The sequence below is a fragment of the Shewanella sp. 10N.286.51.B8 genome, assembly GCF_041469325.1.
Lineage (GTDB): Bacteria > Pseudomonadota > Gammaproteobacteria > Enterobacterales > Shewanellaceae > Shewanella.
This window is the reverse complement of record NZ_JBFRKG010000029.1, coordinates 57672-107300: the sequence shown is the minus strand read 5'-3', so window position 1 is coordinate 107300 and position 49629 is coordinate 57672. Positions and strand designations below refer to the sequence as shown.

The following is a 49629-nucleotide window of genomic DNA, read 5'->3' as shown; positions in this document are numbered from 1 at the left end:
AATTATGAAGCTTTAAAAGCGTCTTAATTAACGCTAACACCTTGAGGCTATTGGCCTGTCGCCGTGTCAGTGGATGCGCATTATAGGCAAGTTAAGATTTAGCGCAAGGGCTTTTATGCATAAAAATGCCTTTACCTGTTTGCTTGCTGGGATTTTAAACTAATCAGCTAGTTTTTATGCATTTTTAGCCCCCAACAGCGACTTTTTGGCTTTATACTGGGTGCAATTAAACAAATCAGGGATTTTATATGTTTAGCTCTATTCGTTGTTATCAAGGTATTCATCCTCAATTGGCAGATAATGTCTATGTAGATAGTACAGCTGTTTTAGTGGGTGATATCGCCCTAGACCATGATGCGAGTATTTGGCCTATGGTCGCTGCCCGTGGTGACGTGAACATTATTCGTATTGGCAAGCGCAGTAATGTGCAGGATGGTTCAGTTCTTCATGTGACCCGCAAGTCTCCATCAAAGCCTGAGGGTAATCCGCTGATCATTGGTGATGATGTCACTATTGGTCATAAAGCTATGCTGCACGGTTGCACGGTTGGTAATCGGGTCTTGGTTGGCATGGGAGCCATTTTATTGGATGGCGCGATTGTTGAGGATGATGTGATTATCGGCGCAGGTTCTTTAGTGCCACCAGGGAAAGTACTGCAAAGTGGTTTTCTTTATGTAGGAAGCCCTTGTAAACAGGTTCGCCCCTTAACTGATAATGAAATAGCTTTCTTACCACAATCAGCTGATAACTATGTCAGATTGAAAAATGAATACTTAGTAGATCTGCAGACTACAAGATAATTATAATTGTGCCCTACTATTATGATAGAAATAGCTAGTAGGGCTATAATTAATTGTGTAAAGCGATAAGGCTCTTATATAGTAATGTTTCCCTGCGGATCAAATTCTTCTGCTTCTATCATCTCTTCGGCTATATCTTCTAGATCAAAACGTACTCGTTCGAATATTGCTAATGCCTGTTCTGCTTGCATAGGTTGTTCAGCTGCAGTTTGTTCACTGCTTATTAGCTGTAACAACTTTTCCTTGCTAACAATGCAATTGATATTCATGCCTTGCACTTGAGCACTAAACAGCATTGTTTGTTGTTGAGTATTCCATTCAACGAGATCGGTAAATATTACACTTTGGTTCATCTTGAGTACTCGGTGTTTTATTGGTTTATTTAAGTTGTGCTCTTAGCGTTTGATGAATAGCCTGAGTAGCCGGTTTAACACCGCGCCAAATATAAAAGCTTTGTGCAGCTTGTCCCACCAGCATTCCCAAACCATCGGCAACGGATTGCGCGCCGTTTGCTAATGCCCATTGGTTAAATAAGGTAGTCTCAGCACCATATGACATGTCATAGCAGTTGGTGTGACTTGCTATGATCTGTTCAGGTAATTTAATCAACTCACCAGCTAATCCGGCTGAAGTCGAATTAATCACAATATCAAAGCTGTTATTGAGCTCATCGATGGGAGTTGCCTGCACACGTCCATACTCAGCGAAAATAGCTTGCAAGGTTTGCGCTTTAGCATAGGTGCGATTACATATGGTTACTTGAGCCTGTGATTCTAGTAATGGTTTAAGGCAACCCCGTGCTGCGCCACCCGCTCCGATTAACAATACGCGTTTACCCTTTAAAGCACCAACGTGCTGCATGACATCGTTTACTAAGCCAATACCATCGGTATTGTCACCACGAATGCGTCCATCAGTTAAATAGATAAGGGTATTCACGGCTCCTGCCAGTTTTGCAAGATCACTTAACTCATCACATATGGCATAAGCTTGCTCTTTAAAAGGCGCGGTTACATTGGCGCCTTTGCCACCGTCATTGAAAAAAGCCATTAGGGACTGAGAAAACTGATCCACAGGTGCAAGAATTGCTTGATAGCTAATGTCCTGTCCAGTTTGACGCGCAAACTCAGTATGAATGAATGGCGATTTACTTTGTGCAATTGGATTGCCAAATACTGCATACTTATCGGTCATTAACTTTCTCTATTCCCTAATTATTAATTCAACTTATGAGCATGGCTTATTGAGTATAAGCTTGTGGCATAGTCGACTTCTGAATATAGCGGTCGCGTAGCTCATCTTGGCGACTTTGCATGTTTTGCACTTCACCGTTAATCCACATTGTTTGAATCGCACTATTGTACTCAAATGGATCACCGCTCCAAAGCACCATATCTGCAGGTTTTCCTGTGGCAATGCGACCAGCATCTAGATGGAAGATATCAGCAACATTAGCGGTTATTGACGCCATGGCTTGATTATAATCCATGCCATTGGCAACCGCATTACCTGCTGCGTAACGTAAACCATAAATGCCATGGGCATCACCCGGTGTCGCCAGTATCACTTTGACCCCAGCTTTACTTAATTTTCCGGCGTTATCCAGTGAATTATGTAAAGAGTCAAAACTTTCAGGTAAATTGCGCATCGCGTCCATCACCACAGGTATGTTTGCGGCGGCCAATTGCTCTGCAACCACAATAGCATCGGCAGCTTTAAGTAATACCAAATCGAGGTTAAAGCGAGCTTTTAAGTTAATTAGTTGCAAGATGTCACTGGCTCTGTCGACATCAACCACCATAGTGATATCACCTGCAAGTACAGCATTGAGTAGTAACTCTTCTTTGCTTGGCGGTTTTGTCGCATCGGCTTTTTTAGCATCGGCTTTTTTAGCATCAGCTTGTTTATCCGCAGCTAAAGCTGTTTGTCTTGCTTCAAGTTTATTAATCAGTTGTTGCATACCGATAATACGTGAGCCTTCATGCACTGCGCCTAACTGCACCAATACGGCTTTTTCAGTTGCGACCACACTATCCCAGTGTCCTGTTAGCTCGACTTCAATAGCTTGGCCTGAAAAAATTGATTCTCCACCACCTGGTACCACGATATTGCGGCTAATGCCGCCTTTGCGGGCAAAGGCAATTGCGCTACTTTTAGGGTTAAAGGCTAAGCTTGGGTCGAAGCTGATATCAGCGTCTTTAGCATTAACATCACGGGTTATTTTTTCTTGACCGATTTCCACCAAACCTAAGTAGTTCATTGAGCCAATAAAGCCTGGGGTTAATACACTGCCTTTTGCATCAATAATATTATCCGCAATAACTGCTGAGTCATTTGATTGCTTGGCATTTACAGCGATGATGTGGCCATCTTCAATGACAACCGTAGCACTATCAAGTACGCCCTGTTCAGTTGAGGTATATACCTTAACATTAGTAATTGCCGTGGTTGCAGCAGACGCGATGATTGGGGTCAAACTCGCGAGCATAGCGCCAACGACCAGTGATTGGTTAAACTTTTTCATTGTATTGCTCCTTATTGTTGACCTAGCATGAAATCACTTTTAGCGCGGTAAGCATCGTCTTGATGATCAAACACTTTGGCGCCATCGATAAACACTTGCTCAGCTTTGGCATACACACTAAATGGATTGCTATTCCAAATTACCACATCGGCGTTTTTACCCACTTCAAGGGAACCGGTTTTATCTGCAATACCTAATGACTTGGCCGCATTCGAGGTGATCCAACCAATAACGTGTTCTTCTTTTAGATCAAAACCGTTTTGATTAGCACTATGCATAATTTTGGCGGTTTCTTGGTTAAGGCGCTGAATGGTCACGCTAGAGTCGGAATGCACCACAGCGCAGGAGTTGTTAACCGCATCTACGATGGCTGCATTTTCAACCACCATGTCATAGGCTTCCATTTTAAAGCCCCACCAATCAGGCCACATTGCGGCGCAGTTACCATTTTCAGCTAACAACTCAGCTATTTTATAACCTTCGATTGCATGGTGGAATGTACCGGAGTGATAGTTAAACTCTTTGCCTAAATCCACCATCATCGCCATTTCTTCCGCTTTATAACAATGGTTATGAATTAAAATGTCACCCTCTAACACGCCGCGTAAAGTGTCTTTGGTAAGATCTCGCTCTGGCGCTGATGGGTTTAAACCAGCAGCATAATCCGCATCATATTTATCCCAAGCTCGCTTGTACTCAGTGGCCTCAATGAAAGCTTGACGATAACCCGCCATATTACCCATTCGGGTCATGGGCGCTTCTTTACGCTTTCTGCCATAGGCACCTTTAGGGTTTTCACCACAGGCCATTTTCAATCCATAAGGGGCTTGGGGGAACTTCATGCCTTGCATGGTGGTTGCTGGGATGTTTTTTAAGGTCACCCCGCGACCACCAATTAAATTGGCAGAGCCAGGTAAGATTTGTAAAGTGGTGATACCACCTTCACGGGCACGATTAAACCCCGGATCTTGCGGCCATACGCTATGCTCTGCCCACACTTCAGCGGTATTGGGAGAGGTCACTTCGTTGCCATCGCCATGGGCATCTGCGCTAGGGCTTGGATACACGCCAAGGTGTGAGTGAACATCTACAATACCTGGGGTTATCCATTTACCGCTAGCATCAATCACAGTGACATTGTCTTGACTTAATTGCCTGCCAACCGCATTAATTTTGCCATCCATCATTAGGACATCAGCGCCGTCGATTCTTTCACCTGTACCTGTTAGCACAGTAGCGTTAATCAGCAAGGTCGATGTTCTTGGCATCACTTGGTAAGTACTTGGGTAGGGGTTTTTATTAATACTAACTTTAGGGTCTTGCTGGGCTGAGTTACAGCCAAGCAGGGCTGTTGAAATCGCAATTACAATTAATCTTGGTGCCATCTTGGCCATGATCTCGGTCCTCGTTATTATTGTTATTATTGTTATTATTGTTATTATTGTTATTAGAACGCCTAAGTTATCCGATAAGTATCTGACATCACAACAGATAAATTTAGCAAAACATTAACAAAATATGTTTATGGCTTAGTAAAGCGAGAGATATAAACGGGATTAATCGTTATAATCAAGCCACTTTCATTACTTGTACTCAGTGTCGATACCATGAATTGGTTAAAAAAACTTTTTAGCAATAAGGCGCAACCTGATGACCGAGATCCAAATCAGTCCAATGCCTATGATTTAATTGGTGGCGAGAAGACCATTCGCTTAATTGCCCAAAACTTTTACCAGCAGATGCAAAGCCGTGAAGACACACAGCCGCTACTAGCTATTCATCGCGCTCCAATTAAAGATTCACAACAAAAGTTATTTGAGTTTTTAAGTGGCTGGTTAGGTGGCCCACAGCTTTATCAGCAAAAGTATGGCCACCCGGCATTACGGGCACGGCATATGCCGTTTGATATTGACCAAACGATGGTTGATCAATGGTTAACCTGTATGGAGCAAGCCATTGCTGAGGCAATAAAAAAGCCTGAACATCAACAAGTGATATTTCAGGCCATTTCGCAGCTTGCCAATAATATGCGTAATAAAGATTAGCTTTCGAGCTTCAACCAATCTTGTGGTTTAAGGTAGCGCTCGTATAGCTCCGCCTCTTGGGAGCCTTCTTCTGGGGTAAAGCCATATTCCCAGCGAACTAATGATGAAGCATAGACATTAGAATCGATTCCGCCCCACCAATCTGTCGACTAAATTATACCGACTCATTTAAAGCTAGCTTTCCAGCTTCAACCAATCTTGTGGTTTAAGGTAGCGCTCGTATAGCTCCGCCTCTTGGGAGCCTTCTTCTGGGGTAAAGCCATACTCCCAGCGAACCAAGGGCGGCATAGACATCAAAATAGACTCAGTGCGACCACCGGTTTGTAAGCCAAATAAAGTGCCACGGTCATAAACCAAATTAAACTCAACATAACGGCCTCGACGGTACAGTTGGAACTGGCGCTCATCATCGTTATATTCAAGATCTTTATTACGCTCAACAATCGGCGAATAAGCCGTTAAGAAACCATTACCCACGGCTTGCATAAACTCAAAACTCTTATCAAAACCAGGCTCATTGAGATCATCAAAGAATAATCCACCGACCCCACGGGTTTCATTACGATGAGGCAAAAAGAAGTATTCATCACACCACTTTTTATATTTGGGATAAACCTCATCACCAAATGGGGCGCAAATATCTGCCGAGGTTTGATGCCATGAAACCACATCTTCTTCAAATGGATAGTAAGGAGTTAAATCAAACCCGCCACCAAACCACCATACGGGATCAGCGCCATCTTTATGGGCAATAAAAAAGCGCACATTCGCATGAGTTGTAGGAATAAAAGGATTTTTAGGATGGATAACCAATGACACGCCCATAGCTTCAAAGCTACGTCCAGCTAGCTCTGGACGATGCGCGGTGGCTGATGCCGGCATTGCTGCGCCCATCACATGGGAGAAGTTAACACCAGCTTGTTCAAATACATGGCCTGCGGTCATCACCTTGCTGGTGCCACCACCACCTTCGGCGCGCTCCCACGATTCCGCTTGAAAGCTGGCCTTTCCATCTAATGCTTCTAAACCAGCACAGATATTGGCTTGTAGGGATAACAGGTACTGCTTTACGACTGCGGCATCAGGCATTGCCATATCAAATTCCTTATTGTTTATTCGATTATTTTTATTAAATTACTGTCCGTTACGTAATATTTTGCCGCTACGAGCATCGATAATGGTTGAAGGCTGGCGCTGAGCACCAAGATCACCAGTTATCACAGCCGCAACAGTAGTGGAAAAAGTATCTTGAATTTCTGCTATGGTCAGTGCGGGCGCATGACCGGCTAAATTAGCACTAGTTGAAACAATGGCTTTATTAGTGGCGTCACATAATGCTTTTACCACTGGATGAGCCGAAACTCGCACCGCAATGGAATCAAACTCGCCACATAATAATTGGCTAACCTCTGACTTAATTGGCATCACAAAGGTAAAAGGCCCTGGCCACTTACTAAAGGCAAAGGCAAGTTGTGCCTCTGTGAGTTGTGATTCATCAATATAGGGCTGCAGTTGTTTATAGTCGCTGGCAACTAGGATAACGCCCTTTTGCCAAGGACGTTGTTTGATTTCAAGTAACTTTTGAATAGCTGATAGGTTATCAGGATCGCAGCCAAGGCCATAAACGGCTTCAGTGGGATAAGCAAACACCTCTCCTTGCTCAAACACTTCAGTAACATCTGTTGGATGCAACAATTGCATGAAATACCCTTTAATCTTATAAATTATCGATAAATTATACAGACAATAAGGATATGAACAAATACTGATATAAGGCGAATAGAGTCAAAAAAGTTATATTGGACGCTTATATTTACATGATTTCTGCGGGCATTCTAAACGGCTTCCAGCTGCGCCCTTACGCTCAACTAAAATACCAAAATTACATTCAGGGCAAGATTCATTATGGGGCGGAAAATTCACTAAGTACTTACATTTAGGGTAAGTATTACAGGCAAAAAAGGTTTTACCAAAGCGACTGGTACGAGATTCTAAATGGCCTTTTTTACAATGGGGGCAGTTGATAACCTCTGCATTTTCATCGTGATCGTGTTTTTCAATGTGAGTACATTCAGGATAGTGAGTACAGCCAATAAAAATACCAAAACGGCCAGACTTAACTGCCAGCTCATTGCCACACTCTGGGCATTCAGAGCCTTCTATCACTTGAGTTTCAATGGACTCATGTTGAACTAGAGGCCGCGTAAAGTCACAAGTAGGATAATTATTACAGCCTATGAATCCACCATGTTTACTATTTTTAACTGACAACTCACAGCCACACTTTGGGCAGAGTTCAAACTCTTTCTCCAAAGCATGCTCGTGCACAGTAAACAATTGCTGATCGATTTTAGACATTTTACTCTCAATATTACATAAAGGTGTCACCCTATTCAGGTTACACAGGGATGACAAAATAGCCAAGCTGACGATCAAAAAAGGAGGCCTAGCCTCCTTATTTAGTTAACTCATGACAATAGGTTTAAAGACTTAAGAATGTAACCGCCCATCAGGCTGTTCAAAAATAAGATCTTCCATTTGCTCATAAGCAGACTCGTTGCCTGGTACATTAAATAACACCATCAACACCACCCACTTTAAATCTTCCAAGATTAGGGTGGTTTCATCTAGCGCCATCACCCGTTCGATGACCATTTCACGGGTTTCAACACTGAGCACTTGGATTTGTTCAAGAAACAATAAAAACCCACGGCACTCAACATCCAATTTATCCATTTCATCTTTGGTATAAATACGGAATGACTGCTGGGCATGATTGCACAAGTAAGGTTTATCACCTTCTTGTAAATCAGCCAATCTTTCTAGCCAAGACAGGGCTTTCAAAATATCTGCTTGATGAAAACCTGCTCGGGTTAACTCTTTGGTAAGCTCATCTTCGTCAACTAATAGCTCTACTTCGCTATGAACATAGTTTTCAAAAAGGTACATGAGGATATCAAACATGGTTATCTCCTCTCTAATCTGACGTAACCACCAGGCACTTGTGCCACCTGGCCCTGTAATTCAAGTTCAAGCATTTCAACTAACACCAGATCTATCGACTTTCCACTATGCTCGACTACTGCATCTAAACTAGTAGCCTCATAACCTACACTAGCTAACAGCGCAGAAAATGGCAAATTTGTTGTATTATCTGCTATATGGTGACGATTAGCGACATTTTCAAGGTGAAACTGCGTCAATGCGGACAATTCTTCAACAACATCTGTTGCACATTCTACCAATTTAGCGCCATTTTTTAACAAGTCATGGCAACCTTGGTTATAGCCACCGAGCACCGAGCCGGGCACTGCAAACACTTCTCGATTTTGCTCCATCGCCAAGCGCGCACTGATCAACGAGCCACTTTTGCGCGTTGCCTCCACAACAATCGTGCCCAGTGATAAACCACTAATAATGCGATTTCGCCGAGGAAAGTTACCTGCATAGGGGCCAACCTGCGGCCAAAACTCACTCAGTACACAACCTTGATGCTGGATTTGGTGATACAAATTGCTATGGCGTTTAGGGTAAATACATTCAACACCAGTACCTAATACCGCAAGGGTTACGCCATTACTGTCTACTGCTCCTTTATGGGCTGCACCATCAATCCCAGCCGCCATACCGCTGGTTATTGAAAAGCCCATCTGAACCATCTCTGTGGCTAACGCCTTTGCCATATTCAAACCACCAACGGATGCATTGCGACTCCCCACCATGCCAATTGAAGGTCGTAGCAAGGCTTCGAGTTGGCCTTTAATAAATAACACTCCGGGAGGATCTGATATTTGTTGCAGTAATGCGGGATAGTCAGGGTCTGACAAAGTAACAATGTGATGTTGCGGGGATAGATTAAGCCACTCAATGGCCAAATCAACTTTATCAAAATCAATTTGGCATTGAGACAGCAGCTTTGCCGATAATGGCAAAGACTGCTTTTCAAACTCTAAACGTTGCCGTAATTCCTCAACATCCATTTGAGTTAATAATTGTTGAATCCGGGCGGGTCCTAGCCCGGATACTGCACAAACAACTAGCCAGTCGACCAGTTTATTATCGATTACTCGCCTTTTAACTCAGTCGTCTTAGGGGTGACTAACTTATCGTCAACTCGCACAGGACGTTCATTGGCAATAATAATCGCCATACTGGTCTTTTCGAAAACTTTAAACACCATTAACTTGCCATGGAAAATATCAGGCATGGTAATAGCATTATCGTCAGATATTTTGGCTTTTAAGTTGTCGTAAGCACTACGATCAATGGTTGATACCGGCATGCCGTCACTATTGATGACAATGGTTTCACCATTGCGATAAATACCAAACACATGACCGGTGTCGATACCATCAACAGCCCCTTTATCAAGATAAACGATATCTAGCTTGCCAACTTCACGAATATCTTTCTCAATGGCTAACACGTTAGCAGGCACAGACTCTGGCGCCGCTTTAGGAATAAAGTAAGCTGACATCAGCGCTTCATCTTCTACCGGTGCAACTTTAAAACCGGCTTTCGATTCGCGTAAGTTACTCAGTAATTGTACTTTTGAAATGTCGCCAGATTCAATCACTCGACCACTGGCAGTCAAAATAATTTCTTGCCCTAGTAACTCGCTATTTTCTTTATCAAAAAACTCTCTACCTTCTTGGTATACCGCCAGCTTTTCACCAACAGGTAAATTGGCATTAATATAAACCACATCTCCTACTGTATGATGACGAGATGGACTTTCACCAGCAAGGATCATTGGCAAGCCATCAAGCCATTCTGGGTCTACGATTCGGTTTTGCACCAAATAAGGCTGGATCAGTGATAAATCAATAGCAGGGATTGGACCACCTTTGTCGCTAATGCGCCCTTCAGGGCCTTTTTTGATATGCTGCTTTAATACTAACCGTGGTTGCCCATCGATAAACACTAAGGTGAGTCGATCGCCAGGATAAATTAAATGCGGGTTCGCAATCTGTGGATTTGCGCCCCATAATTTAGGCCAACGCCAAGGATCGTCTAAGAAAAAGGCTGATATATCCCACAGCGTATCGCCTTTTTTAACGATATATGAATCGGGGTGACCAGACTTTAATGTTAATTTATCAGCCAAAACCAAGGTTGAGGCTATGGTACTTAGTGTCAAAAACGCGAGTAAAAATATCCGTTTCATGGTTCATTCCATGTGTTTAGCTCTTTATTAGAGCTTTTGCTGTTATTGATAGTCAGTAAGGATTAAAATTAACCCATTAACCAAGCCAGTATAGCTAACTGGCTGAAATTTGACAGACTTGTTAAGAGTTTATATATGCCATTATTAAAAGTTTTACGTTTTCCAGATGAAAGATTACGCACAGTTGCTAAGCCTGTCACCGATTTTGGTGAGGTTTTGCAAACCCAAATAGATAACATGCTTGAAACAATGTACGAGGAAAAAGGCATTGGACTTGCGGCTACTCAGGTAGATTTCCATCAACAATTAATTGTGATGGACCTGCAGGATGAAGTTGAGCGTCCGACCATTTTCATTAATCCTGAGATTGTCAGCAAAAGCGGCGAGTTCACTAATGAAGAAGGCTGTCTTTCGGTTCCGGGCATTTACGCTAAAGTTGATCGTGCTGAATTTGTTACCTTAAAAGCCCAAGATCGTCACGGTAAAGAGTTTACGGTTGAAGCGGATGAGCTATTTGCCATCTGTCTACAGCACGAAATGGATCATTTAAAAGGCAAGTTGTTCGTCGATTACTTGTCAAAAATGAAACGTGACCGTATCAAGACTAAACTTGAGAAAGAAGCCCGTTTAGAAGCAAAAGAAGCATAGGACTCCATTTGAAACCGTTAAATATTATCTTTGCTGGCACGCCAGACTTTGCCGCTTTACATTTGCAGGCACTTATTAATTCCGACCACAATGTGATTGCGGTGTATTCGCAGCCAGATAGACCTGCGGGCCGTGGCAAAAAACTGCAAGCAAGCCCGGTAAAGCAGCTTGCTGTTGCCAACGATATCCCTGTATATCAGCCGCCATCATTACGCAAAGAGGATGCCCAAGCAGAGCTTGCTGCCTTAAACGCTGACATTATGGTCGTCGTTGCATACGGATTAATCCTGCCAAAGATAGTATTAGATACGCCAAAACTGGGTTGTATTAATGTACACGGTTCTATATTGCCTCGCTGGCGTGGCGCCGCGCCAATCCAGCGCGCGCTTTGGGCTGGTGACAGCGAAACTGGCGTCACGATTATGCAAATGGATATCGGTTTAGATACTGGTGACATGTTACTTAAAACGTCGCTTAAAATTGAAGACACCGACACTTCTGCAACCTTGTATAGCAAATTAGCCGAACAAGGACCGCCAGCGTTAATAGAAGCGCTTGAAGGTTTAAGCAAAGGCACCCTCGTTGCTGAACAACAAGATGAATCTTTAGCTAACTATGCTGAAAAGTTATCTAAAGAAGAAGCTCAAATAGATTGGACTAAGCCTGCGAAACAATTATGGCAAGAAATTCGCGCCTTTAACCCTTGGCCAGCTAGTCATTTTAGCCACCAAGGCAATACCATCAAGGTATGGCAAGCGAGTTACAATAATGCTGTTGATAGTAATGGCACTAATGCCACACCTGGTACCGTACTAGACAGCAATAAGCAAGGTGTCACCGTCGCTACAGGCGAAGGCTCTTTGCAGCTACAAGTCATGCAATTACCGGGTAAAAAGCAAATGCCTGTCGCAGATATTCTTAACTCACGCGCAGACTGGTTTGCCCCAGGGGTAAACTTTAACCCAGTCGCTAAAGAAGACAATGAGGCACAGCCATAATGAATGTTAGAGCGCTCGCAGCCAAAGCCATTTTCAATGTACTTGAGAAAGGCATTTCACTATCGGTGGCCTTGCCAGATCAACAACAACATCTCGAAAATGGTAAAGACAAAGCCCTATTAGCAGAACTTTGTTATGGCGTAATGCGTCAACTGCCACAACTGGATAAATGTGTCAGTGACTGCTTAAGCAAACCCTTTAAAGGTAAGCAGCGTATATTGCACCAATTATTATTGGTGGGTTGTTATCAGCTTTACTTCACTCGAATTCCTGCTCATGCGGCCATTTCAGAAACCGCTGAAGCCTGCCGCCAAATGAAATTTGATGGTTTAGTTAAAGTGGTTAATGGTGTTCTTCGTAATATTCAACGTAAAGAAGCACCACTAAATACTGACAACGACACCCTGAAATACAATACTCCTGCTTGGTTTATTAAACGCCTAAAATCGGCCTACCCAGATCAATGGCAACAAGTTATTGAGCAAAGCCATCAACGCCCACCAATGTGGCTGCGCAACAATCAGCTATCACAAACCCGTGAGCAATACTTAGCGCTACTTGCTGAACAAGAAGTAGAAGCCAGTGCCGGTGCGAGTGATGATGCGATTTTACTTGCTAGTCCAACAGATGTAATGCGATTACCCGGTTTTGCTGAAGGCTCAGCCTCAGTACAAGATGGGGCCGCGCAGTGGGCAGCAACGCTATTAGCACCAGAAACTAATGAACTGGTTCTTGATGCCTGTGCTGCACCCGGCGGAAAAACCTGCCATCTAATAGAAACTGCGCCAAACATTAGTCTAGTCGCGGTAGATTTTGATGACAAACGCTTAGAGCGTGTGCAACAAAATCTGGACAGATTACAATTAAAAGCGCAAGTTATTCATGGTGATGCAGCCAATATTGATACTTGGTGGCAAGGTGAAAAGTTTGACCGGATCTTATTAGATGCCCCTTGCTCTGCAACCGGTGTCATTCGTCGCCACCCTGACATTAAGTGGCTACGTAAAAACAGTGATATTGATGAACTGGCTTTACTGCAACAACAAATCATTGATCATTGCTGGAAATGGCTGAAACCCGGCGGCACCATGCTTTATGCCACTTGCTCAATTTTGCCAGAAGAAAACAGCCAGCAAATAGAGCAATTTTTACAAAGAACAAGCGATGCGACATTAGTACCAATCGCCCAACAATCATCTGCTGATGATATTGGTTGGCAATTGCTACCAGGCCAAAACAATTGTGATGGCTTTTACTACGCACGTTTAGTTAAAGCGCTTTAAGCTCGTTTAGTAGGGATACCCGCACAGCAATGAAAATTATTATTTTGGGCGCAGGCCAAGTTGGCGGCACACTGGCTGAAAACCTCGTCGGTGAAAATAACGACATCACCTTAGTGGATAATAACCGCGCCAGAGTTAAATACTTACAAGATAAATTCGATTTGCAAACCGTCATCGGCCATGGTGCTCACCCGAGCACCTTAAAAAGGGCCGGCGCAGAAGATGCCGATATGCTAATTGCAGTCACCAATAGTGATGAATGCAATATGGCTGCATGCCATATTGCATACAGCTTATTTGGCACCCCAACCAAAATAGCCCGGATCCGCTCAGAAGCTTACCTTGAGCAGCGCGACAAATTGTTCATCAATACCGAAGTTAAAAACAGTGACACCAAATTACGTGGTGGCTTTGTTATTGATGAATTGATTGCCCCAGAGCAACTTGTTACCGCCTATATTGAACGTTTAGTGCAATACCCTGGCGCACTGCAAGTACTCGAGTTTGCTAAAGGCAAATTAAGCCTAGTGGCCATTAAGGCTTATTATGGTGGGCCATTAGTGGGTAACGCGCTGGCAACGCTGCGTGAACATATGCCGAATATTGATACCCGGGTCGCGGCTATTTTCCGTAAAGGCAAAGCGATTATGCCCCGCGGTACCACCATTATCGAAGCCGATGATGAAGTGTTTTTCGTTGCCGACACCCGCCATGTGCGAGCGGTGATGAGTGAAATGCAAAAGCTGGATAATTCTTACCGTAATATCATGATCGCCGGTGGTGGTAATATTGGTTATGGCCTTGCAAAAAGATTACAAAAAAAGCACTCAGTCAAACTCATTGAACACAGTTTAGAGCGCGCAGAAAGCCTGTCAGAAAGGTTAGAAAACTGCACAGTATTTAACGGTGATGCATCGGATCAAGAGTTACTGCAAGAAGAGCACATTGACCAAACAGATGTGTTTATAGCTGTCACCAATGATGACGAAGCTAACATTATGTCGGCGCTATTAGCTAAGCGAATGGGCGCCAAAAAAGTCATGGTGCTTATTCAACGTGAAGCCTATGTGGATATTGTCCAAGAAGCCAATATCGATATTGCAATTTCGCCGCAGCAAACCACCATTTCAGCCTTACTGACCCATATCCGCCAAGGCGATATTTGTAATGTTTACTCATTACGTCGCGGCGCAGCTGAAGCTATCGAAGCCATTGCCCATGGCAGTTCTTCCACCTCAAAAGTGGTCGGCAAGCAAATCAGCGACATAAAATTACCCCCAGGAACGACCATTGGCGCTATCGTTAGAAATGATGAAGTGATTATGGGTCATGATAAAACCGTCATTGAAGAAGGAGATCATGTGATTCTATTTTTAGTAAATAAAAAGTTCATTGGCGATGTAGAAAAGCTGTTCCAACCGAGCGCGTTTTTCTTCTAGCGTCACCAATAATGGCACTATGCTGAATTTAAAACCGCTACTGTTTGTCATTGGCGCTTTTTTATCTATTCTCACTGGCTTCATGCTGGTGCCAATGGCTTTTGCGCTGTTTTATCATGAAGAAACTATCGGCGCATTTATGATGTCAGGTTTGTTTAGCGGCCTCGTTGCGATTTTATGTATTCAAGCTGGCCGCAGCAGCGACGTTAACCTTAATATCCGCGATATGTTTTTTCTCACCAGCATGACTTGGCTGGTAGTCAGTTTATTTGCCGCCTTACCTTTCACCCTTTACCACGGTATTAACTATACCGACGCCTTTTTCGAAACCATGTCCGGCATCACCACCACAGGCTCAACTGTGCTGTCAGGCTTAGACGACATGGACCACAGCATTTTAATTTGGCGATCCCTATTACAATGGCTTGGTGGGATCGGTTTTATTGTCATGGCGGTAGCCATTCTGCCTTTTCTCAATGTCGGTGGTATGCGCCTGTTTCGCACCGAGTCGTCAGACTGGAGCGACAAAACCACTCCACGGACCCAACACATGGCCAAATACCTTTTTGAGGTCTATGTTGTGCTTACCGTGTTATGTGCCTTGGCCTACCACTTGTCGGGGATGCATTGGTTTGAAGCCATTAATCATGCCATGACCACACTGTCTACTGGCGGCTATTCAACGTCTGATAGCTCAATGTCAGCTTTTACTCCAGCAGCCCATTGGGTCGCAATTGTGTTTATGGCTGCAGGAGGCTTGCCGCTGCTGATGTTTGTACAAAGCATTCAGCAAAAAACCTTAAAGATATGGAATGACGAACAAGTTAAAGGCTTTATAAAATTTATCATCTTGGTGTCGGTAACCCTTGGCTTTTGGCTTTGGTTCAAATCAGATATGGCACTGCTCGACGCCATGCGCCTATCTGGGTTTAACGTCATCTCAGTGGTTACAACGACTGGCTATGGCTTAACCGATTATCAGGCATGGGGCGCTTTTGCCAGTATCAGTTTTTTATTTCTGATGTTTGCTGGTAGCTGCTCCGGCTCGACCTCTGGTGGGATTAAAATATTTCGCTTTCAGATTTCACTTAAAGTCATGCTCCAGCAATTAACTCAACAAGTCCATCCTCAAGCTGTAGTCAGTAAGCGCTATAATCATCGCGTCATTGATAATGATATTATTCGCTCAATTATGGCCTTTATCATGCTGTTTTTGATTGTGATTATATTACTTGCGGTGACCTTGGTGCTCACAGGCTTAGATCCTGTAACCAGTATTTCAGGCGCCATTACTGCGGTAACTAATGTCGGCCCAGGTCTTGGGCCTGTTATTGGGCCTGCGGGTAATTTTGCCAGCTTACCGGATACCGCTAAATGGGCGCTGGCTTTTGGAATGTTATTGGGGCGATTAGAAATCATTACCGTGGCGGTACTGTTCGCCCCCAAATTTTGGAAGTACTAATTAGACGCACTAGCTTGAAGTACTAACGTAACAAGCTAACTCAAAGAGCTAGCTCGCGACCGCTGTAACCCCAAGGCTGACTACATGATCGGCATACACTTTCACATCTTCCCAATCAGTGTAATCAATCACGCTCTTAGGATCAGTCGGGCCGTCAGTCATTTTCATAATTAAGCGAATCGCCAAGCTGTCATACCAAGTCCACGATGGGTAATTCACTTTACCTGCAATGATTTTGACATCTTGTGGCTGCCAAGGTGAAAGCTCAATAAACTTTTGTAGGTATTTATTATTTTCTGGAATGCGTTTTTCAGGCTTACGTGCCACAACGTTGACACAGAAAAAGCTATTGGGCTTGCTGCTCAGCTGTTGTTGGTAACGATTAACAAATTCAAATACCGACTTATGATAAGAACCATATAAAACACAAGCCCCTAACGCAATAACATCATAGCTTGCCCAATCAATGTCAGCATGGTTATTATCAAGAATATTGACCACATCACACTGATGACCGTTATGGACAATCTGCTCTGCAATTGCACGACTAATTTGTGCAGTATGCCCACCTCTTGAATAATAAATAACTAAAGTTTTTGCCATTTCAACACCGATTGTTGCTTGAATAAGCAGCCATTGTTACAAAAAAGGCTATTATAATCGCGCTCTTTGATCACAAATTAGAAACGTCTCATATAATTAGATGATAAAATTGAGATCTAAGTTCGCCAGCAGTATGATGAATCTGAGTATTAAATCAGTAATAGGTAAATAAATGTCTAAAAATATTGATGTAGAGTCGATGCTAGGTAATGCCGAGATGGCAGCCAAATGGCTAAAAGCGATTGCTAATCCTTATCGATTGATGATTTTGTGTTTACTGCTGGAAAAAGAACGCAGTGTCACTGAATTAAATGAAACGGTGCCATTAAGCCAATCAGCATTATCTCAACACCTTGCAGTCATTCGAGCCCAAGATTTAGTCAATACTCGTAAAAGCTCACAGAACGTGTATTACACCCTAAAAAATGCTGAAGTGACTGAAGTTATCTCAATTTTGCATCGTTTATATTGCGCAGCTTAATAAGCCTTAACGACTATTAAGCTGAATAAAGTCATTGGCAAACTCATCGACTTTATTCCAATCGGTAAACTCAAAAGTACCTGTGATATCTGTTGGCCCTTTGGTCATCCACATGATAAAGCGGATCATCACTCTATCCATGGTGCGATACTTCGGGTAATCTATCTTCCCTGCAAACACGCCTAATAAGTTAGGCTGCCATTGAGATAATTGCAGAAACTTTTGCATATACGGATTGGTTTCAGGGGTATTTTTAAGGGGCTTTCGAGCAACAACATTTACCGTAAAAAATGCGCTTTTCATTGAGGACAAGCTGCTCAGGTTTGCCTGTATGAACTCATAAAGCTCAGGTCGATGTTTGCCATAACGAATGCTGGCGCCTATGAGTACCTTGTCAAAGTCCGTGAGTGGTAACGACTTTGCTTCAACAAGAGAAACCAAAGTCACCTGTTCGCCAGCCTCTTCTAGCATCAACTTAAGCTTGTTACAAATAGACAAAGTTTGTCCATCGACTGTCGAATATATCATGATGCTTTTAAGCATATCTCTTCCTTTTAATCGACGATTTCCTCAACAGTAATAAGCGCTAAATACCCATTGAAAATAGCTAGCTCATTAGTTTTTCCAAAAAGTCGGCGTAAATAACACTAACAAGGTAAACACCTCTAAACGGCCAAATAGCATGGCCAGTACCAACACCCATTTAGCCCCATCAGTCACGCTGGCATAGTTACTGGCCACCTCTCCTAAGCCTGGGCCTAGATTATTAATACTGGCAGCTGTTGCACTAAAGGCGGTAATGGCGTCCATTTCCATTGCCATTAATAGCACCATACAAATGACAAACACTAAGGCATACGCAGAGAAAAATCCCCATACCGCATCAATGACACGATCAGGCAAAGCAGACTTACCAATTCGAATCGAATACATGGCCTTAGGGTGTATTAAACGCTTCATTTCACGAGAGCCTTGTAGCAACAAGAGCACAAAGCGGATCACTTTCATGCCGCCCCCGGTAGAGCCAGCACAACCACCAATAAAACTAGAAAAGATTAATAATATAGGCAAAAACAATGGCCAAGAGTTAAAACTTTCGGTGCCAAAACCAGCCGTAGTGGATATCGACACCACCTGGAAAAAAGCATAATCTAAGGTCTGCTCTGGCGAATCATATATGCCAGCATTATATAAAGTCGCGAAACAAATAGCGGTTAATACCAATTGAATACCAATTAAGGCTTTAAATTCAGCATCACGAAAATAGACTTTAAAATTAATCCCCCGCCAACTGAAAGCGGCGAAATGCAGGCTAAAGTTAACAGCCGCAATCAGTAAAAACACCGCACAAATAACATTGATCAGCGGGCTATTAAAATAGCCAATACTGGCATCATGAGTTGAGAAACCACCAATAGCAATGGTCGAGAATGAATGACAAATAGCATCAAAGGCGCTCATGCCAGCAAAATAAAATGCTGTCGCACAAGCCACAGTTAATAATAAGTAGATATACCAAAGCGCCTTGGCGGTCTCGGCAATTCGCGGTTTCATCTTACTGTCTTTTACCGGCCCGGGTATTTCAGCTTTATAGAGCTGCATACCACCAATACCTAACAGCGGCAAAATGGCTACCGCGAGCACAATGATCCCCATGCCACCCATCCACTGCAGCAGATGTCGATAAAACAATATCGCTTTGGGTAAATCATCGAGGCCGACAATCACGGTGGCCCCTGTGGTAGTCAACGCTGAAAAGGATTCAAAGAAGCTGTCTGTCCAACTTAAGTCGGGCTCGGTAGAAAAGATAAATGGTAGTGCCCCGATGGAGCCCAGTACCGTCCAAAACATCACCACAATCAAAAAGCCTTCGCGGGTGCGCAAATCGCCTTTTTGAGCCCGGTTTGGATACCAAAGTAAAAAACCTAAAAATAAACTGACGCAAAACGCCTGTATAAATGCAGTACCGCCGCCATCTTTATAAAAAATGGCGACTAATGCAGGTGGCAGCATAGTGATAGAAAATAATCCCATCAGCAGGCCAGTGATTCTAATAATTGTTTTATATTGCACTGTGTTTATATCGCATAGGTTTTATTTTGCACTAATTTGAGAGCATCGTTGTTAATGCCGCCCAAGACTCGGGCGCGCTAATAAGCCATAACACCTCAGCTAATCACATCTTTAAAGATCAGCGATTAACAATTGAGCTTATTATCGTTATGACTTTGTATTTTGGCATACTTTTTACACTCATCAAACGTTAAACTTTGCCTTAAGCTGACCTTGGGTTTGGGTGGCCAGCTCACGATTAAAGTCATCATGAAATGCTTTGGCAATTTCAAATTCAATTTCGATAACATCAGTAAAGACTTTATTGCTGATAACACCATCAAATTGATTAACCAAATATTCAATTTGATTAAGTTGCGGGTAACTGCAACTCAGCTTAGTACTATAGCGAATATATTTAGTTTTGGTCTCAAGTTCGGTTAAACCAGACTTGATCCCCGATGAGTAAGCCCGCACTAAGCCACCCACGCCTAACTTAGTGCCGCCAAAGTAGCGCACTACAATAGCGCCAATCTCACCAATATTTGAACCTTGTAACGTTGCTAACATCGGCCGACCAGCACTGCCTGCAGGCTCGCCATCGTCGCTGCTGCCAATGGCAATACTATTTTGCGGATCGGACGCCACAAAAGCATAGCAATAATGGTTAGCGCCCGGGTATTCCAGCCTCATGTTAGTAAGCGCACACCTCAACTCTAACTCACTACTACAGTGAAACAGCACAGTGATAAATCGACTGTGCTTGATATCTTCTTCGATGGTGAGTGTTTGATTAGGTACTTGGTATTGTTCAGTCAATGAGGCCTAGCTCTCGGGTCATGTTTTCGTTTCTATCTTGGTGCACAATAACATTATCTTCAATTCGAATGCCGCCAAAAGGTCTTAATTCGTCGACTTTATCCCAATTTATTTGCGATTGTCGCCGATCGGCTTTTAGTCCTGCCAGTAATGAGTCGATAATATATATCCCCGGTTCAATAGTAAAAACTTGGTTAGCGGCGATTTCACGGGTGCAACGTAAAAATGGATGCCCAGCTGGTGTCGGAATATGGGTGCCTGCTTCATCACCTAAAAAGCCGCCCATATCGTGTACTTGTAACCCCAGCATGTGGCCTAAACCATGGGGGCAGAAAACACTGGTAATCCCCTGCTCGACCAAGCCTTGAGCATCACCTGTTGCCAAATTAAAGTCCAACATCAAATTAGCCAGTTTTGCATGAAAACGTAAGTGTAAATCAGGGTATTTAACCCCAGGCTTCATCATATCGACTAGTGACAACTGCAACTTGTTCATCTCCACAATCAACTCGTAGAAACTATTTTTCTCAAAAGAGTAAGTACGGGTAATGTCAGATGCATAACCATTATAGTTAGCGCCCGCATCGATTAAGAATGATAACCGTGGTGACGGGATTTGATGCTCTAATACGGTGTAATGCAATATCGCCGCATTTTGGTTAAGGGCAACAATATTGCCATAGGGTACTTCGTTTTCAGTTTGGCCAATGGCGGATAAATACTGCTGCTGAATTTCAAACTCGCTGCCACCATTATAAAAAGCATTCTTAGCCGCTAAGTGGCCTTTTATTGCAGTTTGGTTAGCGCGGCGCAAACATTCCAGTTCGTACTGGGTTTTATCGGCGCGGTGATAATGCAGGTAATTCATTACCGCATCAGGATTACAGCAACTGATGCCGAGCACTTCAGCCACATCAATATGCTCACCAATATATGCCCAGTGCGATAAATCAGCCGGTAATAATTGCGCCACTTGGTCTGCTTTAGTCAGCAATTTAATCTCAAAATGTTCAGCCCAAAAATCATTGGGCTCATCACTGACTTTATGCCAAAAATCCACCGGGCGATAAAATATCAGCTGCGGTTTATCAACTCCGTTAGCGACAACCCAACAATTGGGGTTATCAAGCACAGGTAACCAGGCTTTAAACTGTGGATTAACTTTAAATGGGTAACTTAAATCATCAAGAAACTGGCGATGAGCCTGGCCTGAATGAATAACTAACCCATCAAGCTGTTCACTTTGTGTTATTTCGGCAACACGGCGATTTAGTTCTGCAATGTGTGCATGATAAAAATGAGCAAGCTGATCCATTATTTCAGTCCCTGTAATGATTTTTTGTTATGAAAGAACTTGTGAAGTGTATCACAAAGGGCAAAATTGACTCTAGCTGCCAATTATTTAAACGGACGTTTAAATTGGGTGTTGTATTTTATTTCATTTCGTCGCACACTGTTTGGCAACTGGTCAAATGATGGCCGTCGCTGCTGTGAAAACAAAGCTAGATAACAACACAGTGATTGTGATGTAGAAGTCGCTTTTAGCAAAAAGGAAGCAAGCAATGATCTACCAAAGTCCTACGATTCAAGTTGAGTTATTAGAGGATAATATTGCCAAGCTGTGCTTTAACGCACCAGGTTCGGTAAATAAATTCGATAAAGAAACTCTTTCTTCATTAGATGCTGCATTAGAAAGCATCAAGCAAAACACCAACATACAAGGCCTACTGGTTACCTCTGGTAAAAGTACCTTTATCGTTGGCGCTGATATCACAGAATTTTTAGGTTTATTTGAGCAAGATGATGCCACCTTATTATCTTGGGTCGAACAAGCCAGCGCAGTATTTGATAAACTTGAAGACTTACCATTCCCAACAGCTTCTGCTGTAAATGGTTTTGCATTAGGTGGCGGTTGTGAAGCTATCCTTGCGACTGACTTACGCATCGCTGACACCAACGCCCGTATTGGCTTGCCAGAAACCAAGCTTGGTTTAATCCCAGGTTTTGGTGGTACTGTGCGCTTACCTCGTGTGATTGGTGCTGACAACGCACTAGAATGGATCACCACAGGTAAAGATCAACGCCCAGAGGCTGCTTTAAAAGTTGGCGCTATTGATGCGGTTGTTGCACCTGAAAATTTAGAAGCTGCTGCTCTACAAATGCTAAAAGATGCCATCAACGAAAAGTTAGATTGGCAGTCTCGCCGCGCACGTAAACTTAAACCACTTACATTGCCAAAGCTTGAAGCCATGATGTCGTTTGCAACGGCTAAAGGCATGGTCTTTAAAGTTGCAGGTAAACATTACCCTGCACCTATGATGGCAGTTAACGTTATTGAACAAGCTGCAACACTTGATCGCGCAGAAGCGCTAAAAGTAGAAAATAAAGCTTTCATCAAATTAGCGAAAACTGAAGTTGCCACGGCATTAATTGGCATTTTCTTAAACGACCAGTTCGTTAAAGGTAAAGCTAAGAAAGCCGGTAAACTGGCTAAGAAAGTAAACAGCGCTGCAGTATTAGGCGCTGGCATCATGGGTGGCGGTATCGCTTACCAAAGTGCAAGTAAAGGTACACCGATTGTCATGAAAGACATCGCCCAACCTGCATTAGATTTAGGTTTAGGCGAAGCGGCTAAATTACTGACAGCGCAAGTTAAGCGTGGCCGTTCTACCCCAGCTAAAATGGCAGCAGTTTTAAACAACATCACTCCAGCGTTAGATTATGCCCCCATTAAAGATGCTGACGTTATCGTTGAAGCTGTAGTTGAGCATCCTAAAGTTAAAGCGTCTGTATTAGCTGAAGTTGAAGGTTATGTTGCAGATGATGCCATCATTGCATCAAACACCTCTACTATCTCAATCAACTTATTAGCGAAGAGCATGAAGAAGCCAGAGCGCTTCTGCGGCATGCACTTCTTTAACCCAGTACATAAAATGCCATTAGTTGAAGTCATTCGTGGCGAAAACAGCTCAGAAGAAACTATTGCTTCTGTTGTGGCATACGCCAGCAAAATGGGTAAAACTCCTATCGTTGTTAACGATTGCCCAGGTTTCTTTGTTAACCGCGTATTGTTCCCTTACTTTGCCGGCTTCAGTGGTTTACTGGCTGACGGTGCTGATTTTGCCAAAATCGATAAAGTAATGGAAAAGCAATTCGGTTGGCCAATGGGCCCAGCATACTTACTTGACGTTGTTGGTCTAGATACAGGTCATCATGCACAAGCAGTTATGGCTGAAGGTTTCCCTGACCGCATGGGTAAAAATGGCAAAGATGCTATCGACATCATGTTTGAAAGTGAGCGCTTTGGTCAGAAGAATACTAAAGGGTTCTACTCTTACTCTGTTGACCGTCGCGGTAAGCCAAAGAAAGATTTAGATCCAACAAGCTATGAATTGTTAGGTAAAGAATTTGGTGAGCTAAAAGAATTCGAAGCAGATGAAGTTATCGCTCGTTGTATGATCCCAATGATTATCGAAACGGTTCGTTGTTTAGAAGAAGGCATTATTACTTCTCCTGCTGAAGGCGATATGGGTCTGGTTTACGGTATTGGTTTTCCACCATTTAGAGGCGGTGTATTCCGTTACCTAGATACCATGGGTGTTGCTAACTTTGTTGCACTTGCTGACAAGTTTGCTCACTTAGGTGGTTTATATCAAGTGACTGATGCAATGCGTGAGCTTGCAGCCAATAACGGTACTTACTACCCAGCCTAATTAGCAGTAAAGGAATAACATCATGAAAAACGCTGTAATCGTCGACTGCATTCGTACTCCGATGGGCCGCTCTAAGGCTGGAGTATTTAGAAATGTACGTGCAGAAACTTTATCTGCAGAGCTAATGAAATCATTATTAGCACGTAATCCAAAACTTAATCCAACAGATATCGAAGATGTTATCTGGGGTTGTGTGCAACAAACTCTTGAGCAAGGTTTCAACATTGCTCGTAACGCGGCGCTTTTAGCTGGCATTCCAAAATCAGCTGGCGCCGTAACGGTTAACCGCTTATGTGGTTCATCAATGGATGCCTTGCATCAAGCAGCCCGCGCAATTATGACTGGCCAAGGCGATACCTTTATCGTTGGTGGTGTTGAGCACATGGGTCATGTACCAATGAACCATGGTGTAGACTTCCACCCAGGTCTTGCTGCTAACGTGGCAAAAGCATCTGGCATGATGGGCTTAACCGCTGAAATGCTAGGCAAAATGCACGGTATTACTCGTGAACAACAAGACGCTTTTGCTGTACGTTCTCATCAACGCGCTCATGCTGCTACTGTTGAAGGTCGTTTTGATAATGAAATCGTTCCTATCGAAGGACACGATGCAAACGGCGCGTTAATTAAAGTGACTCATGATGAAGTTATTCGTCCAGAGACGTCATTAGAGTCTTTATCAGGTCTACGCCCAGCGTTTGACCCAGCTAACGGCACAGTAACAGCGGGTACCTCTTCTGCACTTTCTGACGGCGCTTCAGCTATGTTAGTGATGGAAGAAGAAAAGGCTCGCGAATTAGGTTTACCGATTCGTGCTCGTATCCGCTCTATGGCGGTTGCTGGTTGTGATGCAGCAATTATGGGTTACGGCCCAGTTCCTGCAACTAACAAAGCCTTAGCTCGCGCTGGATTAAACATAGATGATATGGACGTGATTGAATTGAATGAAGCATTCGCTGCGCAATCATTACCATGTGTTAAAGATCTTGGTTTAACTGATGTTGTTGACGAAAAAGTTAACTTAAATGGTGGCGCGATTGCATTAGGTCATCCATTAGGTTGTTCAGGTACGCGTATCTCAACAACACTGATTAACTTGATGGAAGCAAAAGATGCTAAATATGGTTTAGCCACTATGTGTATTGGTTTAGGCCAAGGCATTGCAACTATCTTTGAGCGCGTTGATAGCTAAATCTAATTTACTATTACAGCTACATTAGTAGCATCAAAATTAAAAACCGAGCTATCTAGCTCGGTTTTTTTATCCCTGCTTTTAAAGCAATGTTTCACGTGGAACATCATATTTCGGTGAGCATAACATCACGCTTTACTAATAAAGCTAGCATCAGTGTTGCATCAAACTTTAACCAGAGTAAAATTAGCGCAATTGTTGAGTAAGAAGAATTGATATGACTAAAGATTTTACTGCCGCAGACCACCACTTAGATGCGCTTGGTTTACGTTGCCCAGAACCTGTAATGATGATCCGTAAAACTGTGCGTAAAATGGCAGAAGGTGAAAGCCTATTAATTACTGCTGATGATCCAGCAACCACCCGTGATATTCCAAGCTTTTGTGAGTTTATGGATCATACTCTTCTAGCAAGTGATACTAACCAAACACCATACAAATACCTGATTAAAAAAGGCCTCTAATCATGATTTCGTTACACGCTATTGCTTACAAAACTGCTAAAAAAGGGCCGATGAAGCCAGTATTTTGTGCCAAGGTAAGTTTATTAAAAGGCGTTGAAAACGATATTTTTGGAAAACCCGGAAAACGGCAAGTGACCGTCATGTCGCAGCAACAGTGGCAATTAGCCTGTAATGAAATTAATGCCGATTTAGACTGGTTAACCCGAAGAGCCAATATATTAATTGATGGCTATAAGTTTAGCGCCGCAGATGTTGGTAAAGTCATTAAACTTGGTAATGATGTTAGCTTACTGATTACCGGTGAAACCGACCCATGTAAAAAAATGGAGCAGTCACAGCAAGGTCTTGAAAAAGCCCTCACCCCAGATTGGCGTGGTGGCGTAACCTGTAAAGTGATAACTGAAGGCCTGATCCAAATTGATGATCAGGTTTCAATAATAACCATATAAGTGTGCCTATTGAGTTTTATCTTTAATGACAGTTGCACTGAGCAAAAATGAATAACTATTCAGTGCTTTATTACACTAAACAAACTTGCAAAATTAGATACATACTCACGTATTTTTATACGACTTAATTAAAACTCAGCTCAAAGCCCCCCACAATTTAACCAACATACAGCAATTTATCAGATTGAAATAGCTAAACACCCAGCTTCATATCGCTGAGCTGCAAATAATTATTCTACAGCCTAGCAGTCACCCGATAGCTGTCATTATTTGAAACAGAATATCTATTTAGTTATTGGCTAATATATGCGATAAATGTCATCAGATTTGTAACTCGCCAATAACACTAAGAAACATAAAAGTGTTAACGCGACCTATAACAATAATGACAACAAATGGACTGTGCATGCTAACTTCAAAAATAAAACCTCTCTACACTGCGATAGCGTTAAGCTTAGCAAGTGTTTCTCTTGCTGCTAATGCCTCTGATGATGCTTCTAAAGAAACAGAAAAATGGCAAGTTAATGCGCCTGCGAACGCGCCGCTAGAAAAACTCTCTATTGATGTCACCGAAGGCACATGGATGAATGTCAGCGTTTCCCCTGACGGTAAGACCATAGTGTTTGACTTACTCGGTGATATTTATCAAATGCCAATAAAAGGTGGCGAGGCAAAAAAACTCGCTTCTGGCATCGCTTGGCAAATGCAGCCGGTATATAGCCCAGATGGCAAATATATTGCCTTCACCTCAGATGAAGATGGCGGTGATAATATTTGGGTAATGAATGCTGACGGTTCGAACCCACATCCTGTAACCAGTGAAACCTTCCGCTTGCTCAATAGCCCAGCTTGGAGCCCTGACTCACAATACTTAGTGGCCCGCAAACATTTTACCGGTAGTCGCAGTTTAGGTGCTGGTGAAGTGTGGATGTATCACGTCGCTGGCGGCGAAGGGGTAAAATTAACTGAGCGTCCGAACGAACAAAAAGATTTAGGCGAGCCTGCCTATTCACCTGATGGCAGATATATTTATTTCAGCCAAGATGCTACCCCAGGCAAAACCTTTCACTACTCAAAAGATTCAGTAAAAGGTATTTATAAAATTAAGCGCTACGATACTCAGTCTGGTGATATAGAAGTATTACTTGAAGGCACTGGCGGCGCCATTCGCCCAACACCTAGCCCTGATGGCACCAAGTTAGCTTATATCAAACGTGATGGCTTCCAATCTTCGCTGTATTTACTCGATTTAAAATCAGGGGCGCAAACTAAGCTTTATGGTGATTTAGATCGTGATATGCAAGAAACATGGGCAATTCATGGTGTGTATCCGACCATGTCTTGGACCCAAGACAATGAACAAATTGTTTTTTGGGCCAAGGGGAAAATTAATAAATTAACCCTTGAAGACAAATCTGTTGAGAATATTCCTTTCAGCGTTAAAACTGAATTAGAGGTGCAACCATCAGTACGCTTCACTCAAAATCTAGATAAGGATAATTTCGACGTAAAAATGCTGCGTATGGCACAAGTCTCACCTAACGGTGAAAAAGTGGTTTTTGAAGCATTAGGCAAACTTTGGATCCGTGATATTGAAGATGGTAAACAAAAGCGTTTAACTAGACTTGATGATGACGTTAATGAACTATTCCCGCAATGGTCACGGGACGGCAAGAATATCGTCTTTACCACTTGGAATGATCAAGACCAAGGCACCGTCAGTATTGTGAGTAGCAAAGGTGGTCGCAGTAAACAACTGACATCACTGCCAGGTAAATATGTCGAACCAACCTTTTCACCAGATGGTAAAACCGTTGTCTACCGTAAAGCGAAAGGCGGATATGTCACTCCTAGAACTTGGTCCCAAGAACCGGGTTTATATAAAGTTGATCTAAAGAATAAGCAAAATATCAAAGTTTCAGCTAGCGGTTATCAGCCACAATTTGGCGCTGATAATAATCGTGTCTTTTTTATGGATCACGGTAAAACCGCAGAACTGGCATCAATCAGTTTAGACGGCTTTGAAAAACGCACTCACTACACTAGCGAACATGCTACCGAATTTAGAGTATCGCCAAATGGTGAGCACCTTGCCTTTGCTGAACGCTTTAGAGTTTATGTCACCCCTTTTGCCAAGCATGGCGAAACCATCAAAATCAGCCCGAAAGCGAAAAACTTACCAGTAATGCAATTAAGTGCCCGCGCAGGTGAAAGCATTAGCTGGAACAGTAACAATGAAGAAATTTATTGGACTTTAGGCCCAGACCTTTATCAAGCCAAAGTGGATACTGACTACAACAGCGATGAGGAAGCTAAGCCTGAAGTTACTGCTATTGGTTTCACTAAAAAAGCAGATGTTCCACGTGGAACAATCGCATTTGTTGGTGGCAAAATCATTACCATGGAAAATGACCAAGTTATTGATAATGGTGTTGTCATCGTTAAAGATAATAAAATTGTCAATGTTGGCGATGCTAACTTAACCATTCCAACTGATGCACAAGTCATCGACATTAAAGGTAAAACTTTAATGCCAGGTTTATTTGATGCCCATGCTCATGGTAGCCAAGCAGATGATGAAATCACGCCACAGCAAAACTGGCAATTATACTCAGCACTGTCATTGGGCGTGACTGCAATACATGATCCGTCAAATGACACCACTGAGATTTTTGCAGCATCAGAGCAACAAAAAGCCGGTAATATTGTGGGTCCGCGCATATTCTCAACCGGAACTATTTTATACGGCGCTAATGCACCAGGTTACACATCCCATGTAGATTCACTGGATGATGCAAAATTCCATTTAGAGCGTCTTAAAAAGGTAGGCGCTTTCAGCGTGAAAAGTTACAACCAACCACGTCGTAACCAACGCCAACAAGTGATTCAGGCTGCCCGTGAATTAGAAATGATGGTGGTTCCTGAAGGTGGTAGTTTGCTGCAGCATAACTTGTCGATGATTGCTGATGGCCATACCACTGTCGAACACTCATTACCCGTTGGTTCTATCTATAGCGATATTAAACAGTTCTGGAGTCAAACCAAAGTCGGTTATACCCCAACACTGGTTGTCGCATATGGCGGTATTTCTGGCGAGCATTACTGGTACGATAAAACTGATGTTTGGGCACACCCTCGCTTAAGCATGTATGTTCCGTCTGATATTCTTAATGCCCGCTCAATGAGAAGAACAACTGCACCGGATGAACATTACAATCACTTCAATGTGGCACGGGTTGCCAATGAGCTAAATGATATTGGCATCAAACCCAATATTGGTGCTCATGGTCAACGTGAAGGTTTAGCGGCGCACTGGGAAATGTGGATGTTTGCTCAAGGTGGTATGAGCAATATGGATGTGCTGAAAACAGCAACCATAAACCCTGCAACCACCTTCGGTATGGATCATCAAATAGGCTCAATTAAAGCCGGTAAACTAGCTGATATTATTGTGATTGACGGCGACCCATTAACTGATATTCGTGTGACTGATAAAGTGTCTTACACCATGGTCAATGGTAAGTTATTTGATTCAGAAACCATGAATCAATTGAATGGCGAAGAAGTTAGCCGTAAACCATTTTTCTTTGAGAAAAAAGATTAATACTGAGGCAACAAGCTTAGGCTAATCGAAAATGATTTAGCAAAAAAAGAAAAGGATGTTCCACGTGGAACATCCTTTTTTTATTTGCTAAAAAACTGCGTTAAACAAAATCGCTTCCATAACAAAAACAATCTGTTGTATGGTCATTAACCATACCTACCGCTTGCATAAAAGCATAACAAATAGTTGGCCCTACAAAGTTAAAACCGAGCTTTTTAAGTGCTTTAGACATGGCCTCAGATTCTGCTGTTTGAGCAGGTAAATCCGCCGAAGTTAAATAATGATTTACGACAGGCTTACCGCCAACAAACTGCCAAAGAAATTCAGAAAAATCATTACCCTGCTCAACAAAGGCTAAATAGGCTTTGGCATTTCGAATAATAGAATTAACCTTTAGACGGTTCCTGATAATTCCAGGGTTTAATAGTAATTCTTCGACTTTGGCATCATCGAATGTGGCAATCACTTTTGGATCAAAATTGGCAAACAAAGCTTGGTAATTGTGTTGCTTCTTTAAAATGGTGATCCAAGATAATCCTGCTTGCTGACCATCCAAGCAAAGCTTTTCAAATAACTCGATGGGATCATAAACAGGCCGCCCCCAAACATTATCATGATAGTCTTGATAAATAGGGTCATCACTGACCCAACCACAACGTTGTTGAACCATTTATTGAGTCCTTTACTATTTTTAATCTCTACGTTAAAAAATAACCTACATAAGCCTTTATCTACAAGGTATAATCAAAACCATTTTCTATTTATAGCCTAACCAGTAGATAAGCGGACATGACGACGAAACACGACGTAAAAACATTCCAGGGCTTTATTATGACCCTGCAGGAATTCTGGGCGCAGCAAGGTTGCGCAATAGTTCAACCATTAGACATGGAAGTTGGCGCTGGTACATTCCACCCAATGACATTCTTGCGCTCATTAGGCCCAGAGCCTATGAGTAGTGCTTATGTTCAGCCATGTCGTCGCCCTACCGATGGCCGTTACGGTGAAAACCCTAACCGTCTACAACACTACTATCAATTTCAAGTAGTGCTTAAGCCTTCTCCTAGCAATATTCAAGAGCTATACCTTGGCTCTTTAGAAGCACTAGGCGTAGATATGGGCGTCCATGATGTTCGCTTCGTAGAAGACAACTGGGAATCACCTACATTAGGAGCTTGGGGTCTAGGTTGGGAAGTTTGGTTAAACGGTATGGAAGTATCGCAATTTACCTACTTCCAACAAGTGGGCGGTTTAGAGTGTAAGCCTGTAACTGGTGAAATCACTTACGGCCTTGAACGTCTTGCGATGTATATCCAAGAAGTTGATAGCGTATATGACCTAGTATGGACAGACGGTCCAATGGGTAAAGTGATGTATGGTGATATTTTCCATCAGAACGAAGTTGAGCAATCAACCTATAACTTTGAACACGCCAATGTAGAAGTACTATTCAAGCAGTTTGATGATTGTGAAGTCGCTTGTCAGCATTTACTTGACCTTGAAAAGCCATTGCCTCTTCCTGCATACGAACAAGTAATGAAAGCATCTCATGCCTTTAACTTACTTGATGCTCGCCACGCGATTTCGGTTACTGAACGTCAACGTTATATTTTACGTGTACGTACTATGGCCAAAGGTGTTGCAGAGTCTTACTACCAAGCCCGTGAAGCGCTTGGTTTCCCAATGTGTAAGTAGAGGTAAATAGAATGAATGTTGAAAACTTACTCATTGAAGTGGGTACTGAAGAATTACCGCCAAAAGCATTACGTAAATTAGCTGAATCATTTTTAGCTAACTTCAGCGAAGAGCTAACCAAAGCTGAGTTGGCCTTTGAAAAAGCCACTTGGTACGCTGCGCCGCGCCGTTTAGCTATTAGCATTGAACAACTTGCTGTAGCTCAAGCTGACAAAGTCGTTGAAAAACGTGGCCCTGCTGTTGCCCAAGCATTTGATGCTGATGGCAACCCAACGAAAGCAGCTATGGGCTGGGCTCGTGGTAACGGCATCACTGTGGAACAAGCTGAGCGCTTGAAAACAGATAAAGGCGAATGGTTATTACACCAAGCTAAAGTGGTTGGCGTAGAAACTAAATCACTGATCGCAGCCATGGCGCAAAAAGCATTAGATAAGTTACCAATTCCTAAGCCAATGCGCTGGGGAAGTAACACCACACAATTTATCCGTCCGGTTCATACCGTTACTATGCTATTAGGTGATGAGTTAGTTGATGGTGAATTGTTAGGTATCAAATCAGCACGTACTATTCGTGGTCACCGCTTTATGGGCGTTGATACCTTCGAGTTAGATCATGCTGACAACTACTTAGCCGCTCTTGAGCAGCAAGGTAAGGTTTTAGCTGATTACCAACGTCGTAAAGATATTATCAAGACTAACGCTGAAGCTGCAGCCAAAGACATTGGCGGTGTAGCAGAACTTGAAGATGACTTACTTGAAGAAGTCACCTCTTTAGTTGAATGGCCTGTCGTCTTAACTGCTAGCTTTGAAGAAAAGTTTTTAGACGTACCGGCTGAAGCCTTGGTTTACACCATGAAAGGCGATCAGAAATACTTCCCTGTATTTGATCAAGCCGGCCAGTTGCTACCAAACTTTATCTTCGTGACTAATATCGAATCTAAAGATCCACAGCAGATTATTTCAGGTAACGAAAAAGTAGTTCGTCCTCGTTTAGCTGATGCTGAGTTCTTCTTTGAAACAGATAAGAAAGAGTCATTAGAAGCGCGCCTTGCTAGCTTAGAAACGGTTGTATTCCAAAAGCAATTAGGCACGATTAAACAACGTGTTGAACGTATCTCTGCAATAGCCGGTTTTATTGCCACCAGCATTGATGCCAACAGCGAAGAAGCGAGCCGTGCAGGTTTACTGTCTAAGTCAGACTTAATGACCAATATGGTGATGGAGTTTACTGATCTTCAAGGCACTATGGGCATGCACTATGCACGCTTAAATGGTGAAACTGAAGCTGTCGCAGTTGCTTTAGCTGAGCAATACAAGCCAAAGTTCTCTGGCGATACCGTGCCTACTGCACCTATTTCAATCTGTGTCGCGCTAGCTGAAAAGCTTGATACCTTAGTGGGTATTTTCGGTATTGGCCAAGCCCCTAAGGGTGCTGCAGATCCATTCGCACTGCGTCGTGCAGCGATTGGTATTTTACGTATTTGTTTAGAAAACAACTTGCCATTAGACTTAGTTGATTTAATTGATAAAGCAAAACAATTACACGGTGAAAACCTCACTAACGACAATGTGTCTGAGCAAGTGCTTGAATTCTTCATGGGTCGTTTCCGCTCTTGGTATCAAGATCAAGGCGTCAGCGTTGACGTTATTCTTGCAGTGCTGGCACGTAAGCCTACTGCACCGGCTGACTTTGAAAGCCGTATTAAAGCTGTGGCGCACTTCAGAACGTTAGAGCAAGCCTCTGCTTTAGCTGCAGCTAACAAGCGTGTTTCTAACATTCTAGCCAAAGTTGAAGGCGAGACTGCCACTAGCATTGATGCCAGTTTATTGGTTGAACCTGCTGAGAAAGCATTAGCTGAAAAGTTAGCTGAACTGCAACCACAGCTTGCGCCATTATTTGCTGCGGCAAACTACCAAGAGGCGTTAGCATTACTGGCGAACCTGCGTGAAAGCGTTGATGCCTTCTTTGAAGGTGTCATGGTAATGGCTGATGATGAAGCCCTTAAGAATAACCGCTTAGCATTACTAAATAGCCTGCGTGAGCAATTCTTACATGCTGCAGATATCTCACTACTACAATAATAGTTAACCCTATTAAGTTGTAAAAAAAACGCGCTTTAACATCAGTTAAGCGCGTTTTTTATTGGCTGATTTTTAAAGCCTCATGATTATTTTTAAATGAAGACTTCGAATCAAATATTAAAAGCTAATCAGTTTTTGATGGAAAACATCAAACTCAGATTGATTCAAACCGACTTGCTGCAATAGCTGCTGTAAATCATCTTGTTCAAGTTTATCTTTTTGCCGCAACATAGAACACTCACTGATGATATTTGCCCGCCATACAGCCAATGCCATCATGTCTGTTGGACGATAATCAGAATTAGCTAATTGTGCTAGCTGAAACTCAAACTGTGCTGGCAGCTGCCAATGCTTCGCCAGTAACGCACTTAGCCCTAACGACTTAGTGGTCATCACTTGCTTAAACAATGCCGAACTTGGCTGTTCACCCGGCTCGGCTTTTTCAAAGGCATCCAGCAGCATTTTGAAAATGGCGATTTTGCCAACATCATGAAGTAATCCCAGTAAAAACACCGTATCAGCATCTTCTTCAGCTAAGTCACTGGCAATAAAAGCCACTTGCATTGAATGACGCCAAATTTCAGCGCCAAAACGCCTAAAGTAAATCGGCTTAATATCAATCATTTCTTTCACTAAACAACTGCGAACAAACTGACGTAATTGCGCTCGCCCTAACTGCACAATAGCTTGGTGTAGATTAGTAATATCTTTGCCTGAACGCTTAAAAGCACTTGAGTTGCATAACTTTAATACTTCGACGCTCAGTACCGGATCTTGCTCAATTAACTGCAGTACTTGTTTGGTTTCAATCCCATCTTGGGATAGTTTATGGTCAAGCTCGGTTATGCGCCTTGGCAGTTTTAACACCTTGGCAGCAATATCTTGAGGTGCACTAAAAGCGATGTCGATTTCGGCTAATATGCTACGTTCAAGATTATTAGCCATGCCACCAGTTTTATGGCTACTCATAGGAAAAAGTAGACTATAAAACAGCGCCGACAAATCTATTTGTTGCGCCTCTTCTGGTGTTTCACTTGAGTTGCTTATGTATGATTTAGTTTGCCTTACATATGAGTTACTAGAGCACAGTTTCGAGTCTGTAGCGCTTGACTCTTGGGTGTTAGCCGATAGCAATGAATGCTGCTCATTTAATGCTTTGGCTTGTTTGACCTCAACGGCCGGTCTTAAATTAAAAATCTTATTGAATAGCTTTTTAAACACAATAAATTACCTACACTTCAGGTAAATATACAACAGTGACAAGATGAGTTTGTAGAGATTACCGATAAAAAAATGGGCGCCTTAAGGCACCCATTTAATGTATTTTAAACTCGACTACACGTCTAAGTTAGCAACGTTTAGCGCGTTAGTTTCAATGAAGTCACGACGCGGTTCAACTTGATCGCCCATCAAACAAGTAAACAATTGATCAGCGCCTACGGCATCTTCAATGGTGACTTGTAGCATACGACGAGTTTCAGGATCCATTGTAGTTTCCCACAATTGCTCAGGGTTCATTTCACCCAATCCTTTATAACGTTGGATGTACAAACCACGTTTAGCTTCAGACATAGTCCAATCAAGCGCCTCTAAGAAGCTATCAACTTCTTTCATACGCTCGCCACGTTTAACATAGCCGCCTTCTTCAATCATACCGTCTAATGCTGAGCCTAACTTAGCAATACGTTGGTAATCATTTGATTGGAAGAAGTCGTAACTAAATACGTAGTTAGTATCAATACCATGCTTACGGATTGTTAGGCTTGGTAGGTATACCTGACGCTCAGGATCTAATTGTGGTTCAATGTTATAAATAACGCCGTCAGTTTCAATCTCAATAAGGTCAGCGACAAAGGCATCACACCACTGCTTCATTTGTGCTTCGTCAGCCAGCATTTCATTGTTCAGTGCTGGGTGGTAAAGCATACGGTTACAAATAACCGTTGGGTAACGCTTAGTTAAACGCTCAATAACCGCTTCAACCTCACGATACTGGCTCACTAAACGCTCTAGTGGCTCACCTGTCATACCTGGTGCACCCGCAGAAGGGTAAATATGAGTACCATCTAACGCTTGAGTGGTTAAGTATTCCGTTAGTGCTGGCTCATCTTTTAGGTACTGCTCTTGCTTACCTTTTTTAACTTTAAATAAAGGTGGTTGAGCAATATAGATGTAACCACGTTCAATCAACTCTGGCATTTGACGGAAGAAGAAAGTCAACAGCAGCGTACGAATGTGCGAGCCATCGACGTCAGCATCGGTCATGATGATGATGTTGTGATAACGGGTTTTCTCAGGATCATAATCATCACGGCCAATACCACAACCTAATGCCGTGATCAGCGTCGCGACCTCTTGAGAAGATAACATTTTATCGAAACGTGCTTTTTCAACGTTAAGAATTTTACCTTTTAGCGGAAGAATAGCTTGGTTTTTACGGTTACGTCCCTGCTTGGCTGATCCGCCAGCAGAGTCCCCTTCCACTATGTATATTTCAGAAAGCCCAGGGTCTTTCTCTTGGCAATCAGCAAGCTTACCTGGCAAACCACCTAAATCTAATGCGCCTTTACGACGGGTCATTTCACGGGCTTTACGCGCCGCTTCACGAGCACGTGCCGCATCAACGATTTTACCAACAATTAATTTTGCATACGTTGGGTTTTCTAATAGGTAATCATTTAATTGCTCACCCATTGTTTGTTCAACCGCACCTTTCACTTCACTCGACACTAACTTGTCTTTAGTTTGTGAACTGAATTTAGGATCTGGCACTTTTACTGAAATAACCGCGGTTAACCCTTCACGAGCATCATCACCCGTTGCATTGGTTTTACCTTTTTTATTGAAACCTTCACGCTCCATATAGTTATTTAAGTTACGGGTTAATGCACCCCGGAAACCCGCTAAGTGAGTACCGCCATCACGTTGTGGGATGTTATTGGTAAAACAGAAAATCTTTTCTTGATAACCGTCATTCCACTGCATTGCCACTTCAACGGTAATGCCGTCTTCACGCTCTTGAGTAAAGTGGAAAACCTCTTTATTCACCGGCGTTTTATTGAGGTTAAGGTAATCAACGAAAGCACTGATGCCGCCTTCGTATTTAAAGAATTCATCACGGCCATCACGTTCATCAACTAAACGGATACCCACACCTGAGTTCAAGAATGATAATTCACGAACACGTTTAGCCAAGATGTCAAAGTGGAATAGCACATCTGAGAATGTTTCACTGCTTGGCCAGAAACGGATTGAAGTACCGGTTTTTTCTGATTCACCCACTGGGGTGATTGGCGTATCAGGTACACCCATTGAATAAAACTGCTCGTAAACTTTACCGTTACGACGAATGGTCATTTGCAGTTTTTCAGATAATGCGTTTACAACCGAAACACCAACACCGTGTAAGCCACCTGATACTTTATAAGAGTTATCATCAAACTTACCACCGGCATGAAGTACCGTCATAATAACTTCGGCAGCGGACACACCTTCTTCTTCATGAACCTCTACAGGAATACCACGGCCATCATCTTGTACTGATACCGAGCCATCTGAATGAATGGTGATAGTAATGTCACTACAGTGGCCTGCTAAGGCTTCATCGATAGAGTTATCGACCACTTCGAATACCATGTGATGAAGACCTGTACCATCGTCAGTATCGCCGATGTACATCCCTGGTCTCTTACGAACAGCATCAAGGCCTTTTAAAACCTTAATACTCGAAGAATCATAACTATTCTCTGACATATTTCTCTCTCGTTTTTATTCAACTACCGTGACTTGCCCATGTTCCACATGAAACATCTTACTTGGTGGGCTAGCCAGCGAATCGACTATTGCAACAGGATCAATCGCTGTGACAAAAATTTGTGCACCGGTTTCGGTTAACTGTTTTAGTAATAGTTGCCTATGCTGAGCATCTAACTCAGATGGAAGATCATCCACTAGGTAAATACTATGCTTGTTTTGCTGTTTTTGAAGCAATTTACCCTGTGCAAGGCGCAGTGCACAGACTAATAATTTTAACTGTCCTCGGGATAACGCATCCTGTACCGGTAAGCTGCCAACGCGTAATCGTAAATCCGCTTTATGTGGTCCACTGCCGGTATTTCCCGATGCTAAATCTCGGTGATATTGAGTTTTAAGTAACTCGGCAAATTCCGTTTTGCTATCCCAGCCACGGGTAAAGGAAACCTTAATATCAACCCGTGGTAAAAACTCTTCGATTATACCCTTAAGTAGCTCATTTAACGAGTCCACATATTGATTTCGTATCGAAGTAACCTGCTCAGCATAACGCACCAATTCCTTATCCCAAAATTGTATATTGGTGTAAGAGGCTCCATCTCTAAGAAGCTGATTTCTTTGCTTTAAAATTCTTCTGGTATTCACCCATGCCGTATAAAAATGACTGTCAGCATGAAAAGCTCCCCAGTCGATAAACTGCCGGCGTGCTTTTGGGCCTTCAAATAGTAAAGAAAAACTTTCAGGGGTGATAACTTGAATAGGTAACGTCTCAGCTAATACCGATAATCGCTTCACGTTATCGCCATTAAATTTAACATCAATGTCGCCATTGCGGAACCGTCTAAGGCCTAATTTAGCTTCGCCATTAGGCATTTCGAGCTTGGCAAACAAGGTCAGTTGATCTTGCTCAATATTGATAACCCGCTGGGACAGATGGCTACGAAACGAACGCCCCATACCGAGAAAATAAATGGCTTCTAAAATGCTGGTTTTACCACTGCCATTTTCACCATAAATTAAATTAAGCCCATCACTTGGCGCTAATGTCGCTGACAAAATATTTCGGAAATGTTCGATATTGAGGCGGGTTAAACTCATGGAAAATAAACAGACCCTAATTTAAAAAGAGTGAAACGAAAGAAGGTGCCTTAATGTAGCACCTTCTTGGGGTAAAACGTTATAGTTAAACGGCGCTTAATCAAGTTTAAGCGACTATTTACTTATAAGCGCATTGGCATAACCACGTACATAGAGTCTTCTTCTGCGTGGTTTTCAATTAGTGCGCTTGAGTTACCGTCTATTAAGGTTATTCTAACATCATCACTGGCTAAATTATTTAATACGTCCAATAGATAGCTGACGTTAAAGCCAATTTCTAGGTTATCTGAGTTGTATTCAACATCGATAATCTCTTCTGCTTCTTCTTGCTCCGGGTTATTGGCGGTAATGCGCAATAATCCCGGCTCAAGCTGAATACGCACACCTCTGAACTTCTCATTCGACAAAATAGAAGCACGGGTTAACGCTTGTTTTAATTGATTACGACTAGCCACCACAATTTTGGTGCCGCCTTTAGGTAATACGCGACGATAATCAGGGAAACGACCATCGACTAATTTACTGGTGAATACCGCATTGGCAGTAATCGCACGAATCGCACTATCACCAATCGCAATGGTAATATCACTGTCTTCACTTTCAAGTAAACGCGCCATTTCAACCACGCCTTTACGCGGCACAATCACTTGCTTCTCAGGTAAGCTGGTTTCTATTTGACGATGACTTAATGCTAAGCGATGACCGTCTGTGGCAATGGCCTTTAAGGTGTTACCTGCGGTTTCAAATAACAAGCCATTTAGATAATAACGCACATCTTGGTTTGCCATTGAAAATTGTGTCGAGTCAATAATCGACTTCAAAGTGCCCTGCTTTAAGCTAAATTCAATTTCAGCTTCAAACGCTTCAACATTGGGATAATCTGATGCTGGCAAGGTCGCCAGTGAAAAACGACTACGGCCTGAGCGTAATAACCATTTGTTCTCTTGCTGCTCAATTTTAATTTCAACTTGCTCAGGAAGAGATTTAACAATATCTAATAATTTTTTAGCCGGAACTGTGGTGCGTCCCACTTCAACTTCACCTTGGATGGGAGCTTGACCGACAAGCTCAACCTCTAAGTCCGTACCAGTAAGCTTAAGTGAGCCCTCACTAACTTCAACAAGTAGATTAGATAAAATTGGCAAGTTATGGCGTCTTTCTACTGCGCCACAAACCAACTGAAGTGGTTTTAATAGGGCATCCCTATCAATTGAAAATTTCATTCGTCTCAATTTCCCGATATTAAGAAGATAAGGTACGTATCAAGTTAGCATAATCTTCTTTAATGTCATGACTTTCTTCACGTAACTGAGCAATTTTTCTGCATGCATGTAATACAGTAGTATGATCACGACCACCAAATGCGTCACCAATTTCAGGCAAGCTTTGGTTAGTTAACTCTTTTGATAATGCCATTGCCACTTGACGTGGTCTGGCAACACTGCGCGAACGGCGCTTAGATAACATGTCAGCCATTTTAATTTTGTAATATTCAGCAACGGTTTTCTGAATATTATCAATGGTGACTAACTTTTCTTGTAACGCCAGTAAATCACGTAATGCTTCACGGACAAAATCAATGGTAATTGGACGTCCGGTAAAATTAGCATTAGCAATAACGCGATTTAATGCGCCTTCTAATTCACGCACATTTGAGCGCAAACGCTTAGCAATAAAAAATGCCACTTCATCAGGCAGATTAATGCCGCTCTCTTGTGCTTTACGCATTAAGATCGCCACACGGGTTTCAAGTTCTGGCGGTTCAATGGCAACGGTTAGGCCCCAACCAAAGCGAGATTTTAAGCGATCTTCAACACCATCGATTTCCTTGGGATATTTATCCGAAGTTAAAATGACTTGATGGTTACCTTCAAGTAATGCGTTAAAGGTATGGAAGAATTCTTCTTGAGAACGATCTTTATTGGCAAAAAATTGAATGTCATCAATAAATAATGCATCAACACTGCGGTAGTAACGTTTGAAATCTTCGATGGCGTTATTTTGCAGTGCTTTAACCATGTCCTGAACAAAGCGCTCAGAATGCATGTAAACCACTTTGGCATTGGGATTATTTTTGATGATCCCATTGCCAACAGCGTGTAATAAATGGGTTTTACCTAAACCAGTACCACCATATAAAAATAGTGGGTTATAGGCGCCACCTGGATTTTCAGCCACTTGAAGTGCAGCCGCTTTACCCAGTTGGTTTGATTTACCTTCAACAAAATTATCAAACTGGTAAGTCGGATTAATGTTACTGCGGTGGTTAGCATGCTCAACCGGTTCAGCTTGAGTATTAAACGAAGTACTAACGCGCGCTTTAGTATGGGTATTTTGAGGTTTCTTTATTTCAGCAATCACTGGTGCTGCAGGTTTAGCTGCAGACGGACGACTACCAATATCAAAACGCAGCTTAGGCGCATTGCCACCTAACTGTTCAGTGAAAAATTGATTAATGATATTGATATACTTATCACGAACCCAATCGAGCACAAAACGATTCGGCGCATAAAGTACCAAGGTATCACCATCCATTTCAGCTTGCAGCGGACGGATCCACATACTGAATTGCTGCGCAGACAATTCGTCTTGCAGTCTGCCGATACATTGTTGCCACAGTGAAACCGCCACTAAAAATCCTTAAATACCGTTTGTTGAAGGAGGGGTATTCTATCGTTAGATCTCAATGATCGCTATCGATAAAAAAAATTTTATCCCCAAGCTGATCATTGTATGTGGATATCTGTGATCTTTGAAGATCAAAATCGATCTATTTATTATGAATTGTTCATAGATCCTGCTTTATTAACCGATCAACATTGATCTATAATAGCGCGGCTTTGATCTAGTAAAACTATCTTAGATCCACTACATATTGTGTTGGTACACAGAGTTATCCACATCCTGTGGTAGATTTTTAGGGTACTTATCAAAGTTAAATTGGTAAAAATTGTTCATATAGTCATTTTCCTAGTTGACGGTAGTGATTAAAGTGATTACAATTCGGCCTCTTTTTTGCCCTTGCGTCTTATTTCAAGAATGTAAGGTTTATTAACTACTAAATATACGGATTGCCAAAATGAGTAAACGTACTTTTCAACCAAGCAACCTGAAGCGTAAGCGTTCTCACGGCTTCCGCGCACGTATGGCCACTGTAGGCGGCCGTAAAGTGATTGCACGTCGTCGTGCAAAAGGTCGCGCTCGTTTATCTGCTTAATCAGTAGATATTCATAGTGACTAGCTATGCTTTTACGCGGGAGTTGCGTTTGCTAACTCCCGCGCAATTTAAATCTGTATTTTCAAATCCCATCAAAGCATCTTCTGCTGAAATAACTCTGCTTGCTATTCCAAATTCAGAGCAACATCCTCGTATTGGATTAACTGTCGCAAAACGTTTTGTTAAAAATGCCAGTGACCGAAATCGCATTAAACGAGTGATAAGAACTAATTTCCGTTTACACCAGCATGATATTCCAGACCTTGATATAGTTGTCTTGGTAAGAAATGGCGTGGTTGATATGGAAAATGCAGACCTACATAAATTAATAGAGAAGTTATGGCGCAAACTCAGTCGCCGTTACAATGGTTAGCCACAAAGGCTATTCGTGGCTACCAACTCTTTATCAGCCCTATGCTGGGACCCCGCTGTAGATTCAATCCAACATGCTCTTATTATGCAATTGATGCAATAAAAACGCATGGAACTGCGAAAGGTTGTTGGCTTGCGGCGAAACGCATACTAAAATGTCATCCTTTACATCCCGGCGGAAGTGATCCCGTCCCCCCTAAAAACGACAGGTGTAACAAATAGGCTATGGAATCTCAACGTAATTTAATGCTTATCGCTCTGCTTTTTGTCAGCTTTTTAATGTGGCAAGCATGGCAAGACGATAAAGCCCCGCAACCAGTAGCGGCCCAAACAACGTCACAGACTACTAATGTTGCGTCACAAAACGTTAGCGATGTACCAGAGGCTGATGCAGGCATGCCTGTTCAATTACCTGCTACACAAAATTTAATTACTGTGAAAACAGATCAACTAGACATTAAAATCAGCCCAGTAGGCGGTGATATTGTTTATGCTGCATTAGTTGATCATAAAGTTGAAATAGACAGTGATGACCCATTCGTAATACTTGAACAAAATGGTTCATTTAATTACATCTCACAAAGTGGTCTTATTGGCCGCGATGGTATTGATAGCAGCCGCCATGGTCGCGCTCAATTTTCAGCAGAATCTGAAAATTATGTGTTAGCCGATGGCCAAGATTCTTTATCAGTACCGCTTAATTATGTTGATGCTAATGGCGCAGCATATACCAAAGTATTTACCTTCACCCGTGGTCAATTTGATGTGACTGTTGATTACAATGTAAACAACACCACTTCAGCACCGCTGCAAATGCAAATGTATGGTCAAATAAAACAAACTGTACAAGCATCTGAAAGCAGCATGATGATGCCAACTTACCGTGGTGCAGCATACTCGACTAGCGATGTTCGTTACGAAAAGTATGACTTTGATGACATTGCAAAAAGTAACCTAAACCAACAGACACTAGGTGGTTGGGCAGCAATGCTACAACACTACTTTGTATCAGCTTGGGTGCCGCCTGCAGCTGATTCAAATACTATTTTTACCAGCATGAGTGCTGGCGGCCAAGCCAATGTTGGTTTCCGCGGCGCGGTACATGATATTGCACCAGGTGCACAGCAAACCATTAGTGCCCAATTCTATGTTGGCCCTAAAAACCAAGAAGCTTTATCTAAAATTTCTGAAACATTAAACCTTGTTGTAGATTATGGTTTCCTTTGGTGGTTAGCTATCCCAATTCACTGGTTATTGATGTTCTATCAATCCTTTGTAGGTAACTGGGGTGTGGCGATTATTTTAATTACCCTAACCGTGCGTGGTCTTTTATACCCGCTAACCAAAGCACAATACTCGTCAATGGCTAAAATGCGTAACTTGCAGCCTAAACTGACAGAAATGAAAGAACGCTTAGGTGATGACCGCCAGAAAATGGGTCAAGCCATGATGGAGCTGTATAAGAAAGAGAAAGTTAACCCTATGGGTGGCTGTCTTCCTATCTTGCTGCAAATGCCAATTTTCATCGCCTTGTATTGGGTATTACTAGAAAGCTATGAATTACGCCATGCGCCATTCATGCTTTGGATTACCGATTTGTCGGTTCAAGATCCTTACTATGTATTACCATTATTAATGGGTGTGTCTATGTGGTTAATGCAAAAAATGCAACCAATGGCACCGACTATGGATCCTATGCAAGTGAAAATGATGCAGTGGATGCCAGTTATCTTTACTGTGTTCTTCCTATGGTTCCCAGCCGGTCTAGTTCTATACTGGTTAGTGGGTAACTTAGTGGCTATCACGCAGCAAAAGATTATTTATGCAGGTTTAGAGAAAAAAGGCTTAAAATAAGTCATAGCTCAAACTGATATAATCTACAAAGGCGGCTATTAAGCCGCCTTTTCCTTTACTATTTTCAACAAGGTTTTCCTCAATGACAGACACTATCGTGGCACAAGCAACCGCACCAGGTCGTGGCGGCGTAGGTATCATTCGCGTTTCAGGCGATAAAGCCACTGCAGTCGCACATAGCGTATTAGGCCATTTACCTAAAACCCGTTATGCCGATTACTGTGATTTTAAAAGCGCGTCAGACGAGGTCATTGATCAAGGAATCGCACTGTTTTTTAAGGGACCCAACTCATTTACCGGTGAAGATGTTTTAGAGCTTCAAGGTCATGGCGGCCAAATTGTGCTTGATATGCTGATCAAACGCGTGATGGAAGTAGATGGCATTCGTATCGCTAAGCCCGGTGAATTTAGCGAGCAAGCCTTTATGAACGACAAGCTGGATTTAACCCAAGCAGAAGCCATTGCCGATTTGATTGATGCCACCAGTGAACAAGCCGCTAAGAGCGCGTTAAACTCACTTCAGGGCGAGTTTTCTGATGAAGTGCATCAATTAGTCGAACAAGTGACTAACTTGCGCCTGTATGTTGAAGCCGCGATTGATTTCCCTGATGAGGAAGTCGACTTCTTATCTGACGGTAAAATTGCTAACTCGCTGTATAACATCATCGCCAAATTAGATTTAGTGCAAGCCAGTGCCAAGCAAGGCTCAATTATTCGTGAAGGCATGAAAGTGGTGATTGCTGGTCGCCCTAATGCTGGTAAATCAAGCCTATTAAATGCCCTCGCAGGTAAAGAATCCGCTATTGTGACTGAAATTGCAGGTACTACCCGTGATGTGCTGCGTGAACATATTCACCTTGATGGCATGCCACTGCATATTATTGATACTGCAGGTTTACGTGATACTGCTGATACCGTAGAAAAAATAGGTATTGAACGTGCCTGGGATGAAATAGCCTCAGCAGACAGAGTACTATTTATGGTTGATGGCACCACCACAACCGATGTAAATCCTCACGATATTTGGCCAGATTTTATTGACCGTTTACCGAAAAAACTTGGTGTCACCGTTATTCGTAACAAAGCCGACTTAACCGGTGAGCCAGTAATGACCACCGATGAACATGGCTACAGCGTTTATCGCATATCAGCTAAAACCGGCTTAGGAATTGAAGAACTTAAACAGCACCTTAAATCATTAATGGGTTATCAAAGTAACCTTGAAGGTGGTTTTATTGCCCGTCGTCGTCATTTAGAAGCCCTAGATTTAGCTGCCAGTCACTTACAACTGGGTAAAGAGCAGTTAGAAGTGTATTTAGCCGGCGAGTTATTAGCAGAAGAATTACGTATGTGCCAAATGGCGCTATCTGAAATTACCGGTAAGTTCACCTCAGATGATCTGCTGGGTAAAATCTTTAGCTCATTCTGTATTGGTAAATAGGATCGCTCATGATATTGGCAAATAAGGTTATCGTGCTCGATTTCGAAACCACAGGCTTATCACCTAATAATGCAGATCGCGCCATCGAAATTGGTGCGGTAAAACTCATTGATGGCGTGATCGTCGATAGCTTTCAAGAATTAATGAATCCGGGTAGATCGGTAAACAGTTTTATTGAAAATTACACCGGCATCACCAATGCCATGCTTAAAGAGGCAGATTCTTGTGAAGCAGTCATGACTCGCTTTGCCGATTTTATTGAAGACTTTAACTTAGTGGCCCACAACGCCAGCTTTGATAAGAAGTTTTTAGATGCCGAGTTTGAGCATTGTCAGCAACAATATTCTGGCCAATTTGCCTGTTCATTATTACTGTCGCGCCGCATTAGCCAAGATGCGCCAAACCATAAATTAGGCACCTTAGTTGAATATCATCAGCTGCCTAATGATGGCGTGTTTCACCGCGCATTAGCCGATGCCACCATGACAGCACATTTATGGAATCATCAACTGCAGCTGCTGCAACAGCAACTGCCCCATAAAGCGATTACTTTTGAGCTGATTAACCAGATTTCAAAGCGCCCTAAAGCCCAAGTTAATGGTTACTTACAATCTTTATAACGGCTAACTTATAGCAACTAAAATAACCCATGATACGGCTCGTTAAGGTAATTCAGCGGCGAGCTTATCCACCAGTAACCTCACTTTGGGTGACAAATGCCGATTGTGAGGATACAAAGCCCAAATCCCCTCTTGCTGCTGCTTATAAGATTCTAAAATAACCGAAAGCTTGCCCGCAGCTATCGCCTCTGCCACGTAATAACCCGGTAGCTGCACAATCCCCAAGCCTTTAATCGCGGCATTGAGTAAACTAATACCACTACTGCACTGCAGATTCCCCTGCACTTTAATACTTCTTGCTTGGCCCTGTTCATTGAAATGCCAGTGCGGCTGCGAGCCAACCAAACAATTATGCAGACTTAATTCTGATAATGAATAAGGCGCGCCGAAACGATTAATATAATCAGGGGCGGCGCAAACAAACTGCTCACGGCTGGTTAAGCGCTTTGCCATCATGCTCGAATCAGGTAAACGCCCTAACCTAATCGCTAAATCATAGCCGCCTTCCACTAAATCTAACTGCCTGTTAGTTAACTCACAAATCACTTCAACATCAGGGTGCTGCTGCATATAGTCAGTGACAATCGGCATCACAAATGACTCACCATAGGTCACTGGTGCGGTAAGCTTAATTAACCCTTGGGGTTTATTTTGCAAACTACTTATAGCCCGCTCAGCTTCTTCAAGTCCATCGATAACTTGGCGGCAATGGCGATAAAATATATGGCCTTCTTCAGTTAACGACACTTTACGGGTGGTGCGATAAAACAATTTTGTGCTTAACCTATTTTCAATTTGGCTAATTTGGCGGCTCACTTGCGCGGTCGAAATAGCTAAACGTTTACCTGCTGCCGTAAAGCTATCCGTTTCAGCCACCGCGACAAATTCGTAAACCCCTTCCCATGGCAACATTATTACCACCTCGTAAAAGTAAATTGTATTTATAGCCCATTATCAACTGACAGAAAATAAATACAATAGATCCATCATCTACTGAGCCTCATCTACACTAAGTAGATCCACTTTTATGGTTAACGTTAAAAGGACAAACACAATGTCAGCACAATTTATGAAATCTAAGGCCGCTATTGCATGGGGACCAGGACAGCCATTATCGGTTGAAGAAGTCGACGTGATGTATCCAAAAGCGGGTGAAGTCATGGTGAAAATCATCGCTTCTGGTGTTTGCCACACCGATGCATTTACCTTATCTGGCGATGATCCAGAAGGTGTTTTCCCGGCTATTTTAGGTCATGAAGGTGGCGGAATTGTAGAGATGGTTGGTGAAGGTGTTACCAGTGTCAAAGTCGGCGACCATGTTATTCCGTTATACACCGCAGAATGCGGTACATGTAAATTCTGCACTTCAGGTAAAACCAACCTTTGTAGTGCAGTTCGTGAAACCCAAGGCAAAGGCTTAATGCCTGATGGCACTACCCGTTTTTATATAGATGGCCAGCCTATTTTCCATTACATGGGGTGTTCAACCTTCTCTGAATATACTGTATTACCAGAAATTTCATTAGCGAAAGTCAATAAAGACGCACCACTTGAAGAAGTGTGTTTACTCGGTTGTGGTGTAACAACCGGTATGGGCGCGGTATTGAACACAGCTAAAGTCCAAAAAGGCGATACTGTGGCCATTTTCGGTCTAGGCGGCATTGGTTTATCAGCCATTATTGGCGCAACCATGGCCGGAGCATCACGCATTATCGGCATTGATTTAAATGAATCTAAATTTGAACTCGCCACCAAACTGGGTGCGACTGATTGCATTAATCCAAAAAATTATGACAAACCGATTCAGGATGTCATTGTGGAAATGACCGATGGCGGCGTAGATTTCTCATTTGAATGTATCGGTAACGTCAACGTTATGCGCAGCGCGTTAGAGTGTTGTCATAAAGGTTGGGGCGAATCGGTGATTATTGGTGTTGCTGGCGCAGGCCAAGAAATATCTACTCGACCATTTCAACTAGTGACTGGTCGAGTATGGAAAGGAAGTGCATTTGGTGGCGTTAAAGGGCGCAGTCAATTACCCGGTATTGTTGAGCAATATCTCAACGGCGAATTCAAACTAGACCATTTCATTACTCACACTATGGGGCTTGAAGGGATTAATGATGCTTTTGATCTGATGCACAGCGGTGAAAGTATCCGCAGTGTCATTCACTTCGATAAGTAAATCTTATTGCCGTATTCGATAAATATCATGCCCTTAACCTTACGCTAAGGGCATTTTTATAAAAAGTGACCAATCAAATGACTTTAGAAAACATCAGTAGTAATAAAATGTTCGGCGGCTGGTTAAAACAATATAGCCATCACTCTGATACGTTAAACTGCCAAATGCGCTTTGCCATTTATCTGCCGCCACAAGCAGCATCACAAAAAGTGCCGGTGCTATATTGGTTGTCAGGCCTCACCTGCACCGACGAAAACGTGATGCAAAAATCAGGCATTCAACGAGTCGCAGCAGAGCTTGGCATTGCTATTGTGGCTCCAGATACCAGCCCGCGCGGTGAAAATGTCGGAGATGATGCCAATGGCGCTTATGACTTTGGTTTAGGCGCCGGATTTTATCTTAATGCTACCCAAGCACCCTTTAATACCCACTATCAAATGTATGACTATGTGGTAAAAGAATTGCCAGCCTTTATTGAGCAGCATTTTCCAGTGACAAGCATGCGCAGTATCAGTGGCCACTCTATGGGCGGTCATGGCGCCATTACCATAGGACTTAAAAATCCGCAGCAATATCAATCTATTTCAGCCTTTAGTCCGATCTGTAATCCGATAAATTGCCCTTGGGGGCAAAAGGCTTTTAACGGTTATTTAGGATCAGATCAAACAAGCTGGGCTGAATACGACAGCAGCGAGTTAATGAAAAACTCGATGGTTAAGGTACCTATGCTGGTGGATCAAGGCACTGAAGATAACTTTCTAGTTGAACAACTAAAACCTGAAAGCTTAATTGAAGCCGCTAAAGCTCAGCAATACCCGCTGACCTTACGCATGCAGGAAGGCTATGATCACAGTTATTTCTTTATCAGTAGCTTTATTGAAGATCATCTTCGGTTTCATGCAAAGTACTTATTAAAGTAAGTCATTATTTGTTATGACCGAACACAAAAAGGGAGTGAATAATCACTCCCTTTTTGATCCGTTATAATGAATATATTTTAGAATTCACGACACATTTATGAATTATTTTGCGCCAATTTTGCAAAGTACTTCTTAGAAGCGGCTCTGACTTTAGGGGCTAATAAAATTGCAGAGGTCATGGTTGGAATCGCCATTAAAGCATAGGCAGCATCAATAATATTAACGATTTCTTGAATGGTTGCTGTTGCAGCAAACAGTATAGCCAGCAAGAAAAATAATTGATATAGGCGTAATCTTTTGCGACCAAATAAAAATGCAAAGCACTGACCACCATAAAATGCTTGAGTAAAAATGGTGCTGATACTGAAAAATACCACGCAAAGGATCAGCAAATACGGACCCACGCCCGGCATAGTAACTTCAAAGGCTTGAGCCGATAAATTAACCCCCTCAGCTTCAGTTCCTTGCCACACCCCCGAAATTAAAATGATCATTGCCGTGGCAGTGCACACTAATAAGGTATCAATAGCAGGACCCAGCATGGCCACTAAGCCTTCTTTTACTGGTTCGTTGGTTTTGGCACTACCATGCGCCATTACTTCAGTGCCAATACCCGCTTCATTTGAAAAAGCCGCTCGGCGGATACCGATC

General features: G+C 42.6%; 46 protein-coding genes (1 of these 46 cut by a window edge). 23 read left to right on the top strand and 23 right to left on the bottom strand.

The window, feature by feature from the left end:
* The first annotated feature begins 248 nt into the window (after positions 1–248).
* Positions 249–800 (top strand): gamma carbonic anhydrase family protein, encoded by a 552-nt coding sequence (locus AB4160_RS11770; protein ID WP_102436278.1) that lies wholly within the window; start codon positions 249–251, stop codon positions 798–800.
* Between the two features lie 74 nt (positions 801–874).
* Here the strand turns inward: AB4160_RS11770 and AB4160_RS11765 are convergent, their stop codons facing one another.
* Genes AB4160_RS11765 through AB4160_RS11750 form a run of 4 tightly spaced genes read right to left on the bottom strand, consistent with a single transcriptional unit; the run spans position 875 to position 4718 of the window.
* On the bottom strand, positions 875–1153 hold the full coding sequence (locus tag AB4160_RS11765; protein ID WP_102436280.1) for a DUF1488 domain-containing protein: 279 nt from the start codon (positions 1151–1153) through the stop codon (positions 875–877).
* A 25-nt stretch (positions 1154–1178) separates the two neighbouring features.
* Positions 1179–1994 carry a shikimate dehydrogenase gene (gene aroE, locus AB4160_RS11760; RefSeq protein WP_372004729.1) on the bottom strand — a complete coding sequence of 272 codons (816 nt, stop codon included), beginning with the start codon at positions 1992–1994 and terminating at the stop codon, positions 1179–1181.
* Between the two features lie 46 nt (positions 1995–2040).
* The gene (locus AB4160_RS11755) at positions 2041–3324 is read right to left on the bottom strand and encodes an amidohydrolase family protein (protein ID WP_372004727.1); all 1284 of its coding nucleotides are present in this window, start codon (positions 3322–3324) and stop codon (positions 2041–2043) included.
* A gap of 11 nt (positions 3325–3335) precedes the next feature.
* The gene (locus tag AB4160_RS11750; RefSeq protein ID WP_102531182.1) at positions 3336–4718 is read right to left on the bottom strand and encodes an amidohydrolase; all 1383 of its coding nucleotides are present in this window, start codon (positions 4716–4718) and stop codon (positions 3336–3338) included.
* Positions 4719–4931: 213 nt separating this feature from the next.
* Between AB4160_RS11750 and AB4160_RS11745 the strand changes: the two genes are divergently transcribed.
* Positions 4932–5369: a group II truncated hemoglobin gene (locus AB4160_RS11745; RefSeq protein WP_102436288.1), complete on the top strand. Its 438-nt coding sequence runs from the start codon at positions 4932–4934 to the stop codon at positions 5367–5369.
* Positions 5370–5543: 174 nt separating this feature from the next.
* On the opposite strand, the gene hemF is transcribed toward AB4160_RS11745, so the two are convergent.
* The 6 genes from hemF to AB4160_RS11715 all read right to left on the bottom strand — a co-directional run bounded on the left by hemF (position 5544) and on the right by AB4160_RS11715 (position 10536).
* Complete coding sequence (gene hemF / locus AB4160_RS11740) at positions 5544–6464, bottom strand: oxygen-dependent coproporphyrinogen oxidase (protein ID WP_102475877.1); 921 nt, start codon at positions 6462–6464, stop codon at positions 5544–5546.
* Positions 6465–6503: 39 nt separating this feature from the next.
* The gene (locus AB4160_RS11735) at positions 6504–7070 is read right to left on the bottom strand and encodes an L-threonylcarbamoyladenylate synthase (RefSeq protein ID WP_102436458.1); all 567 of its coding nucleotides are present in this window, start codon (positions 7068–7070) and stop codon (positions 6504–6506) included.
* Positions 7071–7163: 93 nt separating this feature from the next.
* A complete protein-coding gene (locus tag AB4160_RS11730; protein ID WP_102436456.1) occupies positions 7164–7727 on the bottom strand; it encodes a type I DNA topoisomerase in 564 nt (187 codons plus the stop codon).
* A 132-nt stretch (positions 7728–7859) separates the two neighbouring features.
* Positions 7860–8333 carry a DUF494 family protein gene (locus AB4160_RS11725; RefSeq protein WP_076541718.1) on the bottom strand — a complete coding sequence of 158 codons (474 nt, stop codon included), beginning with the start codon at positions 8331–8333 and terminating at the stop codon, positions 7860–7862.
* Between the two features lie 2 nt (positions 8334–8335).
* A complete protein-coding gene (gene dprA / locus AB4160_RS11720; RefSeq protein WP_102436454.1) occupies positions 8336–9349 on the bottom strand; it encodes a DNA-processing protein DprA in 1014 nt (337 codons plus the stop codon).
* Between the two features lie 83 nt (positions 9350–9432).
* Positions 9433–10536, bottom strand: a complete 1104-nt coding sequence (locus AB4160_RS11715; RefSeq protein WP_198589321.1) for a LysM peptidoglycan-binding domain-containing protein — start codon at positions 10534–10536, stop codon at positions 9433–9435.
* A 135-nt stretch (positions 10537–10671) separates the two neighbouring features.
* Here AB4160_RS11715 and def point away from each other — a divergent pair, with 135 nt between their 5' ends.
* Genes def through AB4160_RS11690 form a run of 5 tightly spaced genes read left to right on the top strand, consistent with a single transcriptional unit; the run spans position 10672 to position 16366 of the window.
* Positions 10672–11184, top strand: coding sequence for a peptide deformylase (gene def / locus AB4160_RS11710; RefSeq protein WP_206747599.1), 513 nt, complete (start codon positions 10672–10674; stop codon positions 11182–11184).
* A gap of 8 nt (positions 11185–11192) precedes the next feature.
* Positions 11193–12182 (top strand): methionyl-tRNA formyltransferase, encoded by a 990-nt coding sequence (fmt, locus tag AB4160_RS11705; protein WP_102475875.1) that lies wholly within the window; start codon positions 11193–11195, stop codon positions 12180–12182.
* The gene (gene rsmB / locus AB4160_RS11700; RefSeq protein WP_102475874.1) at positions 12182–13465 is read left to right on the top strand and encodes a 16S rRNA (cytosine(967)-C(5))-methyltransferase RsmB; all 1284 of its coding nucleotides are present in this window, start codon (positions 12182–12184) and stop codon (positions 13463–13465) included. Before fmt ends, rsmB begins: the two co-directional genes overlap by 1 nt.
* Before the next feature lie 29 nt (positions 13466–13494).
* Complete coding sequence (trkA, locus tag AB4160_RS11695) at positions 13495–14904, top strand: Trk system potassium transporter TrkA (RefSeq protein ID WP_076541730.1); 1410 nt, start codon at positions 13495–13497, stop codon at positions 14902–14904.
* A gap of 19 nt (positions 14905–14923) precedes the next feature.
* A complete protein-coding gene (locus AB4160_RS11690) occupies positions 14924–16366 on the top strand; it encodes a TrkH family potassium uptake protein (protein WP_303461187.1) in 1443 nt (480 codons plus the stop codon).
* Positions 16367–16414: 48 nt separating this feature from the next.
* Here AB4160_RS11690 and hemG (AB4160_RS11685) read toward each other — a convergent pair whose 3' ends face one another.
* The gene (gene hemG / locus AB4160_RS11685; protein ID WP_102436444.1) at positions 16415–16969 is read right to left on the bottom strand and encodes a menaquinone-dependent protoporphyrinogen IX dehydrogenase; all 555 of its coding nucleotides are present in this window, start codon (positions 16967–16969) and stop codon (positions 16415–16417) included.
* Positions 16970–17141: 172 nt separating this feature from the next.
* Here hemG (AB4160_RS11685) and AB4160_RS11680 point away from each other — a divergent pair, with 172 nt between their 5' ends.
* Positions 17142–17450, top strand: a complete 309-nt coding sequence (locus tag AB4160_RS11680) for a metalloregulator ArsR/SmtB family transcription factor (protein WP_076541734.1) — start codon at positions 17142–17144, stop codon at positions 17448–17450.
* Between the two features lie 6 nt (positions 17451–17456).
* Here AB4160_RS11680 and hemG (AB4160_RS11675) read toward each other — a convergent pair whose 3' ends face one another.
* The 4 genes from hemG (AB4160_RS11675) to pepQ all read right to left on the bottom strand — a co-directional run bounded on the left by hemG (AB4160_RS11675) (position 17457) and on the right by pepQ (position 21636).
* Entirely contained in the window at positions 17457–17993 is a 537-nt protein-coding gene (gene hemG / locus AB4160_RS11675) for a menaquinone-dependent protoporphyrinogen IX dehydrogenase (RefSeq protein ID WP_102475872.1), read from the bottom strand.
* A 72-nt stretch (positions 17994–18065) separates the two neighbouring features.
* Positions 18066–19523 carry a TrkH family potassium uptake protein gene (locus tag AB4160_RS11670; protein WP_102436440.1) on the bottom strand — a complete coding sequence of 486 codons (1458 nt, stop codon included), beginning with the start codon at positions 19521–19523 and terminating at the stop codon, positions 18066–18068.
* A gap of 183 nt (positions 19524–19706) precedes the next feature.
* Positions 19707–20321 (bottom strand): YigZ family protein, encoded by a 615-nt coding sequence (locus AB4160_RS11665; protein WP_372004722.1) that lies wholly within the window; start codon positions 20319–20321, stop codon positions 19707–19709.
* The gene (pepQ, locus tag AB4160_RS11660) at positions 20314–21636 is read right to left on the bottom strand and encodes a Xaa-Pro dipeptidase (protein ID WP_102436436.1); all 1323 of its coding nucleotides are present in this window, start codon (positions 21634–21636) and stop codon (positions 20314–20316) included. The genes AB4160_RS11665 and pepQ overlap by 8 nt, the downstream gene beginning before the upstream one ends.
* 247 nt (positions 21637–21883) lie before the next feature.
* On the opposite strand from pepQ, the gene fadB reads away from it, so the two are divergent.
* From fadB to AB4160_RS11635, 5 genes are all read left to right on the top strand, one after another.
* Positions 21884–24034, top strand: coding sequence for a fatty acid oxidation complex subunit alpha FadB (gene fadB, locus AB4160_RS11655; protein WP_372004719.1), 2151 nt, complete (start codon positions 21884–21886; stop codon positions 24032–24034).
* Positions 24035–24056: 22 nt separating this feature from the next.
* Positions 24057–25226 (top strand): acetyl-CoA C-acyltransferase FadA, encoded by a 1170-nt coding sequence (fadA, locus tag AB4160_RS11650; protein ID WP_102475870.1) that lies wholly within the window; start codon positions 24057–24059, stop codon positions 25224–25226.
* Between the two features lie 217 nt (positions 25227–25443).
* On the top strand, positions 25444–25689 hold the full coding sequence (gene tusA, locus AB4160_RS11645; protein WP_102436430.1) for a sulfurtransferase TusA: 246 nt from the start codon (positions 25444–25446) through the stop codon (positions 25687–25689).
* 2 nt (positions 25690–25691) lie between these two features.
* A complete protein-coding gene (locus AB4160_RS11640) occupies positions 25692–26138 on the top strand; it encodes an MOSC domain-containing protein (RefSeq protein ID WP_102436428.1) in 447 nt (148 codons plus the stop codon).
* A gap of 406 nt (positions 26139–26544) precedes the next feature.
* Complete coding sequence (locus AB4160_RS11635; RefSeq protein ID WP_372004716.1) at positions 26545–29742, top strand: amidohydrolase family protein; 3198 nt, start codon at positions 26545–26547, stop codon at positions 29740–29742.
* A 100-nt stretch (positions 29743–29842) separates the two neighbouring features.
* Here the strand turns inward: AB4160_RS11635 and AB4160_RS11630 are convergent, their stop codons facing one another.
* Positions 29843–30412, bottom strand: coding sequence for a DNA-3-methyladenine glycosylase I (locus tag AB4160_RS11630; RefSeq protein ID WP_102436424.1), 570 nt, complete (start codon positions 30410–30412; stop codon positions 29843–29845).
* Between the two features lie 119 nt (positions 30413–30531).
* On the opposite strand from AB4160_RS11630, the gene glyQ reads away from it, so the two are divergent.
* Entirely contained in the window at positions 30532–31437 is a 906-nt protein-coding gene (gene glyQ / locus AB4160_RS11625; RefSeq protein ID WP_102436422.1) for a glycine--tRNA ligase subunit alpha, read from the top strand.
* 11 nt (positions 31438–31448) lie between these two features.
* Positions 31449–33518 (top strand): glycine--tRNA ligase subunit beta, encoded by a 2070-nt coding sequence (gene glyS, locus AB4160_RS11620; protein ID WP_372004713.1) that lies wholly within the window; start codon positions 31449–31451, stop codon positions 33516–33518.
* 117 nt (positions 33519–33635) lie between these two features.
* On the opposite strand, the gene AB4160_RS11615 is transcribed toward glyS, so the two are convergent.
* The 5 genes from AB4160_RS11615 to dnaA form a co-directional block, all read right to left on the bottom strand.
* A complete protein-coding gene (locus AB4160_RS11615; protein ID WP_372004710.1) occupies positions 33636–34739 on the bottom strand; it encodes an HDOD domain-containing protein in 1104 nt (367 codons plus the stop codon).
* 114 nt (positions 34740–34853) lie between these two features.
* On the bottom strand, positions 34854–37271 hold the full coding sequence (gyrB, locus tag AB4160_RS11610) for a DNA topoisomerase (ATP-hydrolyzing) subunit B (protein ID WP_102436416.1): 2418 nt from the start codon (positions 37269–37271) through the stop codon (positions 34854–34856).
* Between the two features lie 15 nt (positions 37272–37286).
* The gene (gene recF / locus AB4160_RS11605; protein WP_102475866.1) at positions 37287–38369 is read right to left on the bottom strand and encodes a DNA replication/repair protein RecF; all 1083 of its coding nucleotides are present in this window, start codon (positions 38367–38369) and stop codon (positions 37287–37289) included.
* Between the two features lie 122 nt (positions 38370–38491).
* A complete protein-coding gene (gene dnaN, locus AB4160_RS11600) occupies positions 38492–39592 on the bottom strand; it encodes a DNA polymerase III subunit beta (protein WP_102436412.1) in 1101 nt (366 codons plus the stop codon).
* Positions 39593–39611: 19 nt separating this feature from the next.
* Positions 39612–41000, bottom strand: coding sequence for a chromosomal replication initiator protein DnaA (gene dnaA, locus AB4160_RS11595; protein ID WP_076541770.1), 1389 nt, complete (start codon positions 40998–41000; stop codon positions 39612–39614).
* Between the two features lie 448 nt (positions 41001–41448).
* Between dnaA and rpmH the strand changes: the two genes are divergently transcribed.
* From rpmH to AB4160_RS11565, 6 genes are all read left to right on the top strand, one after another.
* The gene (rpmH, locus tag AB4160_RS11590) at positions 41449–41586 is read left to right on the top strand and encodes a 50S ribosomal protein L34 (protein WP_011867659.1); all 138 of its coding nucleotides are present in this window, start codon (positions 41449–41451) and stop codon (positions 41584–41586) included.
* A gap of 16 nt (positions 41587–41602) precedes the next feature.
* Positions 41603–41959 carry a ribonuclease P protein component gene (gene rnpA, locus AB4160_RS11585; RefSeq protein WP_076541772.1) on the top strand — a complete coding sequence of 119 codons (357 nt, stop codon included), beginning with the start codon at positions 41603–41605 and terminating at the stop codon, positions 41957–41959.
* Entirely contained in the window at positions 41926–42180 is a 255-nt protein-coding gene (gene yidD, locus AB4160_RS11580) for a membrane protein insertion efficiency factor YidD (RefSeq protein ID WP_076541774.1), read from the top strand. The genes rnpA and yidD overlap by 34 nt, the downstream gene beginning before the upstream one ends.
* Positions 42181–42183: 3 nt before the next feature.
* A complete protein-coding gene (yidC, locus tag AB4160_RS11575; protein WP_102436410.1) occupies positions 42184–43812 on the top strand; it encodes a membrane protein insertase YidC in 1629 nt (542 codons plus the stop codon).
* An 82-nt stretch (positions 43813–43894) separates the two neighbouring features.
* Positions 43895–45253 carry a tRNA uridine-5-carboxymethylaminomethyl(34) synthesis GTPase MnmE gene (gene mnmE, locus AB4160_RS11570; protein WP_372004708.1) on the top strand — a complete coding sequence of 453 codons (1359 nt, stop codon included), beginning with the start codon at positions 43895–43897 and terminating at the stop codon, positions 45251–45253.
* Between the two features lie 8 nt (positions 45254–45261).
* Entirely contained in the window at positions 45262–45873 is a 612-nt protein-coding gene (locus AB4160_RS11565) for a PolC-type DNA polymerase III (protein ID WP_102436406.1), read from the top strand.
* A gap of 42 nt (positions 45874–45915) precedes the next feature.
* Here AB4160_RS11565 and AB4160_RS11560 read toward each other — a convergent pair whose 3' ends face one another.
* The gene (locus tag AB4160_RS11560) at positions 45916–46785 is read right to left on the bottom strand and encodes a LysR substrate-binding domain-containing protein (protein WP_372004706.1); all 870 of its coding nucleotides are present in this window, start codon (positions 46783–46785) and stop codon (positions 45916–45918) included.
* A 142-nt stretch (positions 46786–46927) separates the two neighbouring features.
* On the opposite strand from AB4160_RS11560, the gene AB4160_RS11555 reads away from it, so the two are divergent.
* A complete protein-coding gene (locus AB4160_RS11555) occupies positions 46928–48058 on the top strand; it encodes an S-(hydroxymethyl)glutathione dehydrogenase/class III alcohol dehydrogenase (RefSeq protein ID WP_372004703.1) in 1131 nt (376 codons plus the stop codon).
* A 77-nt stretch (positions 48059–48135) separates the two neighbouring features.
* Positions 48136–48978, top strand: a complete 843-nt coding sequence (fghA, locus tag AB4160_RS11550) for an S-formylglutathione hydrolase (protein ID WP_372004701.1) — start codon at positions 48136–48138, stop codon at positions 48976–48978.
* 95 nt (positions 48979–49073) lie between these two features.
* On the opposite strand, the gene AB4160_RS11545 is transcribed toward fghA, so the two are convergent.
* A protein-coding gene (locus AB4160_RS11545; RefSeq protein ID WP_241903457.1) for a sodium:alanine symporter family protein crosses the window boundary here: on the bottom strand, positions 49074–49629 show its final stretch. It continues 761 nt past the right edge of the window; the window shows 556 of its 1317 coding nt (coding positions 762–1317); its start codon lies beyond the right edge, outside the window; the stop codon is at positions 49074–49076.

Coding starts and splice junctions, on each gene's coding strand:
- AB4160_RS11770 (WP_102436278.1), top strand. CDS start 249: ATGTTTAGCTCTATTCGTTGTTATCAAGGTATTCATCCTCAATTGGCA.
- AB4160_RS11765 (WP_102436280.1), bottom strand. CDS start 1,153: ATGAACCAAAGTGTAATATTTACCGATCTCGTTGAATGGAATACTCAA.
- aroE (WP_372004729.1), bottom strand. CDS start 1,994: ATGACCGATAAGTATGCAGTATTTGGCAATCCAATTGCACAAAGTAAA.
- AB4160_RS11755 (WP_372004727.1), bottom strand. CDS start 3,324: ATGAAAAAGTTTAACCAATCACTGGTCGTTGGCGCTATGCTCGCGAGT.
- AB4160_RS11750 (WP_102531182.1), bottom strand. CDS start 4,718: ATGGCCAAGATGGCACCAAGATTAATTGTAATTGCGATTTCAACAGCC.
- AB4160_RS11745 (WP_102436288.1), top strand. CDS start 4,932: ATGAATTGGTTAAAAAAACTTTTTAGCAATAAGGCGCAACCTGATGAC.
- hemF (WP_102475877.1), bottom strand. CDS start 6,464: ATGGCAATGCCTGATGCCGCAGTCGTAAAGCAGTACCTGTTATCCCTA.
- AB4160_RS11735 (WP_102436458.1), bottom strand. CDS start 7,070: ATGCAATTGTTGCATCCAACAGATGTTACTGAAGTGTTTGAGCAAGGA.
- AB4160_RS11730 (WP_102436456.1), bottom strand. CDS start 7,727: ATGTCTAAAATCGATCAGCAATTGTTTACTGTGCACGAGCATGCTTTG.
- AB4160_RS11725 (WP_076541718.1), bottom strand. CDS start 8,333: ATGTTTGATATCCTCATGTACCTTTTTGAAAACTATGTTCATAGCGAA.
- dprA (WP_102436454.1), bottom strand. CDS start 9,349: ATGGATGTTGAGGAATTACGGCAACGTTTAGAGTTTGAAAAGCAGTCT.
- AB4160_RS11715 (WP_198589321.1), bottom strand. CDS start 10,536: ATGAAACGGATATTTTTACTCGCGTTTTTGACACTAAGTACCATAGCC.
- def (WP_206747599.1), top strand. CDS start 10,672: ATGCCATTATTAAAAGTTTTACGTTTTCCAGATGAAAGATTACGCACA.
- rsmB (WP_102475874.1), top strand. CDS start 12,182: ATGAATGTTAGAGCGCTCGCAGCCAAAGCCATTTTCAATGTACTTGAG.
- trkA (WP_076541730.1), top strand. CDS start 13,495: ATGAAAATTATTATTTTGGGCGCAGGCCAAGTTGGCGGCACACTGGCT.
- AB4160_RS11690 (WP_303461187.1), top strand. CDS start 14,924: ATGCTGAATTTAAAACCGCTACTGTTTGTCATTGGCGCTTTTTTATCT.
- hemG (WP_102436444.1), bottom strand. CDS start 16,969: ATGGCAAAAACTTTAGTTATTTATTATTCAAGAGGTGGGCATACTGCA.
- AB4160_RS11680 (WP_076541734.1), top strand. CDS start 17,142: ATGTCTAAAAATATTGATGTAGAGTCGATGCTAGGTAATGCCGAGATG.
- hemG (WP_102475872.1), bottom strand. CDS start 17,993: ATGCTTAAAAGCATCATGATATATTCGACAGTCGATGGACAAACTTTG.
- pepQ (WP_102436436.1), bottom strand. CDS start 21,636: ATGGATCAGCTTGCTCATTTTTATCATGCACACATTGCAGAACTAAAT.
- fadB (WP_372004719.1), top strand. CDS start 21,884: ATGATCTACCAAAGTCCTACGATTCAAGTTGAGTTATTAGAGGATAAT.
- fadA (WP_102475870.1), top strand. CDS start 24,057: ATGAAAAACGCTGTAATCGTCGACTGCATTCGTACTCCGATGGGCCGC.
- tusA (WP_102436430.1), top strand. CDS start 25,444: ATGACTAAAGATTTTACTGCCGCAGACCACCACTTAGATGCGCTTGGT.
- AB4160_RS11640 (WP_102436428.1), top strand. CDS start 25,692: ATGATTTCGTTACACGCTATTGCTTACAAAACTGCTAAAAAAGGGCCG.
- AB4160_RS11635 (WP_372004716.1), top strand. CDS start 26,545: ATGCTAACTTCAAAAATAAAACCTCTCTACACTGCGATAGCGTTAAGC.
- AB4160_RS11630 (WP_102436424.1), bottom strand. CDS start 30,412: ATGGTTCAACAACGTTGTGGTTGGGTCAGTGATGACCCTATTTATCAA.
- glyQ (WP_102436422.1), top strand. CDS start 30,532: ATGACGACGAAACACGACGTAAAAACATTCCAGGGCTTTATTATGACC.
- glyS (WP_372004713.1), top strand. CDS start 31,449: ATGAATGTTGAAAACTTACTCATTGAAGTGGGTACTGAAGAATTACCG.
- gyrB (WP_102436416.1), bottom strand. CDS start 37,271: ATGTCAGAGAATAGTTATGATTCTTCGAGTATTAAGGTTTTAAAAGGC.
- recF (WP_102475866.1), bottom strand. CDS start 38,369: ATGAGTTTAACCCGCCTCAATATCGAACATTTCCGAAATATTTTGTCA.
- dnaN (WP_102436412.1), bottom strand. CDS start 39,592: ATGAAATTTTCAATTGATAGGGATGCCCTATTAAAACCACTTCAGTTG.
- rpmH (WP_011867659.1), top strand. CDS start 41,449: ATGAGTAAACGTACTTTTCAACCAAGCAACCTGAAGCGTAAGCGTTCT.
- yidD (WP_076541774.1), top strand. CDS start 41,926: ATGGCGCAAACTCAGTCGCCGTTACAATGGTTAGCCACAAAGGCTATT.
- yidC (WP_102436410.1), top strand. CDS start 42,184: ATGGAATCTCAACGTAATTTAATGCTTATCGCTCTGCTTTTTGTCAGC.
- mnmE (WP_372004708.1), top strand. CDS start 43,895: ATGACAGACACTATCGTGGCACAAGCAACCGCACCAGGTCGTGGCGGC.
- AB4160_RS11565 (WP_102436406.1), top strand. CDS start 45,262: ATGATATTGGCAAATAAGGTTATCGTGCTCGATTTCGAAACCACAGGC.
- AB4160_RS11560 (WP_372004706.1), bottom strand. CDS start 46,785: ATGTTGCCATGGGAAGGGGTTTACGAATTTGTCGCGGTGGCTGAAACG.
- AB4160_RS11555 (WP_372004703.1), top strand. CDS start 46,928: ATGTCAGCACAATTTATGAAATCTAAGGCCGCTATTGCATGGGGACCA.
- fghA (WP_372004701.1), top strand. CDS start 48,136: ATGACTTTAGAAAACATCAGTAGTAATAAAATGTTCGGCGGCTGGTTA.